General features: G+C 66.1%; 58 protein-coding genes and 2 pseudogenes (1 of these 60 running past the window's edge). 22 read left to right on the top strand and 38 right to left on the bottom strand.

From position 1 onward, the window contains the following. Positions 1–58: 58 nt before the first annotated feature. The gene (locus OG716_RS03570; RefSeq protein ID WP_405136251.1) at positions 59–364 is read right to left on the bottom strand and encodes a hypothetical protein; all 306 of its coding nucleotides are present in this window, start codon (positions 362–364) and stop codon (positions 59–61) included. A gap of 247 nt (positions 365–611) precedes the next feature. Between OG716_RS03570 and OG716_RS03565 the strand changes: the two genes are divergently transcribed. After that, entirely contained in the window at positions 612–1,802 is a 1,191-nt protein-coding gene (locus OG716_RS03565; RefSeq protein WP_405139501.1) for an Ig-like domain-containing protein, read from the top strand. A 353-nt stretch (positions 1,803–2,155) separates the two neighbouring features. Here OG716_RS03565 and OG716_RS03560 read toward each other — a convergent pair whose 3' ends face one another. The 7 genes from OG716_RS03560 to OG716_RS03530 form a co-directional block, all read right to left on the bottom strand. Continuing rightward, a complete protein-coding gene (locus OG716_RS03560) occupies positions 2,156–2,692 on the bottom strand; it encodes a DUF779 domain-containing protein (protein WP_405136250.1) in 537 nt (178 codons plus the stop codon). Next, positions 2,692–4,215, bottom strand: a complete 1,524-nt coding sequence (gene adh / locus OG716_RS03555; protein WP_355126394.1) for an aldehyde dehydrogenase — start codon at positions 4,213–4,215, stop codon at positions 2,692–2,694. Before adh ends, OG716_RS03560 begins: the two co-directional genes overlap by 1 nt. A gap of 94 nt (positions 4,216–4,309) precedes the next feature. After that, entirely contained in the window at positions 4,310–5,539 is a 1,230-nt protein-coding gene (locus tag OG716_RS03550) for a transcriptional regulator (protein WP_405139499.1), read from the bottom strand. A 248-nt stretch (positions 5,540–5,787) separates the two neighbouring features. After that, the gene (locus OG716_RS03545; protein ID WP_405139497.1) at positions 5,788–6,678 is read right to left on the bottom strand and encodes a short-chain dehydrogenase/reductase; all 891 of its coding nucleotides are present in this window, start codon (positions 6,676–6,678) and stop codon (positions 5,788–5,790) included. Continuing rightward, positions 6,678–8,150 (bottom strand): flavin-containing monooxygenase, encoded by a 1,473-nt coding sequence (locus tag OG716_RS03540; protein ID WP_405136249.1) that lies wholly within the window; start codon positions 8,148–8,150, stop codon positions 6,678–6,680. The genes OG716_RS03545 and OG716_RS03540 overlap by 1 nt, the downstream gene beginning before the upstream one ends. 33 nt (positions 8,151–8,183) lie before the next feature. Beyond that, the gene (locus OG716_RS03535) at positions 8,184–9,260 is read right to left on the bottom strand and encodes a PDR/VanB family oxidoreductase (protein WP_405136248.1); all 1,077 of its coding nucleotides are present in this window, start codon (positions 9,258–9,260) and stop codon (positions 8,184–8,186) included. Next, positions 9,260–10,153, bottom strand: coding sequence for a metal-dependent hydrolase (locus tag OG716_RS03530; RefSeq protein WP_405136247.1), 894 nt, complete (start codon positions 10,151–10,153; stop codon positions 9,260–9,262). The genes OG716_RS03535 and OG716_RS03530 overlap by 1 nt, the downstream gene beginning before the upstream one ends. A gap of 97 nt (positions 10,154–10,250) precedes the next feature. Here OG716_RS03530 and OG716_RS03525 point away from each other — a divergent pair, with 97 nt between their 5' ends. Further along, entirely contained in the window at positions 10,251–10,865 is a 615-nt protein-coding gene (locus OG716_RS03525) for a TetR/AcrR family transcriptional regulator (RefSeq protein ID WP_405136246.1), read from the top strand. 9 nt (positions 10,866–10,874) lie between these two features. On the opposite strand, the gene OG716_RS03520 is transcribed toward OG716_RS03525, so the two are convergent. Then, a complete protein-coding gene (locus OG716_RS03520) occupies positions 10,875–12,104 on the bottom strand; it encodes a helix-turn-helix domain-containing protein (protein ID WP_405136245.1) in 1,230 nt (409 codons plus the stop codon). A 27-nt stretch (positions 12,105–12,131) separates the two neighbouring features. Further along, positions 12,132–13,610 carry an amidohydrolase family protein gene (locus OG716_RS03515; protein WP_405136244.1) on the bottom strand — a complete coding sequence of 493 codons (1,479 nt, stop codon included), beginning with the start codon at positions 13,608–13,610 and terminating at the stop codon, positions 12,132–12,134. 183 nt (positions 13,611–13,793) lie between these two features. On the opposite strand from OG716_RS03515, the gene OG716_RS03510 reads away from it, so the two are divergent. Then, on the top strand, positions 13,794–14,609 hold the full coding sequence (locus OG716_RS03510; protein ID WP_405136243.1) for a GNAT family N-acetyltransferase: 816 nt from the start codon (positions 13,794–13,796) through the stop codon (positions 14,607–14,609). Between the two features lie 221 nt (positions 14,610–14,830). Then, complete coding sequence (locus OG716_RS03505) at positions 14,831–14,995, top strand: hypothetical protein (RefSeq protein ID WP_405136242.1); 165 nt, start codon at positions 14,831–14,833, stop codon at positions 14,993–14,995. Between the two features lie 22 nt (positions 14,996–15,017). Here OG716_RS03505 and OG716_RS03500 read toward each other — a convergent pair whose 3' ends face one another. After that, entirely contained in the window at positions 15,018–15,827 is an 810-nt protein-coding gene (locus tag OG716_RS03500) for a DUF1206 domain-containing protein (protein WP_405136241.1), read from the bottom strand. 178 nt (positions 15,828–16,005) lie between these two features. Between OG716_RS03500 and OG716_RS03495 the strand changes: the two genes are divergently transcribed. Further along, positions 16,006–16,452: a hypothetical protein gene (locus OG716_RS03495; protein ID WP_405136240.1), complete on the top strand. Its 447-nt coding sequence runs from the start codon at positions 16,006–16,008 to the stop codon at positions 16,450–16,452. 38 nt (positions 16,453–16,490) lie between these two features. Here the strand turns inward: OG716_RS03495 and OG716_RS03490 are convergent, their stop codons facing one another. The 4 genes from OG716_RS03490 to OG716_RS03475 form a co-directional block, all read right to left on the bottom strand. Beyond that, the gene (locus OG716_RS03490; protein WP_405139495.1) at positions 16,491–17,789 is read right to left on the bottom strand and encodes a family 1 glycosylhydrolase; all 1,299 of its coding nucleotides are present in this window, start codon (positions 17,787–17,789) and stop codon (positions 16,491–16,493) included. Between the two features lie 98 nt (positions 17,790–17,887). Beyond that, positions 17,888–18,742, bottom strand: a complete 855-nt coding sequence (locus tag OG716_RS03485) for a universal stress protein (RefSeq protein ID WP_405136239.1) — start codon at positions 18,740–18,742, stop codon at positions 17,888–17,890. Positions 18,743–18,813: 71 nt separating this feature from the next. Continuing rightward, a complete protein-coding gene (locus tag OG716_RS03480; RefSeq protein WP_405136238.1) occupies positions 18,814–19,974 on the bottom strand; it encodes a low temperature requirement protein A in 1,161 nt (386 codons plus the stop codon). 4 nt (positions 19,975–19,978) lie between these two features. Next, on the bottom strand, positions 19,979–20,458 hold the full coding sequence (locus OG716_RS03475) for a universal stress protein (protein WP_405136237.1): 480 nt from the start codon (positions 20,456–20,458) through the stop codon (positions 19,979–19,981). A 180-nt stretch (positions 20,459–20,638) separates the two neighbouring features. Here OG716_RS03475 and OG716_RS03470 point away from each other — a divergent pair, with 180 nt between their 5' ends. The 4 genes from OG716_RS03470 (at position 20,639) to OG716_RS03455 (ending at position 23,202) form a co-directional block, all read left to right on the top strand. Continuing rightward, positions 20,639–21,595, top strand: coding sequence for an alpha/beta fold hydrolase (locus tag OG716_RS03470; RefSeq protein ID WP_405136236.1), 957 nt, complete (start codon positions 20,639–20,641; stop codon positions 21,593–21,595). A gap of 171 nt (positions 21,596–21,766) precedes the next feature. Further along, on the top strand, positions 21,767–22,549 hold the full coding sequence (locus OG716_RS03465; protein WP_405136235.1) for a helix-turn-helix domain-containing protein: 783 nt from the start codon (positions 21,767–21,769) through the stop codon (positions 22,547–22,549). 110 nt (positions 22,550–22,659) lie between these two features. Continuing rightward, positions 22,660–22,818 carry a hypothetical protein gene (locus OG716_RS03460; RefSeq protein WP_355126362.1) on the top strand — a complete coding sequence of 53 codons (159 nt, stop codon included), beginning with the start codon at positions 22,660–22,662 and terminating at the stop codon, positions 22,816–22,818. Positions 22,819–22,854: 36 nt separating this feature from the next. Further along, positions 22,855–23,202: a VOC family protein gene (locus OG716_RS03455; protein ID WP_405139493.1), complete on the top strand. Its 348-nt coding sequence runs from the start codon at positions 22,855–22,857 to the stop codon at positions 23,200–23,202. Between the two features lie 31 nt (positions 23,203–23,233). Here the strand turns inward: OG716_RS03455 and OG716_RS03450 are convergent, their stop codons facing one another. The 6 genes from OG716_RS03450 to OG716_RS03425 all read right to left on the bottom strand — a co-directional run bounded on the left by OG716_RS03450 (position 23,234) and on the right by OG716_RS03425 (position 29,829). After that, on the bottom strand, positions 23,234–24,580 hold the full coding sequence (locus OG716_RS03450; protein ID WP_405136234.1) for an FAD-binding oxidoreductase: 1,347 nt from the start codon (positions 24,578–24,580) through the stop codon (positions 23,234–23,236). Further along, positions 24,577–25,581: a hypothetical protein gene (locus OG716_RS03445; RefSeq protein WP_405136233.1), complete on the bottom strand. Its 1,005-nt coding sequence runs from the start codon at positions 25,579–25,581 to the stop codon at positions 24,577–24,579. Before OG716_RS03445 ends, OG716_RS03450 begins: the two co-directional genes overlap by 4 nt. Next, on the bottom strand, positions 25,578–25,943 hold the full coding sequence (locus OG716_RS03440) for a RidA family protein (RefSeq protein ID WP_405136232.1): 366 nt from the start codon (positions 25,941–25,943) through the stop codon (positions 25,578–25,580). The genes OG716_RS03445 and OG716_RS03440 overlap by 4 nt, the downstream gene beginning before the upstream one ends. Further along, a complete protein-coding gene (locus OG716_RS03435) occupies positions 25,940–27,037 on the bottom strand; it encodes an alpha-hydroxy acid oxidase (protein WP_405136231.1) in 1,098 nt (365 codons plus the stop codon). The genes OG716_RS03440 and OG716_RS03435 overlap by 4 nt, the downstream gene beginning before the upstream one ends. Next, positions 27,034–28,470, bottom strand: coding sequence for an amino acid permease (locus tag OG716_RS03430; RefSeq protein ID WP_405136230.1), 1,437 nt, complete (start codon positions 28,468–28,470; stop codon positions 27,034–27,036). The genes OG716_RS03435 and OG716_RS03430 overlap by 4 nt, the downstream gene beginning before the upstream one ends. A 189-nt stretch (positions 28,471–28,659) precedes the next feature. Further along, positions 28,660–29,829, bottom strand: a complete 1,170-nt coding sequence (locus tag OG716_RS03425; protein ID WP_405136229.1) for a hypothetical protein — start codon at positions 29,827–29,829, stop codon at positions 28,660–28,662. A gap of 169 nt (positions 29,830–29,998) precedes the next feature. Between OG716_RS03425 and OG716_RS03420 the strand changes: the two genes are divergently transcribed. Then, positions 29,999–30,595 carry a TetR/AcrR family transcriptional regulator gene (locus OG716_RS03420; protein ID WP_405136228.1) on the top strand — a complete coding sequence of 199 codons (597 nt, stop codon included), beginning with the start codon at positions 29,999–30,001 and terminating at the stop codon, positions 30,593–30,595. Between the two features lie 9 nt (positions 30,596–30,604). On the opposite strand, the gene OG716_RS03415 is transcribed toward OG716_RS03420, so the two are convergent. Next, complete coding sequence (locus tag OG716_RS03415; protein ID WP_405136227.1) at positions 30,605–31,879, bottom strand: NAD(P)/FAD-dependent oxidoreductase; 1,275 nt, start codon at positions 31,877–31,879, stop codon at positions 30,605–30,607. A 92-nt stretch (positions 31,880–31,971) separates the two neighbouring features. On the opposite strand from OG716_RS03415, the gene OG716_RS03410 reads away from it, so the two are divergent. Next, positions 31,972–32,721: a GNAT family N-acetyltransferase gene (locus OG716_RS03410; RefSeq protein WP_405139491.1), complete on the top strand. Its 750-nt coding sequence runs from the start codon at positions 31,972–31,974 to the stop codon at positions 32,719–32,721. A gap of 99 nt (positions 32,722–32,820) precedes the next feature. Here OG716_RS03410 and OG716_RS03405 read toward each other — a convergent pair whose 3' ends face one another. Further along, positions 32,821–33,606: a CHRD domain-containing protein gene (locus tag OG716_RS03405; RefSeq protein ID WP_405136226.1), complete on the bottom strand. Its 786-nt coding sequence runs from the start codon at positions 33,604–33,606 to the stop codon at positions 32,821–32,823. Positions 33,607–33,921: 315 nt separating this feature from the next. Here OG716_RS03405 and OG716_RS03400 point away from each other — a divergent pair, with 315 nt between their 5' ends. Continuing rightward, entirely contained in the window at positions 33,922–34,197 is a 276-nt protein-coding gene (locus OG716_RS03400; protein WP_405136225.1) for a hypothetical protein, read from the top strand. A 13-nt stretch (positions 34,198–34,210) separates the two neighbouring features. Here the strand turns inward: OG716_RS03400 and OG716_RS03395 are convergent, their stop codons facing one another. Beyond that, on the bottom strand, positions 34,211–35,368 hold the full coding sequence (locus OG716_RS03395; RefSeq protein WP_405136224.1) for a serine hydrolase domain-containing protein: 1,158 nt from the start codon (positions 35,366–35,368) through the stop codon (positions 34,211–34,213). Between the two features lie 99 nt (positions 35,369–35,467). Between OG716_RS03395 and OG716_RS03390 the strand changes: the two genes are divergently transcribed. Continuing rightward, the gene (locus tag OG716_RS03390; RefSeq protein ID WP_405136223.1) at positions 35,468–36,406 is read left to right on the top strand and encodes a LysR family transcriptional regulator; all 939 of its coding nucleotides are present in this window, start codon (positions 35,468–35,470) and stop codon (positions 36,404–36,406) included. On the opposite strand, the gene OG716_RS03385 is transcribed toward OG716_RS03390, so the two are convergent. From OG716_RS03385 to OG716_RS03375, 3 genes are read right to left on the bottom strand one after another with little or no spacing between them, the layout of a single operon-like run. Further along, on the bottom strand, positions 36,361–36,990 hold the full coding sequence (locus OG716_RS03385; protein WP_405136222.1) for a non-oxidative hydroxyarylic acid decarboxylases subunit B: 630 nt from the start codon (positions 36,988–36,990) through the stop codon (positions 36,361–36,363). The genes OG716_RS03390 and OG716_RS03385 overlap by 46 nt on opposite strands. Beyond that, positions 36,990–37,463, bottom strand: a complete 474-nt coding sequence (locus OG716_RS03380; RefSeq protein WP_405136221.1) for a hypothetical protein — start codon at positions 37,461–37,463, stop codon at positions 36,990–36,992. Before OG716_RS03380 ends, OG716_RS03385 begins: the two co-directional genes overlap by 1 nt. A 38-nt stretch (positions 37,464–37,501) precedes the next feature. Then, positions 37,502–38,941: a UbiD family decarboxylase gene (locus OG716_RS03375; protein WP_405136220.1), complete on the bottom strand. Its 1,440-nt coding sequence runs from the start codon at positions 38,939–38,941 to the stop codon at positions 37,502–37,504. 163 nt (positions 38,942–39,104) lie between these two features. Here OG716_RS03375 and OG716_RS03370 point away from each other — a divergent pair, with 163 nt between their 5' ends. Together OG716_RS03370 and OG716_RS03365 are read left to right on the top strand one after the other, a co-directional pair. Next, entirely contained in the window at positions 39,105–39,632 is a 528-nt protein-coding gene (locus tag OG716_RS03370; protein ID WP_405136219.1) for a phenolic acid decarboxylase, read from the top strand. Positions 39,633–39,708: 76 nt separating this feature from the next. Further along, a pseudogene (locus OG716_RS03365) lies at positions 39,709–39,858 on the top strand (oleate hydratase); the annotation flags it as partial. On the opposite strand, the gene OG716_RS03360 reads toward OG716_RS03365, so the two are convergent. The 5 genes and pseudogenes from OG716_RS03360 to OG716_RS03340 all read right to left on the bottom strand — a co-directional run bounded on the left by OG716_RS03360 (position 39,840) and on the right by OG716_RS03340 (position 43,594). Continuing rightward, the gene (locus OG716_RS03360) at positions 39,840–40,553 is read right to left on the bottom strand and encodes a spermidine synthase (protein WP_405136218.1); all 714 of its coding nucleotides are present in this window, start codon (positions 40,551–40,553) and stop codon (positions 39,840–39,842) included. The pseudogene OG716_RS03365 and the gene OG716_RS03360 sit on opposite strands and share 19 nt — an antisense overlap. 292 nt (positions 40,554–40,845) lie before the next feature. Beyond that, positions 40,846–41,637, bottom strand: a pseudogene (locus OG716_RS03355) (serine/threonine-protein kinase); the annotation flags it as partial. 220 nt (positions 41,638–41,857) lie between these two features. Continuing rightward, positions 41,858–43,180 (bottom strand): DUF2786 domain-containing protein, encoded by a 1,323-nt coding sequence (locus tag OG716_RS03350; RefSeq protein WP_405136217.1) that lies wholly within the window; start codon positions 43,178–43,180, stop codon positions 41,858–41,860. A 60-nt stretch (positions 43,181–43,240) separates the two neighbouring features. Next, a complete protein-coding gene (locus OG716_RS03345; protein WP_327140475.1) occupies positions 43,241–43,387 on the bottom strand; it encodes a DUF6307 family protein in 147 nt (48 codons plus the stop codon). Positions 43,388–43,399: 12 nt separating this feature from the next. After that, positions 43,400–43,594, bottom strand: a complete 195-nt coding sequence (locus OG716_RS03340) for an RGCVC family protein (protein ID WP_327140476.1) — start codon at positions 43,592–43,594, stop codon at positions 43,400–43,402. A 173-nt stretch (positions 43,595–43,767) separates the two neighbouring features. Here OG716_RS03340 and OG716_RS03335 point away from each other — a divergent pair, with 173 nt between their 5' ends. The 5 genes from OG716_RS03335 to OG716_RS03315 all read left to right on the top strand — a co-directional run bounded on the left by OG716_RS03335 (position 43,768) and on the right by OG716_RS03315 (position 48,990). Then, entirely contained in the window at positions 43,768–44,640 is an 873-nt protein-coding gene (locus tag OG716_RS03335) for an NAD(P)-dependent oxidoreductase (RefSeq protein ID WP_405136216.1), read from the top strand. A gap of 95 nt (positions 44,641–44,735) precedes the next feature. Then, positions 44,736–46,115, top strand: coding sequence for a glutamine synthetase family protein (locus OG716_RS03330; RefSeq protein WP_405136215.1), 1,380 nt, complete (start codon positions 44,736–44,738; stop codon positions 46,113–46,115). Continuing rightward, complete coding sequence (locus OG716_RS03325; RefSeq protein ID WP_405136214.1) at positions 46,096–46,839, top strand: gamma-glutamyl-gamma-aminobutyrate hydrolase family protein; 744 nt, start codon at positions 46,096–46,098, stop codon at positions 46,837–46,839. The genes OG716_RS03330 and OG716_RS03325 overlap by 20 nt, the downstream gene beginning before the upstream one ends. Continuing rightward, complete coding sequence (locus tag OG716_RS03320; RefSeq protein ID WP_405136213.1) at positions 46,836–48,197, top strand: aldehyde dehydrogenase family protein; 1,362 nt, start codon at positions 46,836–46,838, stop codon at positions 48,195–48,197. The genes OG716_RS03325 and OG716_RS03320 overlap by 4 nt, the downstream gene beginning before the upstream one ends. Positions 48,198–48,222: 25 nt before the next feature. Further along, positions 48,223–48,990, top strand: a complete 768-nt coding sequence (locus tag OG716_RS03315) for a 3-oxoacyl-ACP reductase (protein ID WP_355126314.1) — start codon at positions 48,223–48,225, stop codon at positions 48,988–48,990. Positions 48,991–48,996: 6 nt separating this feature from the next. On the opposite strand, the gene OG716_RS03310 is transcribed toward OG716_RS03315, so the two are convergent. From OG716_RS03310 to OG716_RS03295, 4 genes are all read right to left on the bottom strand, one after another. Next, positions 48,997–50,547, bottom strand: coding sequence for an amino acid permease (locus OG716_RS03310; protein WP_405136212.1), 1,551 nt, complete (start codon positions 50,545–50,547; stop codon positions 48,997–48,999). 111 nt (positions 50,548–50,658) lie between these two features. Beyond that, positions 50,659–52,203 (bottom strand): vWA domain-containing protein, encoded by a 1,545-nt coding sequence (locus OG716_RS03305; protein ID WP_405136211.1) that lies wholly within the window; start codon positions 52,201–52,203, stop codon positions 50,659–50,661. Between the two features lie 65 nt (positions 52,204–52,268). Further along, complete coding sequence (locus OG716_RS03300) at positions 52,269–52,697, bottom strand: lipopolysaccharide assembly LapA domain-containing protein (RefSeq protein WP_405136210.1); 429 nt, start codon at positions 52,695–52,697, stop codon at positions 52,269–52,271. A 207-nt stretch (positions 52,698–52,904) separates the two neighbouring features. After that, complete coding sequence (locus tag OG716_RS03295) at positions 52,905–53,126, bottom strand: hypothetical protein (protein WP_405136209.1); 222 nt, start codon at positions 53,124–53,126, stop codon at positions 52,905–52,907. A 222-nt stretch (positions 53,127–53,348) separates the two neighbouring features. Between OG716_RS03295 and OG716_RS03290 the strand changes: the two genes are divergently transcribed. Beyond that, on the top strand, positions 53,349–53,666 hold the full coding sequence (locus tag OG716_RS03290; protein WP_405139489.1) for a putative glycolipid-binding domain-containing protein: 318 nt from the start codon (positions 53,349–53,351) through the stop codon (positions 53,664–53,666). Positions 53,667–53,678: 12 nt separating this feature from the next. Here OG716_RS03290 and OG716_RS03285 read toward each other — a convergent pair whose 3' ends face one another. Then, positions 53,679–54,335: a TetR/AcrR family transcriptional regulator gene (locus OG716_RS03285; protein WP_405136208.1), complete on the bottom strand. Its 657-nt coding sequence runs from the start codon at positions 54,333–54,335 to the stop codon at positions 53,679–53,681. A 122-nt stretch (positions 54,336–54,457) separates the two neighbouring features. On the opposite strand from OG716_RS03285, the gene OG716_RS03280 reads away from it, so the two are divergent. Then, positions 54,458–55,882 (top strand): cytochrome P450, encoded by a 1,425-nt coding sequence (locus OG716_RS03280; protein ID WP_405136207.1) that lies wholly within the window; start codon positions 54,458–54,460, stop codon positions 55,880–55,882. A gap of 48 nt (positions 55,883–55,930) precedes the next feature. On the opposite strand, the gene OG716_RS03275 is transcribed toward OG716_RS03280, so the two are convergent. After that, on the bottom strand, positions 55,931–56,130 hold the 3' end of the coding sequence (locus OG716_RS03275) for an NAD(P)-dependent alcohol dehydrogenase (protein WP_355126298.1). 901 nt of this gene lie beyond the right edge of the window; the window shows 200 of its 1,101 coding nt (coding positions 902–1,101); the start codon falls outside the window, past its right edge — the gene reads right to left on this strand; the stop codon is at positions 55,931–55,933.

The following is a 56,130-nucleotide window of genomic DNA, read 5'->3' as shown; positions in this document are numbered from 1 at the left end:
CGGTATCTCAGCTCGCGTGCTGCGCTGAAACCACTGCGGCCCTTGCGAAGCCGATTTCCTATCCGAGATCTCCCAGCGCGCCCATGGTTTCGCGGTAGGCGAGCAGATGTTCCAGGAATGGTTGGGTGTGGTGCTCGCGCAGGCGCCGCAGCGAGCCGGTGTCGGTCATGAGGTCGGGGGTCGGGGACAGCTCCAGCTCGTCGAACAGAATCACCTGGAGTTCGAGCTCGGAGTAGAGGTCGACGTCTCTGCCGATGACAGCGCATGCTGCGCGGTGGTGGGAAGCCGCCTCGTTCAGCAACTGCTGACGGCCGGCCTGTGGTGTCGAGATCAGAGCCGATGGACCGCAAACGGGTTCGCTCATGCCCTTCATCAATACTCCGCATCCCCCTCGAAAAGGCAGCGACACGCACGACGTCTCCGCCCGGACTCGATCACGACGATCGACTCCGAGGGCCATTACCGGGCTGTGACCAGCAGAAACGGCAGACGGGCCGAAACCTCATGTGGTAGCCGGACAGACTGTGGCCTACCGTGATTGGGGTCGGCATCTGCCGGTTGAGGATTGTTCGCGAATTTCGGCGGCGTACAAGGTGGAGACGATGAAGGACATGCGCGGGCGCAGATCACTGGTAGTGATGTCGACTGCATTGGCGGCGGTCGCCATACTTATCGGCGCGTGCAGCAGCTCCAACTCGAGCACGTCCACCCCGACGGGGTCCGCGATCACGGCCCCGGCGAAGGTCGATGTCCCCGCGGCCGATCACGGCCCGGTCAACCCGTCCGCACCGATCGTGGTGAATGCGACCGATGGACTGCTGATCAGCGTGACCGTCACCAATACCGCCGATGGCAAGGCCATCGCCGGTGATCTCGCGCAGGACCGGCGGAGCTGGACATCGAAGGACCCGCTCGGATACGGCACGAGTTACCTCGTGACAACGAAGGCCGCCAATAGCGTCGATGTGACGAGCGACAGCACGGCGACGGTCACCACCATCACTCCCGCGAAAACGGCCTACGCCAACGTCGTTCCGGCGCCCGATGTGGTGAGCAATACCGGGATCGGTGTCGGCCAGCCGATGGTGTTCCAGTTCACCCACGCCGTCGCCAATAAGGCTGAGGTGCAAAAACATCTGAAGGTGACCGTCACTCCCGACCAGCCGGGCGCCTGGTACTGGGTCGACGACAAGGACGTGCACTACCGCGGCGCCAACTACTGGCAGCCGGGCACCAAGATCCATATCGAGGCCGATGTCCTCGGGGTCGACCTGGGTGATGGCGTATTCGGTGCGGAAAACAACAGCGCGGACTACACCGTCCATGACGCGTGGGTCGCCAAGGCCGACGGAAATACCGAGCAGCTGACCATCTTCGACAACGGCCAGCAGGTGAATCAGATGCCGATGAGCCTCGGCTCCCCCGGCTTCCCCTCACACGAGGGCCCGCACGTCATCTCCGACAAACAGCCCTCGATCGTCATGGATTCCTGCACCTACGGCGTCTGCGCAGGTCAGTCCGGCTACTACAAGGAGACCGTGGCCCTGGACGAGCGGATCTCCAACGACGGCGAATTCGTCCACTCCGCCCCCTGGTCGGTCGGCCAGCAGGGCAGTAGCAATGTCTCGCACGGCTGTGTCAATCTCGCGCCCGCCAATGCCCAGTGGTTCTTCGACCACTTCGGCATCGGCGATGTCGTGGAGATCACCAACTCCGGCGGCCCGACACTTCCGGTGTGGGACACGTACGGTGACTGGGAAGTCCCGTGGCAGCAGTGGCAAGCAGGCAACGCGGGCAGCTGAACGCCCTGCCGTTCCACTTCAACACCATCGGGTCGGCCCTGCGCCGGCCCGATTGCACGGCGTGCAATACACGTTCGAGGCCATTGCTGAGGGCGGCGGACTGTACTGGAAGTCCGTCGGGCCGATCTCGCAGTGGACCTTCGACCCGGGCGTCGACTGGCCGACCGAATCATCGCGTGATGCACTGCCGGCCTGCCACGCAGGATCGATGCAGTAGCCGGAGTTCCAGCACCGCCCGGCCGACCAGGCCGGGCACAGACCCTCCAGCACCATTCTGAAGTTGCGTTCCTCGCAACTATTCCTTGCTGATGTTGCGCTGCAAGTCATGGCCCGGCGGGTCAACTACGCGGGGGTCAGCGCATTTCGCGGCCGGGGATCGGACAGGCATCGGCGGCATCGGCGACGACCTGGGGTTCGGCGGAGGGCGCGGGTCGCTCGCCGCGCTCGAAGTCCGCGCCGGTGATGATCGCGACGGTGTTCAGGACATCGAGTTCAGCCGGATCGAATACCCTTCCGCGACTGAGGAATCGGAAGCCCTCCGGCGATTCCAGACTGAATCCCGAACCCCGGCCGGGGACCATGTCGAGCACCAGCTGGGTGTGCTGCCACGCGGCGAACTGCGGACCCGAAATCCAGACCTGCACAACCTCTTCCGGCCCGGGAGTGGAGTTCGCCGATTCACCGGTCCGCAAGCGCAGGTCGAGCAGTCCGAGCAGGACGTCACGATCGCCGATGATGAATTCGCCTGCGGGATAACACATGGGGGCCGAGCCGTCACAGCATCCGCCGGACTGGTGCAGCATGAGCGGTCCGTGCGTATCGCGGAGGCGACGGAGCAGATCCATCGCCGCCGCGGTGGCACGCGCCCGCCGGGGAGCGGGGGCGGGCATCAGAAGAAGCCCTGAGCCTTCCCGGCATAGCTGACCAGGAGGTTCTTGGTCTGCTGGTAGTGATCGAGCATCATGCGGTGGTTCTCGCGGCCGATACCGGACTGCTTGTAGCCACCGAACGCCGCATGCGCGGGGTACTGGTGATACGTATTGGTCCACACCCGCCCGGCCTGGATATCGCGCCCGGCCCGATAGGCCACCGCGCCGTCCCGCGACCAGACGCCCGCGCCGAGCCCGTACAGGGTGTCGTTGGCGAGCTTGATGGCATCGTCGTAGTCAGCGAACGAGGTCACCGAGACCACCGGGCCGAAGATCTCCTCCTGGAAGATCCGCATGGAGTTGCTCCCGGTGAACACGGTCGGCTGCACGTAGTAGCCGCCGGACAGGTCGCCGCCCAGGTCCACGCGCTCACCACCGGTGAGCAGGGTCGCGCCCTCGGCCTTGCCGATCTCGATGTAGGACAGGATCTTCTCGAGCTGATCATTGCTGGCCTGCGCGCCGATCATGGTCTCGGTATCGAGCGGATCCCCCTGGCGCACCGCCTTGGTACGCACCACGGCCGAGCTCAGGAACTCGTCGTAGATATCGGCCTGGATGAGCGCGCGCGAGGGACAGGTGCAGACCTCGCCCTGGTTGAGCGCGAACATGGTGAAGCCCTCGAGTGCGCTGTCCTGGAAATCATCGTTCGCGGCAAGCACATCCGAGAAGAAGATGTTCGGGCTCTTGCCGCCGAGCTCGAGCGTCACCGGAATCAGGTTCTGCGAGGCGTACTGCATGATCAGCCGGCCGGTGGTGGTCTCACCGGTGAAGGCGATCTTCTTGATGCGCGGGCTGGAGGCGAGCGGCTTACCGGCCTCGACGCCGAAACCATTGACGATATTGACCACACCGGGCGGAAGCAGATCACCGATGAGGCTCATCAGGAACAGAATCGAGGCCGGAGTCTGCTCGGCGGGCTTGAGCACCACCGCATTACCGGCGGCGAGCGCGGGCGCGAGCTTCCAGATGGCCATGAGGATCGGGAAGTTCCACGGAATGATCTGGCCGACAACGCCGAGCGGCTCGTGGAAGTGGTAGGCGACGGTGTCGGAGTTGATCTCCGACAGCGAACCCTCCTGTGCGCGAACAGCTCCCGCGAAATACCGCAGATGATCGATGGCCAGCGGGATATCCGCGGCCATGGTCTCGCGGATCGGCTTGCCATTGTCCCAAGCTTCGGCGAGCGCCACGGCTTCGAGATTGGCCTCGATGCGATCGGCGATCTTATTGAGGATGTTCGCGCGCTCGGTCACCGAGGTCTTGCCCCAGGCGGGGGCTGCGGCGTGCGCGGCATCCAGGGCGAGCTCGATGTCCTCCGCGGTGCCGCGGGCGACTTCGCAGAACGTCTGCCCCGTAACCGGAGTCGGGTTCTCGAAGTACTGACCCTTGACCGGCGCCACCCATTCGCCACCGATCCAATTGTCGTAGCGGGAGGGGTAGGACATCGCGGCGTCGGGGGTGCCGGGGCGGGCGAAGACAGTCATCGAAAGGCTCCTCGATCTGCTGACGGGTATGACAGTCAGGTGTGACCCAGGACACTACGAGCGGGCATGTTGCAGCACCGTTGCAAGAAGCTGGTCAGATGCCCAGCTTTCTATCGAGTAGTGCCAACTGCGCCTCCACCTGGGCATATACCGACGAATTACGATCCATCGAACCGAGGTACGCGGTCCATGCGGCAATATCGTCGCGCCCGTCCACACAGCTGGTCCAGCGCGCCAGCAGGCGTGGATCACCGGTCGACAGCAGGCTCGCGCGCAACCGCCCGTGCACTTCCGCGCGCAGTTCGATGATGCCCGGCGCGAGCGAACGCGGCAGCAGCGGTCCCGGATACGCCCGCATCGCGGCCGCCGCGTCACCGCGGCCCAGCGCCCGCCGCACCTCGGCGAGGTCGGTATCGAGGTCCATCAGCAGTCGATACGGCCGGGACGCCAAACCGTTCGCGCCCAGTATCTTTCGCACCCGCGACATTTCCGCGCGCACGGTCACCGGATCCAGTTCGGACTCATCGAGCAGCATGCTCAGATGGTCGGCGCTCAATCCCTCCGGATGAGCGGCCAGCAGCACCAGAATCTCGGCATGCCGCTGCGACAGGCGAATTCGCTCACCGGCAACGGTGAGCGCGGGCCGGCCCGGGCCGAGCACCTGCAATCGCGCGGTCGTGGGATCGGGGACCGTGGGCACGCCGAGCAGCTGCAGTCGCAATTCCGATTCCGCCGCCACCACCGTCGCCCGAATCAGCGCCAGAACCTCCGGCGCGGCGACCCGCGGACCGCCGGTGATATCGATCGCTCCGATGACCTTGCCGCTCGAGGGATCATGCACCGGTGCGGCCGTACAGCTGAATGCGTGCGCGGCCCGGCTGAAATGCTCCGCCCCGAAGATCTGCACATGATGATCGAGAGCCAGCGCGGTCCCCGGCGCATTGGTGCCCACCCGGTCCTCACTCCAATCCGCGCCCTCGACGAAGTTCATCCCCGCGACACGATCCTTGACCTTCGAATCACCCTCCACCCACAGCAGCCGGCCCCGCGCATCACTGATCGCGACCAGCAGTCCGGCGTCCGCCGCATCCTCGACCAGCAGTTTCCGCACCACCGGCCGAATCAGAGCCGTGGGATGTGTTGCCCGATACCGCTGCAGATCGAGCCCGGCCATTCCCACCGCGCCACCGAACCCATCCGGATCCACCCCACTGCTGCGGCTGCGCCGCCACGAATCCAGCACCACCGACCGCACCGAATCCCCACTCGGTCTTACCGAAGGCAGCCTGGCCCCCTCGATAAACGAGCTGTGCGCAAACGACATCCGCACCGCCAGCTGTGTGACGTCATCCTCGGGCCGAACGGCAACCCACGGGCTGCCCTGCGCAACAGTGCTCAATAGTCGTCCTTCACGTCCCCACCACTGTAACGCCGGTCACTCCGGCAGCACACCGCCGAAGTCCACCGCGATCCAACTCGGACAGTCGATGACTGGCAGATCCGGCCGCTATCACGGGCGAAACACCCTGGCGCGGCTGAAACCTCGTTCGGCGATCACACCGATTCCCAGCTTCAGCGCTCGGTCCCCCACACGCGCTGCTCGACGGCATTGACCAATTCGTGTACTCGGGCATCGCGGGCCATCGTGCTGTCCAGTACGACGTTCACCGCGCCGCGCAGCAGGGCGTAGGGCTCCCAGCCGATGGGGGCGATGGTGCGGGGTGCGCGGCGGGCGATGCCGTCGGCGATTGTCAGGGCGGCCTCGTGTGCGGTGATCCGGATGCTGAGCGGCCAGGGCAGCATGTCGCCGAGGCGGCGGCCCAGTTCGTCGTCGTCGAGGGTGTCATGGGTCATCGCGGTTTCCACAACGCCGAAGTAGGCGACGCCCGCGCTCGCGCCGACTGCGGCCAGCTCGACCCGCAGTGCGCGACCGAGTTGTTCGACGGCTGCCTTGCTGATCATGTACGGCGATCCGCCCGCACCCGGCGCGAAGGCTGCGGCCGAAGACACCACGACCACATGGCCTTTCGCGGCAATGACCTGCTCGAGCGCGGGGCGGACGGTATTGAACACCCCGGTGAGATTGACGCCGATCACTCGATCGAAGTCGCGGCCGTTCATGACGCGCAGTGTTGCGGGCTTGGGCACGATCCCGGCATTGGCGACCACCACGTCGAGCCGGCCGAAGCGTTCCACCACCTGGGCGGTCACCTGCTCCATGGCCTCGCGGTCGGCGACATCGGCGGTGATCGCCACCGCGCGCTCACCGAGTGCGGCGGCCGCGGCGCGAGCGCCCGCCTCATCGATATCGGCCAGCGCCACCGATGCGCCGCGCGCGTAGAGAATCTTCGCCAGCTCCAGCCCGATGCCCTGTCCGGCGCCGGTGATCAACACCGCTTTGCCGTTCACGTCGTAGGAAGGACCGGCCATCCAGCCCAGCGGGTTCCACGCGCCGATGCCCATCACGCACTCACCTCATAAGAATCGATATCGAATCGGCTTGTGCGGCGGCGGTATTCGAAGCTCCAGTTCGGGTACAGACCCGCATTGTGTCCGTCCGCCGTCGTGTAGTAACTCTGACATCCGCCGGTGAGCCACACCGTCGAACGGCTGCGCTGCTCCATCTCGTCCAGGAACGCCTCCTGCACCTCCGGCCGCACCTCGACGCGCTGAACGCCACGCTCGCGCATGGTGCGCAGGGCGTCCACAATGTAGGCGACCTGCGATTCGATCATGAAGATCGCCGACTGATTTCCCGCCGCGCCGAACGGGCCCAGCGTGCAGAAGAAGTTCGGGAATCCGGCGAGTGCGGCGCCCAGATAGCTTTGCGGCCGTTTGGCATACACCTCGGCGGCGGTAAGGCCGTCGCGCCCGGTGAACCGTTCGAACGCACCCGGAACGGATTCGAAACCCGTGCCGTAGATGATGGTGTCGATCGGACGCTCGACACCATCGCGCGTCACGATGGAGTGCGCACGCACCTCCGCGATCCCGGTGGTGACGACCTCGACATTGTCCTGATCGAGCGCGGGCAGATAGGCGTCGGAGAAGATGGCGCGTTTACAGCCGATCATGTAATCGGGGGTCAGCTTCCGGCGCAGCTCGGGATCGCTGATCTGACGGCGCAGCTGCATCTTGCCCAGCAGCTCGTACGGATGCCGGAATCTGTTGTCCACGAAGCCGATCAGCCCGAATCCCTCGATCAGCGTGTAGTAACCCCCGCGAATCGCCTTGCCCACCGCGGGGACCCGGCGCAGCAGCGATCGTTCCAGTGCGGTGGTGGTGCGATCCATGCGCGGCACGATCCAGGGCGCCGAGCGCTGGAACAGCGTGAGCGCGGCGACCTTCGGCTGGATCTCGGGCACGAACTGCACCGCCGAGGCGCCGGTGCCGATCACCGCGACCCGCTCACCTGTCAGATCGTGCTCGTGATCCCAGTGCAGTGAGTGAAAGCTCTTGCCCTGGAAGGTTTCCAGACCGGGCAGCGACGGATACTTCGCATCACTGAACACCCCGGTCGCGGAGATGACGAAGTCCGCCGTCAGCGGACCATCGGCGGTGTGCACCCGCCAGATCGACTCCGACTCGTCCCACGTCGCCCGCACAACCTCAGCGCCGTAACGGATTCGGCCGGCGATATCGTTCCGGTTCGCCACCGAGCGCAGGTATTCGAGAATCTCCCGCTGCCTGCCGTAGGTCCGAGACCAGTTCGGATTCGGCGCGAACGAATAGCTGTACAGCTGCGACGGAACATCACACGCGCAGCCGGGATAGGTGTTCGCCTGCCAGGTGCCACCGAGGTCGTCCGCGCGCTCCAGAATCACCAGATCGTCGAAACCGGCCTCCCGCAACTTGATCGCGAGCCCGATGCCGGCGAACCCGGCGCCGATAATGACGATTTTCCTGTGCTCGATCGATCCGGCCTGAGTTTCCATTGGACGCCATCGTCCTTTCTAGATGTCGAGCGGTCAGAGATCGAGCACAAGACCGTCGCCGGCCGCTCGGGATACGCAGGTGAGCATGGACGTCGCACGCTCGGAATCAGGCAGGGTGCGGTCGCGGTGCTCTACCCCGCCCGCCAGTACCGCGACTTTGCAGGTGCCGCAGAAGCCCTGCCGGCAGGAGTAGACAACGCCGGGGAGTTCGCGGCGGATCGCGGCGAGCGCGGTCTCCTCCGACCCGACCCGCACCGTGGTCCCGGTCCGCGCCAGGCGGATGTCGAACTCCCTGCCGTCGACGACCGGCAGCGCCGAAAAGCGTTCGGTGTGCAGCGATCCCGTCGGATTGAGCACGAATGTCGTGCGCTGCGCGGCCGTCAGGACCGGCGGCGGACCGCAGACGTACACCGCCGCGCCGGGTTCCGCGCGACGGATCAGCTCTTCGACATCCACGACCCCGAATTCGTCGTCCGGACGGATGTCGATCTCGCCACCGGTGCACGCACTCAGCTCGTCCAGGAACGGCATACTCGCGCGTGACCTGCCGAGATAGACCATCTTCCAGCGAGCTCCGGCATCGTGGGCGGCCTGCACCATCGGCAGGATCGGCGTAATGCCGATACCACCGGCGACAAACAGGTACGAGGGCGCCTCGACGAAGGTGAACGCATTGCGCGGGCCGCGAATTCGCAGGGTGTGACCCGCGCGCAGGACCTCGTGCACCTCACGGGATCCCCCGCCGCCGCCGTGAATGCGCCGCACCGCTATCCGATACCGCAGCCGGTCCGCCGGATCACCGCAGAGCGAATACTGCCGCTGGCGGCCCGAGGGCAGGAACACATCCAGATGCGATCCCGGCGTCCATGTGGGCAGCCGCGCGCCGTTTCCCGCGACCAAGGTCAGACTTACCACGTCCTCGGCCTCGGCACGCACCTCATCGACCACTAGATCCAGCTCGAACCCACTGCGCCGCAACGGGTTCGAGCGTGACAGCACATGCGCGGACCGGCCGGAGACGAAGACCTGCTTATAGGCATCCAGAGCCGCCACCAGAGCGCGCATTGCCACCGGCGGCGCGTATTCCTTCGCCACGGTCCCGGTCCCCATCAGTGCCCGGCCGCGCGCGCGGCCGGCGACTGCGCCAGATACCGCAGCGCGACATCCATGGGCCCGAGCTGCGAGGGATGAAAGCCCGGGCGCAGATACCGCGGCATCTCGGTGAAGAACGTCGTGAAACTCGGAATTACGCCGCGCACAGTCGCATTGACGAACTGCAACGGCCAGAACCTACCCTTGTCCGGCAGCGGATCCTGCCGGTAGAGATACGCCGTCGACACGATGAACAGCGGCAGCAGCGTGGCACTGGCCAGCACTGCGGTCCGGGCCTTGCGCGCATAGCTGCCATCGACATACATGTACGCGTCGTAGACGACACTGCGGTGCTCGACCTCTTCGGCGCCGTGCCAGCGCACCAGGTCCAGCATCGTCGGATGCATGCCCTTCGCTTCGAGAATGTCGGCCTTCAGCAGCCACTCACCCAAGACCGCGGTGTAGTGCTCCATACCCGCGAAAAGCCCGAGCCGCTCCTTGAGCCACTCTTCCTTCGCACGACCGCTCAGACCGTGGTCACCCAGGATCCGATCCACCAGCCACGCAACCATATTCACGTAGGACTCGACATCCAGCCCGATCGACTGCAGATGCCGGCGCGCGCCTTCGTGACTGCCGGCGTGCATCGACTCCTGGCCGATGAATCCCGCGACCTCCTCGCGCAGCCGCGCGTCCTCGATCAGCGGCAATGCCTCGGCGAGACAGTTCGCCATCGCCCGCTCGCCCTCCGGGAGCACCAGGTGCATGACGTTGACGATGTGGGTGGCCAGCACCTCACCGGGGATGTAGTGCATCGGCACCGACGCGAAGTCGAAATGGACGTCGCGAGCATGAATCGCATGCGCTTCGTCGCCGTAGGGGTGCCTCGTCGCACCAGCCTTATCAGCCATGCCCTGAACGTACAGTGACACAAATTGCATTGCAATGTTGCAGCTACAAATCGCTCCATAATGTTGCAGAGGACCTGATCTCTGCTAGCGTCGAAGGGTGACCACTCCGCCTATGACCTCGAAGAACGCCCTCGAAACAGCCGATTCCATCGAATCGCGCATCCTCGACGCCGCGCTGGTCCAGTTCGAGCAAGTGGGCATCAAGAAGACCACCATCGAGGACATTGCCCGCCGCGCCGGCGTCGACCGCGTGACCGTGTACCGCCGGGTCGGCTCTCGCGATGATGTCGTGCAGCACGTCACGACCCGCGAGGTCGCACGGGTGCTCGCCGAACTGGCCGAGATCCCCGAACGCCACCACACCCTCGAAGACCTGGTCGCCGATATCTTCGTCACCGTCGTCACCCGCTGGCGCACCCATCCCCTGCTCAACAAGATGCTGGCCCTGGAACCGGAACGGGTACTGCCGCAACTCACTACAGCAGGCGGAGCCACCTTCGTCATGGCGCTCGCGGCGACAACGGGCGCGCTGCAGCGCGCGGTCGAGGATGGGATGCTCCCGGACTCCGCCGATATGGTCACCCGCGCGGAGATCATCTGCCGAATCGTCCACTCGCTCGTCCTGCAACCGGAGGGCACCACCCCGCTGGGCACCAGCGAGGAACTCGACGCCTTCGCGCGAAAGTACTTGGCGCCGATCATCTCCGGATGATCGGCCGCCTCAGCCGAGGGTTGCCAGGGCGAGCAGTTTGGCCAGATCGCGCCGGATCAGGTGATGATCGTGGCGCGCCAGTTTCTGCAGGGTGCGATGTGCGCGCCAGTCGTAGCGAATATCCTCCGAGCAGGCCCGCTCGACCTGCTGCAGTGCGAACACCGCGGCGAAATCCTCGCCGCGCAAGCTGTAGGCGTAGGCCGTGGTCAGGAAGTACCCGACTCGCACATCGATGGCGGACTCATCGGGGATATCGGTTTCTGCCGCCAATCGGATGGCGTCGTCGACCCGCCCGAGGCGCAGATCGATATCCATGCCGGTGATCGCGATTTCCTTGGCCCCGAACCGAACTCGTCGATCCGAGGAGTTCGGTCCGAGCTCGTCGGCCAGCTGCCCGGCCTGCGCGAGCAGCGCCGCGGCAGCGTCGGCGTCCAGCCGTGCGGCGGCCGCCTCGGCGGCCACCAGCAGCAGCGCCCCGTCGACGAAAGCCGCGCGCTTATCGTCCCCGGCGTTCACCCGCAGCCACTTCGACGCGGTCACCGCATAGTCGAAACTCTCGGCGTGATAGCCCATCGCCAGCAGCACACCGGCCATATGCCAGCAACTGATCGATATGGCGAGCGGCTCGGAGTTGCGCGCCAGGATGCCGATGGGCCGATCCGCGACCAGCCAGGCGAGATTGTGCTCGCCGACACGGGTGAACAGCAGCCGGGCCAGCTGATAGGCGTCGACGAGCAGCCGGCCCGACTCCTCGACCGGTTGTGTCGAATCCGATTGCGCCGCAGCGCGAACCACGCGCGCCGCCACCAGCACCCGGGGCAGCCGCGCCGCCAGTTCTGTATAGCGGCCGGGCGAACCGAGCCACACCTGCCAGCACTGCTCCAGTCCGTCATGGACGGAATCGATTGTTGGCGAACCTGATTCGAGATCGATATCCGGATGTACGGACGGATGGTTCATCACCGCCCGGGTGAGCGGCGCCATATCCAGCCCCACATCGTGCGCGATCGGCCGGTTCAGCGCCGACCAGCCGACCAGTTCCATCGGACTATCGAAATGCAGCACTTCGGCCAGCCGCGTGGCCATTTCGATGCTGTCGAGGCGGCAGCGGCCGACTTCCACCTGACGCAACCACTCCTCGCTGCGGCCGGACAGTTGCGCGACCACTCTGCGCGACAAGCCGAGGCGTCGGCGACGCAGCTCGATTCGCTCTCCCGCGGTGAGTATTCGGTGATCCATATCGGAAGCTATTCTGCTCCAACAATCTCACCCCGGATAGAGGGGAACACCCGGCAATCTTCCGGTGAGATGTCCCCGGTGCAGAACCGGAATACCCGCGACAACAACATCATCTATTCCGGTGGCCAAACGGAATGGTCTGATATAGGTGGCGTGATCGCTGATCGCGGCCGGATCGATAACAATCACATCAGCCGCCTGGCCGATCGCAATGGTGCCGCGATCATGCAGCCGGAATCGCGCGGCCGGGCGGGCGGACAGGTGTACCACGGCCTCTTCCCAGGTCCAGTCCCCCAGCTCTATGACATGTCGGCGGATCAGCCGGGCGAAGGTGCCGTAACCGCGCGGATGAGGTTGCTCGCCGATATAGATACCGTCCGACCCACCCATATGCGCATTGTGGCGCAACAATTCCCGAATCGATTCCTCGTCTTCGGAGAAATCGATCACCACACCGGCGTCAAGTGCGGTATCGACAAGGACGTCGGCGCAGAGATCAGCCGGATCGACGCCGGCCGCGTCGGCGGCATCGGATATCCGCATTCCGATCGCCCACCGGTACGACCCAGCGGGCACATGGGACAGCGTCAATGTGCGCCACTGCGCCGGGTCGCTCTCCGCGGCGAACCGCCGGCGCGCAGTGCGATCGGTCAATCGATCGAGCACGCGGTCGAGTTCGGCGCCGCCGAACCAGTCCGGCAGCATTCGCGCCAGGATGCTGCAGCCACGCCCGTACGGGTAGGTGTCGTAGGTGATGTCGATACCGCCGCGGCGGGCGGCGTCCACCAGCCCGACCAGCTGACCGCTCGGACCGTGGTAGTGCGAAACATGCACCGCCACCCGGGCTTCGCGGCCGATCGCGGCGGCCTCCACCATGCCCAGCTCCGCCTGTTGACCGTAGCCGCGCATATGGGTCACGTAGGGCAGCCCCAGGCGCGCGGCCGGAGCGCAGAGCGCGGCGAGTTCGTGCACTGTCGCGAAGCGGCCCGGCAGGTAGCCGAGACCCGACGAAATGCCTGCCGCGCCTTGGTCGATGCCCTCCTCGACGAGTCGGACCATGGCCGCCAGCTGGTCCGCGTCGGGCGGCTTCGGCGAACCCCGCATGACGCTGTATCGCACGGTCCCGTGCGGCACCAGGTAGACCGTGTTCACCGCCGTCGTGCCCCGATAGCCGTCGAGCAGTTCCGCGACGGTCAGCACCTGTCCGGAATCGATCGACGATGACTCGGGCTCCCCCGGTTCCGTGGCCCGATAGCCGTTGACCGCGGCGAAATATCTTGATACCCATGCCAAGGCCGCCGAGGTGGCGGGTGCGAAGGACAATCCGTCCTGACCCAGGACAACGGTGGTCACTCCCTGCCGTAGCAGCGCCAACTGCGGGCCCTGCTCATGAATGACCGCATCGGCATGCAAATGAGCATCGATGAATCCCGGGGCCACATAGCGCCCCGATGCGTCGATCTCGTGCCGCGCATGCGCTCCGTCGCAGGCGCCGATCTCGCGCATTCGATCGCCGACTATGCCGATGTCTGCACGGTAGCCAGGGCGACCGGTTCCGTCTAATATCAGGCCGCCACGAATTAGCACATCGAAATGCATTGTCCCCGAAGTTAACCTATCAATAACTGATGGGTGAACGACCGGGAGCGGGTACGGTTTCATGATCCTTTTGAGCAACACTTTCGCGTTATGGCAGCCATGACCGAATTCATCAAAGTCAACGAGCTGAACGAGCTCGACAGCTGGTCCGACCCGATCACCTTGTACCGGGACGTATTCGGCTTGAAGTCGGACGATCCCGCCCCCAGTTCCCGACTGCTCGCAGCTCTCACCCACAATGGCGGAATTGTGCTCGGCGCCAAGGTTAATGGGCTATTAGCTGGGTTCAGTTACACCTTCCTGGGCCGTGACCTGACCTGCGAGGGCCACGCTGCCTCCCTCTATCACTATATGGAGTTACTGGTGGTCCGCGCGGAGCTACGGAACCTCGGGGTCGGCCGGGTCCTGATGCATCGCCTGCGTGATATCTCGCTCGCCCGCGGCGTCGATACCGTGCGCTGGGCCTATGATCCGCTGCGCACCGACAACGCCTACTTCTACCTCGATGTACTCGGCGCCCGCAGCCGCGGATTCGCGCCGAATCTGTACGGCGTCGAGGACACTGGACGCGATCGGGGCCGTCCCACCGACCGCATTCTGGCCCATTGGGACCTCACCGCACCGCCACACCGGCACTGGCCGCCACCGCCCGCCGGACTCGATATCGGGAACCCCGCCATCGATCCCCGCAGCGGAACGGTGCTGCTCGCGGTGCCCTCGGTGTACGGCGAGCATCCCAGCCGCGACCTCGTTGTACGGCAGCAGCGGATTTGCGCGGTACTCGGCCATCTCATCGCGGACGGCTTCCACGCCGTGTCATGCCAGCGGGCCACCGACGGCCAGGCGGTGTACCGGCTCATCCGGCGTGATCATGCCGAGCCATCCCAGATAGGCCGCCCCAGATGACTTGGGGCGGAATCACCAGATTCGTTTGGCGCCGAACGTCATCGGCGAATTGGGTCAATACCCACCACCGCGCCGTTCCCCCACCGCAGGGGCCGGAAATTCGCCAACGCGGATACGCAATAGCGCCCGCGCGGCTGCCTAGCCTGAAAACGAACCGTCGCCGGCCTCGGCACAATCCGTACCGGATCGGCCGACGCGATGGCGAATCGGCAGGAGCCACAATGCTGTTCGACACCCAACTGGTTCTGGTACTGATGGCGTCGCTCTGGTCGATCGCCATGCTGCTCGCGGTCGCGACGGCCGTACTCGCCCACGATCCGAAAAAGCGAGCCGACGCCCGGAAAGTGGTGTCCGCGCTACTGCGCTTTCACCTGCCGCCCAGGTGATTTCCGTGAGGGCCGTGCCCGGCTACATCTTGGTGGACCGGGCCATGACGAAGCTGTAGAGGCCGTAGGTGATGATGCCCAGCCCCGCCACGACAAGTAGGAGCGCGCCGTACGGTTGCGCGCCAAGGGTTTTGAACGCGCCGTCGAGTCCGGTGGCCTTGTTCGGCTGGGACTGGGTCGCGGCCAGGATGATCAGCAGCCCGGCGGCGGCGATGGCCAGGCCCTTCGCGATGTATCCGATCGTGCCCAGCCAGCGCACGAAATCGCTGCCGGCGTCCTTCAGATCTTGCAGGAAGCTCCGGCTGAATCCCTTGTATACGTGGTAGCCACCGACCCCGATGATGATCAGCCCGCCCGCGACCAGACAGACCGTGCCCGTCGTGGTGTGCATGAGCCGGGCGGTGAGCCCCGCGCTCTGCGCACCACTGGATTTGCCGCGCCCACGGGCAAATCCCAAGGCGGAGAAGGCAAATGCGAAGTAGACCACTGCCACGCAGAATGCCTTGAAGCGATCGATCGCCTCGGCCTTCTTGCTGTCGGCGTCGGGTTGAGACGCGCTGCCGAGCGCAGTTTCGGCGAGCCGCCACAGCGCCATCACCAGAAATGCGACAACGCCTATCCACAGCGCAATGATGCCGCCCGGCTTACCGGCCAGCTCCGTCATGGCGCCGGACTGGTCAGCGGTGCCACTCGCGCCGCCGAACGCGATACGGATGGCGAGATAACCGATAAGCAGATGCACGATGCCGCTCATGACGAAGCCGGCCCGCGCGAACCGCTCGAAGACACTGTTCTGCGCAATCCGGCCCGCAACGGAGGTCGAGTTGTCCATGGTTCCTTCCGGGCGGTCGATCGTCCGATACGGCTGGCCCGCCCATGCCATGGTTGCCCCGCTGAGCCGAGATGAATCACGCGAATGAGAAGATCGGGACGTACCTGGCTGAGGTCTAAGCGGCAGGTCATCGTTGCAGCACTCCATTGGATGGCACTCACCCGAAGGAATTCGCATCATGACAGCTCACACGTTCCGGCGCGGCCTCGCGGCTCTCGCCTGCTCTTCCGCGGCCGTGCTACTGCCCGCCGCCCCGCATGCCGGCGCGGAGATCGTCGGCGTCATCGTCTACAACACGGGTAGTCAGGGTCCGGTCATGGGTTGTCCGCAGACCATCGGGGCGGGTATCACCGACCCGGCCGGCAGCGCATTCGAGATCACCGACAACGGCGCGCCGTTGCAACCGGTCACGCTCGATCCGAACGGGGATCCGCAGGTGCTGTGGACCCCGGGCACTCTGGGCTGGCACACCATCGAGGTGCGGCAGCACAAGCCGGACGGCTACACCGCCAGCGGGCACCTCGACATCGAGGTGCACCGCGTCGGAATCAATTCCGGCAGTGTGTGTCTCGCCGACGGGCTGCCGCTCTGGATCAACCCGCAGACCGGCTCACTGTTCACCTGAGACGGCCGGCGTCTCGGCGGCGCTGACTCCGCGCGGAGTCAGCGGACGGTGACCGGGGCGATGCAGCTCGAGGGCAGATCCTGCAGTGAACAGAGCGCGGGGGCTCGGGTGGGCAGGTAGCCCGCCGGGACTCCGCCGGAGGTGGCGATGTCGTGGTACGCGCCGACGGCATCGGTGGGGCGGCGGGTCAGGCCGGGATCGGTGGTGACGTCCACGGTGTAGAGGCCGAAACGTGGTGAGTAACTGCCCCATTCGTAGTTGTCGGTAATGCTCCAGTAGTTGTAGCCCATGACGTTCATGCCGTCGGCCTTCGCGCGCTGCACCCAGTAGACGGTGTCGCGCAGGTCATCCGCGCGGGTCATGCCGTCGGTGGTCGGCGAGCCGTTATCGGAGGGCATACCGTTCTCGACGATGTAGAGGGGCCGGCCCGGAAACTTCTGCGAATATCTGCGCAGCACGTAGTAGATGCCCTCGGGCTCGAGCACGAGGCTCGACGGCTGATTGGTCAGCATCGCAGCCAGATTCGGCGGATTGCTCAGCGATCCGCCGTAGTAGTAATCGATTCCGACGTAGTCGAGCTTGTCGGCGATCCGGTCGACGAAGGACGCATCGGCCTGGGCCGCACCGATATCCGAGTAGGCGATATTGCTGGTGACCATCGCATCGGCCTGCCGGGAGTGGATGTAGTCGTAGATCCCCCGGTGCGCGGTGACCATTCGATCGATCATGGGCGCGACATCGAGCGCGCCGAGATCGCCGATCCGCTGCTCCTGTCCCACATACGCCAGCGGCTCGTTGAACGTGACCCACAGCGGATCGGATCCGGCATAACGATCAACCACCGCACGGGCATTGGTCAGCCAGTCATTGACCATTCCCGGATTGCGCCAGCCGCCACGATCGACCTCCCACCCCGGGAACACCCAGTGGTCCAGGGTGATCATCGGCCGCATTCCGGCCGCGCGGATCCGCGCGATCACGCTGTCGTAAAAGGAGAAATCCCATTCGCCCGGACTCGGTTGCACCCGCGCCCACTCCACGCTGATCCGGTAGACGCCGACGCCGATATCGGCCGCATGCTGGATGTCCTCACCGTAACGATGAAAGAAGTCGACGGAATCGCGATAGCCCTCGGCCCGGCCGGATCCGGCGTACCGGCTCCAATTGCTGTCGGGCGCGGAGCCTTCGCTCTGGAACCCGGAACTCGATACACCCCACAGGAAATTGCCGCCGACCGATGGTAGCCCGGGATCAGCGGAGGCATTCCCGGGTACGGTGACCGCGCACAGTGCAGCCAAAGCGGTACATACCAGCGCAAACAGTGCACGATATCCCATCTCATCGAGAATACCTCCCGGAGAGCCGGTTTCGTTGCGCACCGATCAGATTGCCGGTGCGCTACCCGAACTCGGACACCCCCACCGGCAACGACGATTCAATCGCTGTTGCCGGTCGATGGCCGCGCAATGATGGTGGGACAGCTGATCTCGTCCAGCACCGCCTGGCTCGTCGATCCGATAATCATGGCGGACAATGCGTTTCGCCCGTGGCTGCCGAGCACCATGAGCTGCGCATTCGCTGCTCGTTCGATCAGATGATCGACCGCGTAGCCCTCGACGACGGCCCGGTGCACCACGACGTCGGGATAGCGTTCGCCGTAACCGGCAAGGTTCGCCGCCAGCAGCGCCTCGGGCTCTTCCTCCAGCTCAGGGCGGGTGCCGTGCAGCATGGGCCGAGTCCAGGCGTGCACGGCGACAAGTTCCGCCGAGCGCGAGGACGCTTCGTCGAATGCGATCTGAATGGCGACGGTGCTGTAGGCCGACCCGTCGACGCCGACCACCACCGGACCCGGCTTCGCGCCGCCACCGCCGAAGGTGGCCGGAATCACCGCAACCGGACAGCGCGCCCGGCGCGCCACCGCACTGCTCACCGAACCCAGCACGCCCGCGCCGTGCCCGCCCGCGCCGACGACCAGCAGCCGCGCCTGTTCGGAGAAGTCGACCAGGACGGAGATCGACGGCGTATCCACCACAAAGGTCTCGATATCCACGGTCCCCACCGGCGCGGCGGCCGCGATCGCCGCCTCGGTCGCCTGTGCGACGACCGCATCCCCGTCCCGCTGCAGCATCTCTTGATCATGAGAGATCGGCGCGTCCTGTTCCGGCACTCCGGCATAGACGAGGTGCAGCGGGCAGCCGTGCCGCGCGGCATCGACCGCGGCCCAGCGCACCGAGGCCAGAGCCGCGTCCGAACCATCGATTCCGACAACGATCGGCCGGTTGGCAACCATCGAAAATCCTCCTCCTGCGTCACAGTGGCCTCGACATCCGGCTCCGACGCTACCCGGCTGCGGCGCTGTAGCTAGGCCGCCGCTCGGCGCAGCAGGAGCAGTGGCCTGCCCGTGGTGACCGTCCAGTGCTCGTAACCGTTGAGCGCGAGCAGAATCGCGGTCACCAGCGCCAGCATCACAATCTCCGGCAGCAGCGGCGCCGCGACGGCCAGCGCGGCGAGCACCGTGGCCCCCGTGGCCCGGCCCACCGTGGCCGCGCCGAACATTCGCCAGCGGGTGAAACAGAAGGCCGCCACATAGAGCGCGGCGCCGAGCGGCAGCAGGTATCCGGTGACCCCGTGCGGAATCGCGGTCGGGTCCTCGACCATGGTGCGCGCACCCACCGAGACCAGCACCAGTCCGATCACCAGGATGACGTGCCCGTAGCTCAGCACATCTCGCACCACGGTGCCACGCACCTGATTGGTGCGCAGCGAATGCTCCACGGCCGAGAACCCGTACGCGAAGTACAGCCACCACAGCCCGCAACCGAGGACGAAGGTCAGCACCACACTGCCCCAGGACACCACCCCGAGATTCGCCTGCGCCGCCTCGGAACCGACCGAGGCCACCATCTCACCGAGCGCGATGATGACGAAGGTGCCGAACCGTTCGGGCAGATGTGTGGCCCCGAACTGCACGGCTCCGAGCCGGCGTGCCAGCAGCGCCGGACCGGCGAAGGCCAGCAGCACCGCAATGATCCAGAGCCCGTTGCGAATTCCGCCCGGGGGCGCCACCGCCGCCCCCACCAGCAGCAGGGCGCTGATCACGGTCACGGTGTACGGGTTGAACACATTGCCGAGCGTCCCGGCCCGCGCGAACGAGCCCTTGCGCCGCATCGCATCCCACAGCAGCAGCCGCAGCACCAGATGCGCCACGGCGAGAATCAGGGGCGGGCCGTATCCGGTGAACGCGTGCGGTGCGGTGATCGCGATGACGAACACACATAAACCGCACGCGAACAAGAAGATCCGCTGCCTGTCCGAATCCTCTATCCCGTGCACGGTCAGGGTGGTCCCGACCCACGACCACCACATGATCGCGAGCAAGAGCACCGTCTGGCCCACCGCTGTCCAACTTTGTTCCACCACCGGCACATGCGCCGCTTGAGTCACCGCGAACACCAACACCAGATCGAAGAACAACTCCGCCCAGCTGGCCCGCTCGTGCGCCTCGTGTCGAGCTTCCGTCACGCCGCTACGGTACGACAGTCACCGGCCAGCGCCCTGATCTCACCAGCCGCATGGCCACCGACCCCACCAGCCGGTGTCCCGCCTGCTGCGAGGCGCCGACGACCACCGCATCGGCGCCGAGTTCGTCTGCGGCCTTGGCCAGTTCGGTATAGGCGTCGCCGTGCCTGGTGAGGAACTTCCACCGGATGGTGTAGATATCCTTGACCCGCTCGACGGCTTCGCGAATCTCCGCGACCAGCTCATCGGCTATTTCGGAGGTCACCGACCGGACGTCGGTCCCCAATCCGGCGGCCATGGCCATCCACGGCTGGACGTAGACGACGGCGAGCAGCGCATGCTGTCGCCGCGCCAGCCCGGCCGCGTAAGCCGCTGCCCGCCACGAGGATTCGGAGCCGTCGACCCCGACCGCGATCACCAGCGGACCGTCGGTGCCCAGTTCGAAGCCGGAATCGCCCTGTGCCCCGGGAGTCGTCGCCTCGCTCACGTCCCCAGCCTAATTCACCGCCGACGCGGCTACGCGAACATCTCGGCGCCGGGGCGGCGAGGCCCCACCCAGGGTGGTGATCTGCTCCCCCTCGGGGGAGCGACCCCAGCTCTCGGGGTCCTGATACCGGTGGCGAATGCGGCGGACAGTTGGGTCATCACCAGCGAACCGGAGCCTCCAATGTCGATATCCCGCATGATCGCCGCCGCGGCCGAACGTCGTGCCACGGTCGCGACCGAGGACCGGGTGGCGCTCACGGTGCGCGAATACGGCCCGCGCACCGCGGACCTCACCGTCGTTCTGCTGCACGGACATTGTCAGCGCTCCGAGTCCTGGACCGACGTCCGCGATGCGCTGCTGCGGCAGTATCCCGGCGCCCGGGTCGTCTGCTACGACCATCGCGGCCACGGCGACTCCGCCACGGCGCCCCGGGAGACCTACCACCTCACACAACTGGGCTACGACCTGCGCGAGGTGCTCGAGGCCGTCGCTCCCACCGGACCGGTAATCCTCGTCGGCCACTCGATGGGCGGTATGACAGCGCTGACCTATCTCAGCCAGAATCCGCACGAGATCGGCACCCGCATAGTCGGCGTGGCCCTCATCGCGACCGCCGCGAGCGGGCTCGCCGATGCCGGTTTCGGCCGCCTCCTGCGCAATCCGGTCGTTTCGGCATTCCAGACCGCCGTCCGCTACGCCCCGCGGCTGATGCAGCGCGCAAAGCTGGTGGCCTGCAAGGTCTTCGCCCCGGTCATCCGCACCGCCGAATTCGGGAATCGCAAGGTCAGCCCGCGCGTGCTGAGCCTCGCCGAGGCGATGCACAATGAGACGCCGATCGTGACGATGGCGAGTTTCCTCAGCTCTTTCGCGCATTACGACCGAACCGGCACGCTGCCGGCCCTGTCGAAGATCCCGACCCTGGTGCTGTGCGGCACCGCCGACCTGATGACGCCGCCCTCGCATTCCGTCGCGATGGCCGCCGCGGTCGAGTATTCGGACCTGGTCATGATCGAGGGCGCCGGTCACTCGGTGATTCTCGAACAGCCGGTGCAGGTGGCCGAGGCGATCGCCCGCCTGCTGACCCGCGCGAGCGGCACCGGCCGAATCGAGCGGACGCACCTCACCCTCGTCGCGTAATTCCGACTATCGCGTACTGAAGCCGGTCGGGTGGAGTGCAAACTGTTTGCTACCGCTATCTGCACTCGGGGGCGAGGCGTGTGCACCACCCGGACGGCCGATATGGTACGGATACAAGGGTGGTCGAAATCTTCTTCACCAGCTAGTTCGCCGTTCCAGGAGTGATGCGCCGTGACTGTCCAGCAGACCGCGGATCACGAATATCCGCCGCAGCCACCCACTCTCGGTCAGTTGCTGCGCAGACTCCGGGACGCGCGGCAGATTTCCCGGGAGCGACTGGCCTTCGCGGCCGGCGTGAGCGTCAGCTACCTCACGCACCTGGAACAGGGGCAACGGGAGCGGCCGACGCACTCGGTGGTGAAAGCGCTGGTGCAGCAACTGGATACGGTCACCGCGCTATCGGACACCGAGCGCAGGCATCTGCACGATCTGGCGGGTCTGGCCGAAACCGCGGTGCCCACCGTGGCGCAATTGCAGGCCCAGATCACCCCGGCGATGCACCACGTCCTGGCTCTGCACTCCCCCGCTCCGGCCGCGTACTTCGATATCCGCCTCAACCTGCTGGCCCTCAACAACGCCTACGCCGCCGCACTTCCTGGGCTGGCCGAAACCGGCAACTGGATCCACTGGATGTTCGGCAACGAACTCTCGAAGCGGGTCATGGTCGATTGGGAGCAGGAGGCCGCACTCGCGGTATCCCGACTGCGCGGCACCCTGGGCGGATCCGGCAGCCCGGCCTGGTTCGCCGAACTGATCACCGAATACGGCGTCTACCCGCAGTTCCGCCGCCTGTGGGCACACAGCACCGCCGCCTTCGGCCGCGCCCAGACCCCGGTCCACCTGCGCGACCCCCGGACCGGCGGCTGCACCCGCTACTACAGCCACTCCTTCGGAGCCCACTCGATCCGCTACCCCGGCTGGATCGGCTTCGTCTCCTGCCTCCGCGTGCCCTGAGCAGGCACCAGCGGTGTGAGCAGCGTAACGGCTACTCGCAACCTGGCGTCAACACTGTAGGTCTACAGTAGGCCCCACGGCTGCTCATACGAGCCGGCAAGGAGGACCGCATGACCCAGAAGGCAATGCACGATCCCAACGGCAGTACCGATCGGCCGCTCAGGTGGCCCGATCCCAGTCCGCTGAGCAGTTGGTGGGACACCGTCATGGAATTGCCACACTGCGATACCGTGCCGAAACCACGCGCTACGGGCGCACACGAGCTCTGACAATCGGGCGCGCGGCATAATGTCGACGTGGCTGAGATGAGCATTCGCCGAGTGGTGCCCGACATTACGACCGCGGATCTGGCCGAGAGCCGAAAGTTCTACGGCCTCATCGGGTTCGAGGAGGTCATGGATCTAGGCTGGGTGGTCACCATGGCCTCGCCGTCGAATCCGACCGCACAGGTCACGCTGGTCCAGCCGGGGGCGGACTACACGCAGCCGGACTTCAGCGTCGAGGTTGCCGATGTGGACGTGGTGCACGAAACCCTCGCTGCCGCAGGGGCCGACATCGTTTATGCCCTGCGGGACGAACCCTGGGGCGTCCGCAGGTTCTTCGTTCGCGACCCGAGCGGGCGCATTGTCAATGTGGTGAGCCACCGGGACTGATCCGATCGGTCACTCGTGGCGGATAGGGCGGTCAGGCATCGAGGATCTTGCCGGGGTTCAGTAATCCGTGCGGGTCCAGGGCCTGTTTGATGGTCGTCATGATGTCCACGGCGGGGCCGTGTTCGGCGCGCAGGTACTTCTTCTTCGTCAGGCCTATGCCGTGCTCACCGGAGGCGGTGCCGCCCACCGCGAGGGCGTGGCGCACCACCTCATCGGAGAAGCGCAGAGCGGTCGGCAGGGTCGTGTCGGTGTAGGGCACCACCACATGGACATTGCCGTCGCCGATATGGCCGGCGACGCTGATATCCAGGCCGAGTTCCGCGCCGAGCCGGGTGGCCGTACCGACCGCATCGGCGATGCGGGAGTACGGGACGGCGGTGTCGGTCACGAGGAAGCGATGCCGCGGACTGCGGGCCTTGAGGGCTAAGAACAGTTGGTGACGGTCCTCCCACAGGGTGTGGCGCTCGGTATGGGTGCGGGCCACTTCGATGCCGTCCGCGTGATACGCGCGGCAGACCCGCTGGATCTCCCGCTCGTCCGCATCCGCCGCCGCGGACGAAGCCGCCTCCAGATCGATGAACAGGGCCGGTGTTTCGGCATATCCGCTGCCACGAAAAGCGTTGACGGCGGCCATACTCGCGGCGTCGACGAACTCGAGCCGGCTCACCGGCACCGCGAGCCCGAGCAGTTCGACCGCCGCTGCCACCGCCTCCCGAACCGTCGGAAACGAAATCCGCAGCGAGCGCAGCCATTCCGGAATCGGATGCAATCGCACGGTGAGCTCGGTGATGACCGCCAGCGTGCCCGCCGACCCGATCACCAGATCCTTCAGGTCGTAGCCGCTGGAACTCTTGCGCACCGCCCGGCCCAGCCGTGCGACCCGGCCGTCTGCGAAGACCGCTTGCAGCGCAGGAACATTGGCGCGCATACCGCCGTACCGCACACCGGTGGTGCCACTGGCATTGGTCGCGGCCATCCCGCCCAGCGAGGCGTCCGCACCGGGATCCACGGTGAATTGCAGGCCGAATTCGGCCGCCGCCGCATTGAGCCGGGTGCGGGTGACACCCGGCTGCACGGTGGCGGTGAAGTCGGCGGGCGCCAGGTCCAGAATCGAATTCGCCTGCGACAGATCGAGTATCAACTCATCGCCGCGGGCCAGCAGATGACCCTCCAGGCTGGTGCCCGCCCCCCGGGTGATCAGCGGGGTGCGGGTATCGCGCGCCCAGCCGACGACCGCCAGTACGTCGTCGAGACCGGCCGCATAGGCGATGCCACGCGGGCGTCGGCCGAGGCGGCCGGTCTCGTCGGCGGTGAACTGATCGAGCACCGACGGGCGGGTGTCGATGTCGAAGGGCGTGCCGTCGAATACAGATGTCACCCGCGTTCCAGAATGGTGGTGACCAGCATGGTGTGATCCTCCATCCGCCGCGTCACCGACCAGCCCAGGTCGGCGAAGGCGCGTTCGTATTCGAGCTGCGTCCACAGCCGCACGCCGGTGATGGTGTGGTAGATCTCGTAAGTCGGTGAGAACCAGGGCTGTTGGGTCCAGTGCTCGGCCTCGAGCAGATAGCCGTCGCCGATGACGAGGCGGCGCACATTGGGGAACCACTCCATCCAGCCGCGCAGCACCGCCGCGATTCCGTCGCCGTCGCTGGCGAGTTGATGCAGCAGGAAAAACGACATGGCCGTGGTGACGCTCTCCCGGTCGATCTTGCCGAGCCAGGCGGGCGGCTGCGGTTCCGGCTGCACCGAACCCGGCAGCAGTGTGATCCGTTCGGAGAGTCCGAGTTTCGCGACATCGACCGTGGCGGCGTCGATCACCTCGTCCTCGATATCGACGCCGAGGAACTGTTCCCGCGGCGCCAGCCCGGCCAGCGCCTGAACCCGTCCGGCGTCGGCGCACCCGAGATCGATGGTGCAGCCCGGGGTGCCGGCGGCAATGGAAGCGCCGATGGTCGCGAATATCTCCGGCCGCCGCCGTGCGATATCGGTGCAGGCGCGTGCCACCTCACCGGGTTCGGTTGCGGCGGGGATGTATTCATCGTGTGCTGCGCCGGAGAGCCGCCGGAAGGTCGGTTCCCAGCCGCGGACCGCGCACCGGACGAAGCCGCGGTTCTTGCCGACATCGTGGCCGGTGTGGGTGAGGTGGTAGCGGTGGCCGCGCCGGGCCAGGAAGCCGGCCCGGACCAGGCCGTGGGCGACGGTCTGCTGGATACCGGTGCTGGGCGCGATGGTGTCGCCGCCCAGCAGCGTTGTCCACCAACCCCAGTCGTCGGCCGCGACAATGAGCTGACCGGCGGTCTGGCCCTCGATGACGTCGCGGATGGTGAAGTCGCCGATGCCGGCGTGGGGATGCACGAGCGGTGTCACTGCGGTCATGATGATCTTCCTCGAGCTGGGGCGATGGCGATCGCCTGGATTTCGATGAGCAGCCCCTCGATGGGCAGGGTGGTGACAGTCGTGGTCCGCGCCGGTGCGGCTGACGTGAAAAATTTGCCGAAGGCGGCATTCCAGGCCGGAACCCATTGGCGGCCGGCCAGATAGCATTCGAGTTTGAGAACGTCGTCGCGTGAACTGCCCGATTCGGCCAGTACCGCATCGAGCCGGTCGAATACCGCGGCGGCCTGCTCGTCGAAGGTGGTTGCGGACACGGTCATGGTGGCGGGGTCGATCGCGGCCAGGCCGGAGGTGAATACCAGCCCGCCGCCACTGCGGAACGAGGGGAACGCTGCGGCGCTCACGAGGCGGCCCCCGTGATGCGGGTGCCGTCGATATCGCCGATCGTCGCGGCGCCGGAGAGGATCATCAGCGTCCGCAGCTCCTCGGTGAGCAGCTCCAGCACGCGGTCCACCCCGGCCTCACCGGCCGCCGCCAGTCCGTAGATGGCCGAGCGGCCGATGATCACCGCATCCGCGCCCAGCGCCAGCGCCAGATACACATCGCTGCCGGTGCGGATTCCGCTGTCCAGCAGGATCGGCAGCTCGGCCCCGACCGCCGCTCGAATGCCCGGCAGCATATCCAGACTCGCGGGCGCCGGATCCAGCTGGCGGCCACCGTGATTGGAGACCACCAGCGCCGAAGCACCGGCGGCGAGCGCCCGTTCGGCCGTCGCCGGAGTGAGAATGCCCTTGGCGATCCACGGCAGTCCGAAATCGGCCGCCGCAGCCGTCAGCTGGTCCCAATTCCACACGGAACCACCCTGTTTGAGCAACTGACCGAAGACTTCGGCGACCCCGGGCGCGCCGTTCTCCCCGGTGAGATTGCCCGCGAACAGGCGCTGGTCCGGATCGAAGCGATTGCCCATATTACGGGTGCGGAAGCCGCCTACCGGGCAGTCCACGGTGACACAGAGAGCATCGAAACCAGCCCGCCGCACCCGTTCCGCCACCGCGGCCGCATGCGCGAACGGGTGCAACTGGGCAATGCGCGCGGCGCGCGGGGCCATCGTGTGCACCTCCTCGTAGGAGAAGCTGCCCGCCTCGGGCACGATCGACAGCGCGCCCCGATGCTGAGCCGCCCGGGCGACGGCGAGGTGGCCATCGGGATGGAACAGTGCGTCACCGCCGAAAGGCGCGGTGACCACCGGAGTTTCGAGGGACATTCCGAGGAGTTCGGTGCGAGTCGACGGTGTCGCGACACCGCTCATCGGTTCGGGCAGAATCCGCCAGTGGCCGAACGCCGCCAGATTGGCGCGCAGCGTGATCTCTTTGCCCGCACCGCCTTCGACGAAGTCGAAGACATCGGAGTCCAGGGCCGCTGCCGCCGCGCGGTGGATTTCGTCGTGGGTGCCGAAGGTGACCTGGGTCGGATAGAAGCTGTCCAGCTGAGCGGTCACGCGGCACCTCCTGCGGCCACCACGGAGTGCCGACGGCCATAGGTGAGGTAGAGCACCACGCCGACGGCGCTCCAGATCACGAAGCGCAGCCAGGTCAGCGTCTCGAAGGTGGTTGCCAGCCAGATGCATCCGGCGATCGCGACAATCGGCACCACCGGCATGAGCGGAGTCCGGAACGGCCGGGGCCGATCGGGATCGGTGCGGCGCAGGATCATCACGCCCAAGGCCACGATGAGGAAGGCGAACAGCGCGCCGATATTCACCAGTTCGGCGACGGTGTCGATCGGCGTCAGCCCCGCGACCACGGCGATCACCGTGCCCAGCAGCAGACTCAGCCGCACGGGCGCTCCACGGGAGCTGGTGCGGCACAATGCCTTCGGTACCAGCCCGTCGCGGCTCATGGCGAACAGCAGCCGGGTCTGCCCGTAGAACACCATCAGCAGACCCTTGGTCAGGGCGATCACCGAGGCCACCAGGATCACCTTGCCGATCCATCCGGCGCCGATCGCGGCCAGCGCGGTGGCCACCGGCGCGGAGTTGTTCAGGCTGGAATACGGTGCGACACCGGTCAATACGGCGCTCACGGCGATGTACAGCAGGGTCGCGATGACCACCGAGCCGATAATGCCCCACGGCATATCCCGGCGCGGATTACGGGTCTCCTCGGCCGAGGTGGCGACCACATCGAAGCCGAGATAGGCGAAGAACGCCATGGCCGCCCCGCCCGCGATGCCATTGACGCCGAACGGCATGAACGGCGCCCAGTTGCCGGCGTGCACATGCGGTGCGCCGACCGCGATGACCACAATGAGGACGGCAACGGTCAGCGCCACCAGCGTCTTCACCACGGCGGCGGCGATTTTCACCTCGAACACCAGCACGGCGACGATGAGTCCGACGATGACAACCGCCGGGAGATTGACCACTCCGCCATCACTGGGCCCCGCCGAAATTGCCTTCGGAAGGGTGACGCTGAAAAGCGATTTCAAGGCCGCGCCGAATAATCCGGACCAGCCGATGGCAATTGCCGCCGTGGCCACCGCATATTCGAGCAGCAGATTCCATCCGACAAGAAAGGCCGGGACCTCACCCATGGTCGAATAGGTGTAGGTATAGGCGCTGCCGGATACCGGCGTCATTGCCGCCAACTCGCTGTAGCACAGCGCCACCAGCACGCAGATCGCCCCTGCCAGCAGAAATGACAGGACGATCGAGGGGCCGGCCTTGGTTGCCGCGGCAACGCCGGTGGTGACGAATATGCCGGCGCCGACAATGGTTCCGACCCCCATGGCGATCAGATCGGTGCGCCCGAGAGTGCGTTTGAGGGCCCCATCGGTAGTTGCCGCCGAAGCGATCGAGGCGTCGGTACTGCGTACGCGGAATGCGGTCGGCCGCCGCGTGGCGGAGGGCCCGACCTGGGTGGGTGCTGCCATGACTGGAATCCATTCGCTGGGAATGTATTTGTTTCTTGTGCATTCAGTGAACCAACCGAAGTTTGTGTACTGATGAACGCAAGTAACGAACCAGTTTCGTGATTTTCACGCAATATGTTGTGGCACAACATCTTTCAGACACGCCGATAACGCACGCCGATAATTGCGTGCGGAATGCGGCGCGCTGGTCTATGCGATTGTCGAAGGCTGCAGGACGAGGTGGGAGCCCGCGGCGCGCGCCATTGCGCGCCGGCGGACGAGCGAGGTGACCGCGGCGACCGCGATCAGAACAGCGGCCGCGGCCAGTACCGCATCGCGCATCGATGCGACGGTGGCGACAATGCCGAGCCCGATGGTGCCGACCGCCGCGCACAGATACGCGACCGCCGCGAACCGTGCGGAGATCCGGGCATGCTGATCGGGTGCTGTTGCCGCACTGACGATCCGGAGTCCGGTGCGATACGCGATGCCCTGACCGCACCCCGCGATCACACCGCCGCAGAGCAGCAGTGGCAGGCTCGGCACCCATGACACCGCGGCCGCGACCGCCACCCCGGCGATGATGATCAGCTGCGCCGTAACCGGCTCGGCGGGAAGAGTATTCGGCGCCAGGACGCGCTGCGCGACCCAGGCGCCGACCAGATACAGGGTCACCGGCAGCGCCAGCAGGGTGAGGTTCTTCGTACCCAGCAGCTCCGCACCGTAACTCGGCAGCAGTGCGACCACCAGACCGGCGGACACCCACGCGGCGATCCCGGTGAGATACCCCGCCAGCGGCGCTTCGCTCTCGACATAGGGGGCCTGCGCCCTGCGCGGTGGCGCGGCCGGTCGCGTGGCGCGATCGGAAAGCACCAGCAGCGCAACAGCTCCGAGCAGCACCGCGTGCACCAGATAGACAGTGACGCCTGGTGCGGGCAGATATTGCGCCAGGCCCGCCGCCGCGAAGGTGCCCAGCGCGGAACCGAAGACGGTCGCGCTCGCCATCGCGGTGCGACCGCGCTCGCCCCGGCGCTCCAGGATCAACCCGGCCAGTGATCCGGTCACCAGACCCACCGAGAGTCCGGCGCAGATGCGCGCGATACAGGCCGGCCAGGCCGAATGCGCCACTGCCATAGCAAGATCCGCGGCGATGCCGAAAACGCTGCCGACACCGATCCGCCACCACCACCCACCGCGCGAGGGCGGTGTCCCGAGAATCGACAGCGTCGGGGTGAGCGCGAACAGATAGGCCGCGAAGATCACGGTGATGAGCAGCGGCGCCAGCGACCAGGCGTGCCGGTAGTACGGCATCATGCCCGTCGCCATATTGGGCTGCGCCATGATCAGCACCAGGAGCGCGCCCGGAACCGCTGCCCTCATCAACCCTCCCAAGTGAGGAGATCTTCTCGATTAGAGAATAGACAATTGAGAAGAACTTCTCTACTCGAGGGCGGATGATGGTCTACGACAGCATGCGGCGCGGCTCGCCGATTACCCCGATTTCGACCCACCTACCCCGGCGCCGCAGGTGTTTGTGCAGGATGGAAGCGTGCCCGTGAACACCCGCAGCGATGCCCAGCGCAGCCGAGTGCTGCTGGTCGACGCGGTCCGCACTCTGCTGCAGGCCGGTCGGATCGGCTTTTCGATACCCGAACTCGCCGCCGAGGCGGGCGTCGGCGTGGCCACGGCGTACCGGCACTTCCCGACGCCGCAGGATGCGATGCAGGCCTTCCACCGCCGGGCCATCGAACAGCTGCTGGAGGCTTTCGCCGAGGTCGATGCCGGCGCCGCGGATCTCGGTCCGGTCGAACGCTTCCACCGGTTCTGCCGCACCTGGGTCGAGCAGGCCATGCAGTGGGGTCCGGCGGTGCGCTACATCCGCAGCAGCAATGGCTTCATCGAACGCCTCGGAGACGGCGACGAGGCGATCACCGCCATGCACGACCGGCTCGCCGACGTCCTGAAAGCACTGGCGCGCGAAGGGAAGACGACCGAATTCGACGTCACCTACGCGGTGCTGCTGTGGATCACGATCTTCGACGAACGCGTGGTCTACGACCTCGCGGAGCACCGGCGCTGGCAGCCCGCCGAGATCACCGACCATCTCACCCGCGCCGTCGCAGGGGCGCTCGGCGTCAAGGTGTGAGCTCCGAAATCACCGCGGCGGGCGGACCGTCGACAGGGTGGGCTTCTTATCGTCTTCCCACGCAATGCGTTTCGGATCGCCGTGGCATTCGACCAGCGCGGCGTGATCGCGATCCATGTAATCCCAGGCCCACGACATGAAGGCATCGACCTTGCTGTGCGCGCCACTGAGCAGTGCGGCATGCACGCCCAGCCAGGCGGCACACGCCACCGGGCCCTGAATGTGATGGCGATGCGCGCCCACCTCGGCGATCGCGGCCCCACGGCCGATCATGGCCATAATGCCTTTGTCCTTGTAGTGGAACGGCTTCCGATCCTCGTCCGTGATCTCCCGGATGATGTTCTCGGCTGCCCACACGCCGGACTGCTGTGCCACCGAACCGAGTTGCGGCAGCGTTTTGCCCTCTCCATCATGAATATTCGCGACATCACCGATCGCGTAAACGCCCCAATACCCGTCGACCGTGAGGTCTGCCATCACATCGATGCGCCCGCCGTGCCCCGGCGCGACACCGCATTCGTGCGCGACCGGCGAGGCCGATTCCCCGCCGGCCCAGACCGCGGTCTGCGTCGCCAGTACCGTCCCGTCGCTGAGATGCACGCTCGCGGCCTCGATCTTGCTCACGCCCACACCGAGTTTCACCTTCACACCGTGTTCGGTGAGCTTCTCGAAGGCGTATTTGTGTGACCGCTCGCTGAACGGCGCCAGCAGCGCATCACCGTGATTGACCAGGTAGACATCGGCCGCACCACCCGCATGCTCCATCGTCCGCAGCGCGGAGAACAGTTCGGCGAAGGCTCCCGCGGTCTCCACGCCCGTCGGCCCGCCGCCGGTGACAACCACATCCAGCGGGCCCGAACGCGTTTCGAGCATGGACCGCACATGCAGCCGCAACCGCTCGGCATCGACGATCGAGTACAGCGGGAACGAATGCTCCGCCGCTCCCGGCGTTCCGAAGAAGTTCGCGCATGCACCCGCGGCCAGCACCAGATAGTGACCCGTGACGGTCTCGCCCTCGCCGGTCGTCAACGACCGCGAGCGGAAATCGATATCCACGATCTCGGACTGGATCAACCGCACATTCGGATGCTTGGCGAAGATGGCCGCCAGGGGCCGCGCGACATCCTCGGCGGGGAGCTGCGAGGTCGCCACCTGATACAGCAGCGGCTGAAACTGGTGGTAGTCATTACGGTCGATCAGCACGACGTCGACACCGGCCGAGGCGAGCTTGTGAGCGCACGCAACTCCCGCGAGACCGGCCCCGGCTATCACTACAGACGTCATGCCCCCACCATGCCACCTCCACGGGCGTTGTGGACGGCCATTTACCATGGTCTGCGCCATACCCGCACCGGCCCGGAACGAGAGGCGTGACGATGGAGACGCGCGAGCAGCCGGTCGAAGCAATCCTCGATCGCGACGGGAACCCGCTCGCCCATTTCGAACGCGAAGAACGCGACGGGCGGCCGTGGGCGGATGAATTATGTTGTGCCGCAGCTATTTCGCCCAGCACAGCGGCTGCTGCGATCGTGCGGTCCCTGGCGGGCTGGGGAGCCACCGCCGCGGGCGATTTCGGGAGCGCTCTCATCGACGCCGGCGCCACGCGATTGCGGACCTTCCATACCTACACCATGGCGCTGTCCCCGCCGATTCCGGAACCGACACTGCCATCGGGTCTACAGCTCCTGCCCGCCGGGCAATTTCCACCCGCCGCGCTCTATGAAGCGCTGCTGGCCGCCTATCTCCCGGGCCATCCCGATCACGACGACGAGGCGCCGGCATCCCTCGACGGGCTGTACGACGGGACGCTCATGGGTCCGCTGCACCCGTGCAGCGCCGTCGCCTGGGACGGGCGGCGCGTGGTCGCGGCCGTACTGGTCCAGGATGCCGAGGGCAAGCCGCCATTGGCGGGCCCGTGGATATCGGAGGCATTCCGGTACCCCGGACCCGACTACGCCGGGCTCGGCGCGCTGCTCCTGCAATGCGTCACAGCCCGGGCGAGCGACGCGGGTCTGACGGCCCTGGGACTGTCGGTCACCGACACCAATCCGGCGCAGGCGGTCTACGAGCGGCTCGGTTTCACCCGCACCGCTCGGTGGACAGACCTCGAATTTCCCTGCGCTTGAATCCTCCAGCGCTACCCCGTGACGTTCGGGCAGCTACCCGGTGACGTTCGGGCAGCTACCCGGTGACGTTCGGGCAGCTACCCGGTGACGTTCGCGCAGCTACCCGGTGACGTTCGCGCAGAGGATGGGCGCGAACAGCAGCGTCGGGGTATTCCCGTCGAGGATCTGGCTCATCGGACCCATGTGCACGTTCACGTACCACCCGGTCGCCGGCGGCGGGGTCGCGACATTGTCGACAGTCGCCGTCAGCGAACCGTCGCCGGCGCCGTCGGCCTGCAGATCGGGCAGCGGGTAGAGGACAGCGCCCTGGGCCGCGCAGCTTCCGGTGTGGATGTGCACCGCATGGGCACTGCCGGCGGGCAGCCCGGTGGCGTGGAGAACCACCTGCAGACTGTGCTGCGTGCCGTCATAGGTGAGCTTGACCGTACCCGCGGGCGTCTCGCCATTCTTCTGTGGCGCAGCGACTTTCAGCGTGACCGGCCCTGCCTTGGGGGTATCCGCGGGAATGTCCGCGCAGCCGATCGGTGTGAAGCTCACATCGGTGGAGGCTCCGAGCTGGGCGCTGGGCGCCAGATGAATGTTCAGATACGACCCGCCGGGGATACCGCCGGGAACCGGCCCGCTCACCACGCTCTGCCGGATCGCCCCGGCGGCGTCCGCGGTGATGTCCGGGAACGGCACCGCGGGCGGCTGCGTCTGATCGGCGCAGGTACCGGGATGAATATGCATGGCATGGCTGCTGCTGGGCGTGAAGCCCTGCATGTCGATGGCCGCGGTGACGAGCGTCGTGGCCGGATCCCAGCTCAGGACAGCCGTCCCGGTGGGCGTGGTCTCGAGCGGCAGGCCGCCCTGCGTAGCCGGGGAACCACTCGATGCGGAAGTCACCGGGGGGCTGGTCGACGGTGACGTGGACGAGGTCGAAGAGGTCGAACAGGCGGCCGCCGCGAGCACACCTACCGCCGCACTGCACAGAATCGCGCCACGAAGCATAGGAATCATCCCTTGAATTGGGTGAAATCGGTGGCTGAGATTCTGACGCTAGGCTCGGTGCGAGTGGCCTGTCAAGGCTCGTCGAAAGGCGTTGGCGGAGTATGCGTTCACATGGAACTCATAGCTCCGGAGGTGCTTTCCCAGCCCCGCCTCGGTTAGAGTTCGCGCACGGCGACCCCTCGGTCGGCGTGCGCGAACAGGAGAACCACTATGCCAGCGTCCCGTACCGGGAGATTGCTCGCCGAAGGTATTGCAGTAGCGAGCCTCTGCTTCGCGGGCGGGGGTCTCATCGCCGCGGGCGATTCGGCAGCGGAACCCGTCACGCTGGTGGCCGGCACGGACGCCGGATCGTCGCTGTCACCGACCGGTTTCGCGGCGGGGTCCGCGGAGGGCGGCAAGCACATCTGCGATGCCGGCGGCATCGCGGTCAGCCTCAGCGGCAACTCCAGCGTGACGTGCAACGGGATCACCAGCGGCAGCGCCTAGCGACCACCCGTATTCAGGAGGCCGCGCAGATCGCCGTATCGAATACGTGCTGCTGCGCGGCCGCCGTGGCCGGGTCGGAGGCGCGCAGGTTGGCCAGCACGGTGACCGCGCGGCCGTCCGCGGTCACCCCGTCGTAGGTCCGGAAGCCGGGGATGGAACCGCCGTGGCCCCATACCCGCGCACCGCACGGCACCGCCAGCCGCGCGACGCCGAGACCGTAATCGATGCCGTCGCGATTGGTGAGCGGCTTCGGATCACGCTGCATCTCGGCCAATTGCGCCGGCTGCAGCAGCTTGCCGGTCAGGAGTGCGGTGAAGAAGCGGTTCACCTCGCTGCCGGTGGAGACCATCGCTCCGGCCGAGCCGGCCCACGAGGTCTCCAATCGGGTGAGGTCGGCGCGCTGACCGTCGACGATCTCGTAACCCTGCGGATGCGGATCGCGCAGCTCGATCTCACCCGGAGCGGGAATGTAGGTGGCTTTCAGCCCGAGGGGTTCGATGATCCGCCGGGTGATCTCGTCCGCGAAGGGTTTGCCGGTGAGGCGCTCGACCAGCATGCCGACGATCAGATAGTTGGTATTGCTGTATTCCGCCTTCTCCCCCGGCGGGAAGTGCGCGGGCATGGTGCTCAGTGCGCTGTGCACCAGCGCGGCGGAATCGAAGTGCTGCTTCAGCATTGCCTCGTAATCCCCGTCCAGCTCCGGCAATTCCAGATATTCGGGCAGTCCGCTGGTGTGCTGCATGAGATTTCGCACGGTGATCCGGTTGCCGTCGATACCGTCGCCCTGCACCACACCGGGCAGATACCGCTCGATCGGGGCATCCAGATCCACGGTGCCCGCGGCCACCAGCTGCATCATCACCGTGGCGGCAAAAGCCTTGGTATTACTGCCGATTCGAACCCGGGCGGCGGCCGGAAAGCTCGCGCCGGTCGCGATATCGCCCACCCCCGAGGTAGCGCTCCACTCGTTCCCGTGCTCGGTGACGACCACCTGCACACCCGGCGTGCCCGCGGCGACCGCCGCATCCAGTGCGCGCTGCACCTCGGCTCGTCCGGTATCGGACAGCGGCCCGCGCGGCGCCGAGTCCGTACGCGTCGTACATGCGGTCAGCGCACACACCAGCGCCAATCCGCCCGCCATGAGCCGCCCGGCGCTCAGCATCGAAGTCATACCAGCAGGTTCACACGAGCACACCGGTCCGCACATCGCTCGCAGGTCCCACGCGCACCCCGAGAATCCCCCGAGTCCGTCGTTCGCTAGACATGGACCATGGACCTGCGCCAGCTGCACTACTTCATCGCCGTCGTCGAGACCGGCACCTTCACCGGTGCGGCAGCGCGCGTGCATGTGGCCCAGTCCGGTGTCAGCGCCCAGATCAAGGCCCTGGAACACGAACTGGGCCAACAGCTTTTCGAGCGACGTCCGCGAACGGTGGTACTGACCGCCGCGGGCGATGCGCTGCTGCCGCACGCACGCGCCGCGCTGGCGGCCCTCGACGCCGGTCGTGGCGCGATCGACGCGCTGACCGGACTATTGCGCGGGCATGTGGCGGTGGGCAGCATCAGTTCGATCTCACCGCGCAGTATCGACCTGCCCGAAACCCTCGCGTCCTTCCATCGCGCACATCCCGGCGTCGATATCTCCTTGGTCGAGGACAGTGCGGCGGGACTGGTCCGGCGCCTGCGCGAGGGCGTCCTCGATGTCGCGTTCACCAGCCTCATCGGCGAAACCGTGACCGGATTGCACACCCGGGAATTGCACCGGGAGCGTGTGGTGGCGGTGCTGCTGCCCTCCGATCCCCTGGCGCTCGAGACGGCGCTTCCCCTGTCGGTGCTGAGTGAGCGGCCGCTGATCGCCCTCCCCGAGGGTTCGGGGCTGCGCTGGCAGCTGGACCGGGCGCTGGCCAAGGCCGGTGTTCGCGCGCGCATCGCGTTCGAGGCGGGCAGTCCCGATATTCTCGTCATGATGGTGGAGAAGGGTCTCGGGATGGCCCTGGTACCGGAATCGGCTCTCACACACAATGATCGAGTGGTGAGTGTGCCGGTGCCCGAACTCCCGGCGGGACGGCTCGGCATCATCTGGCTCGAGGGTGTCGCCGCCCGGCCCGCCGCCCGCGCGTTCATCGAGCACACCGCCGCACTGGCGTCGCAGCGCCCGGCGGCTCAGCGCCCGGGCAGTGCGGCCAAGCCGTCCGCGGCGCGTTCCTGACGGGCCGCATCCAGTCCGTGCCACCGCCTGGCCTGCGGCGCATCGAGATCGAACTGGTCGAGAATCCGGGTCACCACATGATCGACGAGCTCGTCGATGGTTTCGGGGTGGTTGTAGAACGCCGGCATCGGCGGCACGATGCGCGCACCCATCCGGCTCAACGCGAGCATATTCTCCAGATGGATCTCATTGAGCGGCGTCTCGCGCGGCACCAGGATCAGGCGACGGCGTTCCTTGAGCACCACGTCCGCGGCCCGGCAAATGAGATTGTCCGCCTGCCCGTGCCGAATCGCGGAGAGGGTGCGCATACTGCACGGCACGATGATCATCCCGGCGGTCCGGAACGATCCCGACGAAATCGCCGCGCCCTGTTCACCCAGCTTGTAGGAGACGTCGCCCAGCGCCGCGACTTCACGGACGGTATAGGGCGTCTCCATCTCGATATTGGATTTCGCCCAGGTGCTCATCACGAGATGTGTTTCTATTTCGGGTATTTCGCGCAAGGTCTGCAATAGGCGCACGGCATACGGTGCACCGCTGGCCCCGGTGATGGCGACGATGATGCGCCGCACTGATTCGGCCACTACTCCCCCTTCCGGGCGGCCCGGCCTACTTCCAGCCGGGCGAATACTCTGGCGCTGCGCGCCCAGTTCTCTTCCTCGACAAGCTCGGCGGAAGTACGAAATGTCAATGGCTGCATAGTGATACCGATGTCATCACGCTTGTGCTCGGCCAGCGCGAACTCACAGCCCAGGACATCGTCGAGGACCACCGCGGTCACCAGCTTCAGCTTGAGGTGGTGACACACCGTACCGTCCACCGCGAGCAACGCCGCGGTACCCGAGCGCAGCAGATTCGCCCGGGTACGGCTGCTCGCCACCGCGGCCAGCAGCGTATCGCCGCCGACCGCTGGCTCGAGTTCCGATCGCGACAGCAGGGCGCTGTGCGGGAAGCCGTCCGCATCGACCGAGAGAAAAGGAAATGCCTGCTCACAGGCCCCGACAGTGGGAAAACCCCGCAGTAGTGCGGAGACTTCGTCCGGAATCGTCATGACCATTCGGCCTTTCATCGGTCGGCACGGGCGGCGATCGGGTCCTACAGCGGCAGTGTCGCCTTCCACTTCTCGCGGATCTCGGCCCGATACGGTTCCTCGAAACGGTTCGCGCGCGGGTAGGAATCCTTCCACGCGAACGGTTTACACGCGTCGATGAGCACGATCCCCATCGACATATCCCCGGCCACACGCTTGGCCGGCGAGAGCCGCGGATCGATCGCGGTGGTCGGCGCCCGCAGGATATGCATCGACTCCGACGGATCGACACGGGTGAAGATCGCCCACAGCACATGATTGATATCGGTGATGTCGATATCCTCGTCGACCACGACGAAATAGCGTTCCATGCCACCGGTCCGCTTACGACCGGCGGCCGCCAGCAGCGCATGCATCGCATCGCCCGCACCGGTCTGCTCGACCGAGATGACCATCATCAGCTGCCGCGCGTATGCCCATACGCCTCGAATGTTCTGCACTCCCGAGGCTTCCAGGTGATCCCAGGTGACCGACGCCGAGTACAGCGGCACCGCCTGATCACCGGCGGGAACCGTCGGAATCATCGGCGGCGCACCGAGAATGATCGGATCGTCCCGATGCATGATCCGGTTCACCCGCACCACGGTCTCCTGTCCGGCATGGGTGAAATAGCCCGTCCACTCACCGAAGGGGCCCTCGAGCACGGATTCCTCCGCGACCGGCGGCATCTCACCCTGGATGACGATCTCCGCATGCGCGGGAATCGGCAGATCCGAGCCCGGCGCGTAGAGCACCTCCACCGCCTGACCGCGCAGGCCGCCGGCCACGTCGTACTCCGAAACCCCTTCGGGCGCAGCGATTGCGGCCACCGTGGACAGGATCGGATCCGAGCCCACAACAACCGCGATCGGGCAGGCCTCGCCGCGATCCCAGTACTTCTTCGCGATCGCGCGCGCATGCCGGTTGCCCAGCATCCACAGTGACAGGCGGTCCTTGCCCTGCACACAGCCCCGGTAGGTACCGACATTCACCCACCCGGTATCCGGATCGCGGGTGATGACCATGCAGGCGGTCCCGATATAGCGGCCACCGTCCCCGTCGTGCCAGCGCGGCGTCGGGAATACGGTCAGGTCGACATCGTCGCCCTCCATGACGTTTTCGAGCACCGACCCGGTCGGCACCACCACCGGCGGGATCGGCTCGATCTTCTTGCTCAGTTCCTTCCACGCCCGGATGATCTCCATTTTCGGTGTGTCCGAGGGCAATCCGAGCGCGACCGCGCATCGCTGGGCGGTGCCCATGAAGTTGGCGAACACCCGATAGCCCGGCGGGTAGCCCGGAATATTGCCGAACAGCAGCGCCGGACCCTCCGCTTCGGCGAGAAGCTCTGTGAGGGCGCCGATTTCGAGGTCCCAGTGCGCGCCGTCGATCACCCGCACCTCATCCTTGCCCAGTGTGTCGGTGAGATTGGCGATGTAGTGCCGTAGATCGCGAAACAAAGTCATGACCCCACTCTGCGAGCGCCACTGCCATCCGTCCAATAGCTAGTTCTGCTACCTGCCATCACAAATTAATATGGGTGAGACTTCCCCGCGGATACCGGTCCGAGTCATTAGTCTGGTAAACGCGCAGGTCCCGAACGTGCAGGTTGACCGAGAGGATCTATCGATGAGTGCCGGCCCCACCATCTCGAATTCCGCGTTCACCGGCGATCTGACCGGGATTCTCGGCAAACACGTCATTTACGTCTATGCGAACGGCTGGAAGTACGAGCTCTACGTGCGCAATGCGGAGACCATCGAATCCCGGTGCCTGATGGGCCCGATGTTCGGCCGGTGGTCCAAGAATCAGGCCGCGAAGATCATTCAGCTCAGCGACGACCTGTACAAGCTGGCCTGGGTGGAACCGACGGGCACAACCACCGTTGTCATCGTGTATCTGACCGGCCGCCAGGTGCACACCACCATTTCGTATCCCCAGTGGATGCTCGACTACCCCGAGATCACCCTCACTCGCTACGAGGACAATCTGGACGAGATCATCGCCGCCCGCGACCTCGGACCGACCTACCCCCTGACCCTCGTCTCCTCGGCCGGGCGCATCACCTACCTGGAAACCCGTGAGCCGGAAGACGATTCCGTCATCGCCGGCCCGCCCGGAAAACTTCCGCTGGGCTACGCCGACCAAACCAATTGATCGAAGTCGCCTGCCGATCACCGAGTACATGCCCTCCATCACGAGCCAGTTCCTGGTCCGCTAGCACGGCGACCGGCCCGATGTGGTTCCGGCGGGCTCGACCGACCTCGCCTTCATCGGCCAGTACGCCGAAGTCCCCCGGCAGCTGCTACCGGCGGGGCGATCGGGGCAGTGCCGTTGTCGGCGGGCATCGGCTCGCGGCGGTGCCTACTTGGTCGCCAGATAAATCGTGTTCGACGATCGGCCCCTGGTCAGCGGGTTGTCGAAGAACACCTGCCGAGCCTCGATATCGGTGAAAACGGTATCGAGGATCGCGCGGAACTCGTCGTCCGGCGGATCGTCGGACCACAGCGCGAAGGTTCCGCCCGGGGCGAGATATGCCGACAGCGCCCGCAATCCCGCCCGGGTGTAGAAGGCCGCGTGCGGTTGATGCAACACGTGCCGCGGCGAGTGATCGATATCCAGCAGCACCGCGTCATAGGTCCGGCCCGGAAGCGCCGGATCGAACCCGACCGCACCCACGGCCGCGGCGAAGAAGTCCGCGCACACCAGCGCCACCCGCTCATCACCGGCCAAACCGGCGGCATCGGGCAGCAGATCCCGTTCATGCCAATCGATGACCGCGTCGGAGTATTCGATAACGGTGAGCGTCCGGACCCGAGGATCCGCCAGCGCTGTTCGCGCGGTGTATCCCAGCCCGAGCCCGCCGACAATCACGTCCAGCCGCTCCCCCGGCGTCCGTGCCAGCCCGAGTCGCGCCAATTCCTCTTCGGCAACGGTGAACAGGCTCGACATGAGGTATTCGTCCCCCAGCTTGACCTCGTACACATCCGACCGCACCCCCGGATCGAACCGCCGTCGCAAACTGATCTCGCCCATCGGCGTCAGCCGCCAGCCCAACTCCTCGAACCGTGCGCTCATCGCATGACGATAGACCAGGCGTCAGCCGCGAACGGCGAGGTGCACGGGCGACGTCGAATACCAGGAGTGGGCGTGAGAATCCGAGACCTGAGCGCACCGGTGCGGCCGGTCGCACCACCTGGGTGGCTGCGCGGTGTCCGCACTGCCCGGCGTCCGAGGGTCCCGCGTCCTGAGTGACCGGGACCGGCGCTGCCTGCGCTGTTGCCTCCGCGGCCGGTGCGGTGAGCATAACCAGCGCCTGCGAAATGCTCGGTCGCGCAGCGGGATCCTTGTCCAGCAGCCCGGTGATCAGCGCGGCGATGCCACCGGCGTACTGCGGCGCGGGCACAGGATCGAACACCACCGCCGCCAGCGTCGCGGGCAAAGCCGAACGGAGAAAAGGGGATCGGCCTTCGACCGCGTGATAGAGGGTGACCCCAAGCGAGAACAGGTCACCCGCGCCGCCGTGGCCCGCGCCTCGAATGCGCTCGGGAGCCATGTATTCGGCCGAACCGGTGACGGCGCCGCATTCGGCGAACGTGTCATCGGACAGGTGCGCCGCCGTGCCGAAATCGGCGAGCAGCACCTCGCCGGTATCGGTCAGCAATACATTGGCGGGCTTGATATCTCGATGCACCACACCCGCCGCGTGTGCGGCGGCGAGAGCGTGCAGCAGGGCCGTCGCGACAGCGGTGGTCTCGTCCACCGTGAGCCGGCCCCGCTCCTCGATGCGCTGCTGCAGCGACTGCCCGCGCACCAGGCGCATGACAATCCACGGCATCCTGTCCTGGACGACAACATCGTGGACCGTCACGATATTCGGGTGATCGCGCAACCGCGCGGCGGTGCGGGCTTCATGCTCGGCGAGGGAAAGGCGTTCGGCTCGTTCCGCATTCGAGGCCGCGGCTGGCAGGCGGACTTCCTTGACGGCCACATCAACACCCAGCAGCGCGTCGCGGGCCTTCCACACCCGGCCGAAGCCGCCGACCCCCAGTAGTTCGATCAGCCGGTATCGTCCCGCCAGCACCGAGCCCGGCCGGTTCGCCGTGCGCACGCCTTCCCCCTCGGACGCGGCGACCGGGTGGCGACAGATCGTGTTGCTCATGAGGCTTTCCCAACTCCGTCGGGCTTACTTGGAGACACCTCTCATACTTCGCGTGCGGGCACCCGCAGGAAACCTCATTGTCCCGATTTGCGCAGTTCATTCCCCATATCCGTCAATTCCGGACCGGAAGCCACAGCGGCGGAGACGCCTATCGGTCGAGCGGCGGAGACGCCTATCGGTCGAGCGGCGGAGACGCCTATCGGCCCAGCGGCGGAGACGCTTATCGGTCAAGCGATCGGCGGGCGTCGAGGCGCGCGCGGTCGGCGGCTGCGCGACCGGCCTCCCAGCCTTCGGCGCTGCGGATCGAAACACCGCGGGTGCGGGCTTGCGGAAACAGCGTGTCGAAGGCGGCGTCGACCGCGATCTGGTGCGACGCCAGCACCGGCAACAGCCGTTCCGGCTCAACCGATTCCGCGATGGTGGCCGCGGTGGCCGCTTCCAATCGCTCGCCGATGCGGGAGGCGTAGGCGACCAGGAACGACTTACGGAAGGTGCGGCTGCGCGCCTCGTCGCTGCGCGCCTCCCTATTACCGCTGGCGATCATCGCCCTGGTGGCCTGGACCAGCAGTGAGGTGGAAAGCAATTCGACCGCGTCCAGGTCTGTGTCATCGCCCACGATGGTCATGAAGCCCCACGCCGAGGCGAAGATCGCCCGGCTGCGATTGGCCTTGGCGACCACATCGATCAGCAGCGCCTTCGCGTCCACATAGGGGGTATCGAGCCAAATGCGCCGCGCCCCAGGCAGATCGGGGACCGAGGTGTCCGCGTCGACCAGCACCCGATCGAGTGCGTACTTGGTCATCAGCTCCTGCGCCTTGGCCGAAAGCGCCTCGGCCTCTTCCGGAAACGAGGTCGATTCGGCCTTGGCGAGCAAGCCGCGGACTCGGCCGAGCACCTTCTCATCGATGTGATGGGGCACCTCGGCATGCGGGCGAGCAGTGCCGGGCAACTGCCGGATGAGTTCCAGCTTCGGCAGCAGAATGAGCAGCGCGAGCGCCTCGACGACGGTGGTGAGCGCCTCGGCGGTGGTCAGCATGTGTTTGGCCGCCCACTGGCCGAGATGCGAAGTCGAGTCCGACCACCAGGTGTCCGCCGCGAGTTCGCGAAGCTGCTCGAGCCAGGTCTCATCGACGGTGCCGGGTGCGAACGGGCGCATATAGGCGGCCATGACGTCGATGAGGAAGCTGATCGCGAAGGCGTCGACTCGGCGCTGCGCGGCCTGGTGGATATCGGCGGGCAGCCAACCATTCTGAAAGGTCCTGGTGATGATGTGCTGCCCCGCCAGGTGCGCGCCCAGTTCGACGTCGTGAACCGGCAGATCGCTCCCCGCGAGCTGGTCCGCGAAGCGTTTGGCGACCACCGAATCGCCCTTCGGGGACTTACCGCGCGCACCGCTCTGCGCCGAATCCATGGCGGTGGTCATGATCGCATCGGCTATATCGGCCGCGGTGACATTTCCCGAGTCGGGTGCCGTCCAGAAATCGGACCCACCCTGCCGCGCCTGCTGCTTGGCCGCCCGATGCTTGCGATTCGGCTTACCCACGACCACCGACCATATTTCACCGAGGCCTTTCGGCCTCGGCGGGGGCGCTGAATGCTGCTGTCAGCGCACTTTCTCGGGGATGGTGTCGAGCGCGTGCAGTACGTGCACCGCAAGCGCGTTCGCGGTTTTCTCATCGAGCTTGGAGTGCTTCCGAACGGTGTCGCTGACCCGCTGGACCCGATTCTCATATGGCGATTTAGTGGTCATTCGCTTGCTTTCCTATCGCCGGTAGTAGGTCTTCTCGTGCTCGGCCGGAAGGACGCAGACGCATCCTCTGTCCAGCCCGCTCGTCGCGGTCGCGGAGCAGAACCGAACTCCGACGCCGGCGTGCGCTTCCAGATCGTGCGGGCATGCCGCACAGGAGAATTCGAGCGGCGCAACGTCGATGGGGGTGACCTGTTCGTTTGACGACAACTGCCTCACCTCTTCGGTAGGTCTACGCCGTAGACATACGGTGCAGACACCTCCAAACTACACCTACTACCGGTTGCGCCGGTGCCTGCCCTGGCTCGACAGCGGACAGCCGGGCTCGCGGATTTCGCTTTCAAGATCATCTTCGGTAACCGCGGCTCGGTAAGGTGCGGCCGGTGGCGAAGATAGCGTTTCTGGGCGCAGGTCGGATGGGGCTGGGGATGGCCGCGCGGATGGTGGCTGCCGGGCATGAGGTGACCGTGTTCAATCGGTCGCCGGAGAAGGTCGCGGAACTGGTGGCGGGCGGCGCCGTTCTGGCGGCCACACCGCGCCGGGCGGTAGCGCAGGCCGAGGCGATATTCGCGATGGTGGCCGATGATGACGCCTCACGCGCGGTATGGCTCGGGCAGGACGGTGCGCTGGCCGGGGACCCGGGGCCGGGTGCGTTCGCGGTCGAATGCTCGACCGTCTCCCGGCCGTGGGTGCTGGAGTTGGCGAAACATGCCGCAGCGCAAGGTCTCCGGTACCTCGACTCACCGGTCACGGGACTCCCGGAGGCCGCCGCGGCAGGTGAGCTGACATTGTTCGTCGGCGGCCCCACCGCCCATCTCGAAGCAGCTCGACCGCTGCTGAACCCCTTGTGCACCAATATTGTTCATTTCGGTGAGGTCGGCGCCGGTACCGCCTACAAGCTCGTGCAGAACCTGCTCGGCTCCGTCCAGATCGCCGCGACCGCCGAGGCGCTGCGCGTCGCCGAACTCGCCGGGCTGGACCTGACCACCGTCGTGGACACGCTCGCCACCGGTGGCGCCGCCAGCCCCACGGTGGTGCGCGTCAGTCGCCTGATGCTCGACGGTGTGCACGACCGCGATATCGCTTTCACGGCTGCGTTGCGGCTGAAGGACACTCGCATCGGAGTCGAACTGGCCGACGCCGTGGATGCCCCGGCCGCCCTCGGGCACACCGCCCTCGATATGTTCACCCGCCTCATCGACACCGGCCACGGCGACCTCAACGAAACCAAGGTCATCGACCTCCTGCGGGAGTGAAGCCCACGCCTGCTCGGCATTCGCCATGATGGAGGCGATCTCCTTGCGTGTTCGGGCACGCGCGGGGCCCCGGGTCGCTTAGCGTGATCACGTTGATGCCGAGAGGGGTCGTAATGCGCGCCGGAATGCTCAGTGTTGCGGATTTGGTGAAGCAGGTCGAGGCGGGGACGATCGACACCGTCTTGGTCGCCATGACAGACATGCAGGGGCGGCTGCAGGGGAAGCGTTGTTCGGCAAGATATTTCGTCGAAGAGGTGCTCGATCAGGCGACCGAGGCCTGCGACTATCTGCTTGCGGTGGATGTCGAGATGACGACGGTCGAGGGATACGCGATGTCCTCGTGGGACACCGGGTACGGCGACTTCGTGCTGCGCCCGGATCTCGGCACGCTGCGGCTGGTGCCGTGGCTGCCGGGGACCGCACTGGTGCTCTGCGATGTGGAGCAGGTGGATCCGGCAGGCACGCCTGTGGTGGCCTCACCGCGGCAAGTGCTGCGCGCACAGCTGGATCGGCTGGCCGCGCACGGTTTGCGGGCCTACGCCGGGACGGAACTCGAATTCCTGGTCTTCGACGACACTTACGAGGCGGCGTTCCAGGGCGGCTACCGCGATCTGACGCCCGCCAACCAGTACAACGTCGACTATTCGATGCTCGGAACCTCCCGCATCGAACCGCTGCTGCGCCGCATTCGCAATGAGATGTCCGGTGCGGGCATGTATGTCGAGTCGGCGAAAGGCGAATGCAATCCGGGGCAGCACGAGATCGCGTTCCGCTACGACGAGGCGCTGGTGACGTGCGATAACCACAGCATCTACAAGACCGGGGCCAAGGAAATCGCGGCGCAGGAGGGGCGCAGCCTCACCTTCATGGCGAAATACAATGAGCGTGAAGGCAATTCGTGCCACATTCACCTCAGCCTGCGCACTGAGGCGGGCGAGCCGGTCTTCGCCGACAGCACCGGCCGCGAATCGACGCTCATGCGGCACTTCCTCGCCGGGCAGCTGGACTGCCTGCGTGAACTGACCTACATGCTCGCCCCGAATATCAACTCCTACAAGCGGTTCCAGGCGGGCAGCTTCGCGCCCACCGCACTGGCCTGGGGACGGGACAATCGCACCTGCGCACTCCGGGTGGTCGGTCACGGACCGTCGCTGCGGTTCGAGAACCGGGTGCCGGGCGGGGATGTGAATCCGTATCTCGCCGTCGCCGCCACCATTGCCGCCGGATTGCACGGTATCGAGCGGCAGCTGCCGCTGGAGCCGGAGTTCCACGGCAATGCCTACCGCTCGCACCGGCCCCGGGTGCCGCACAACCTGCGCGACGCCGCGCAGTTGTTCGGCGACAGTAAGATCGCGCAGGCGGCCTTCGGCGAAGACGTGGTGCTGCACTACCGGAATGCGGCACAGGTCGAACTCGACGCCTACGACGCCGCGGTGACCGATTGGGAGCGCGTGCGTGGATTCGAACGACTCTGAGGTGGTACGGCGGCCGATCATCGGGCTGCCCACGTATTCCGAGCGGACGCGGTTCGGCACGTGGGATGTCGACAGCGCGGTGCTGCCGCGCAGCTATGTCGATATGACGGCACGGGCCGGTGGAGTGCCGGTCCTGCTCCCGCCCACCGGAACTCCCGGCCCGGAATTGCTGGATCGGCTGGACGGACTGGTGCTGACCGGCGGCGCCGACATCGACCCGGCACGCTACGGCGCGCCGCCGCATGCCGAAACCCGCGCTACCCGGCCGGACCGCGACGAATCCGAATTCGCGTTCTTCGAGCTGACCCGGGCCGCGGGAATACCCGTGCTGGCGATCTGCCGCGGACTGCAATTGGTGAACGTCGCACTGGGCGGCACACTGCTGCAACACCTTCCGGACGTGCTCGGGCACACCGGCCACAGCGGCGGCCCCGGCGTTTTCTCGGTCACCACCATCCGGACCGTCACGGGCAGCCAGGTGGCGGCGATCGCCGGGCCCGAGGTGAAGGCGCACTGCCATCACCATCAAGCCATCGACACCCTGGCGCCCGGCCTCACCGCGACCGCATACGCCTCGGACGGCACCATCGAAGCGGCGGAGACGACCGGCGGACCATTTCTGGTCGGCGTGCAATGGCATCCGGAAGCGAATGCGACCGACCACCGGCTCATGCGAGCCCTGGTGGAACAGGCGGCACTGTACGGAAAGGAGCGCAGCCGGTGACAACAACCCAGGTCGTCAACCCCGCGACCGAAAAGGTCGTGGCGACAGTGGAATCGGCCGATGAGGCCGCCACGGATGCCGCCATCGCCCGGGCACAACGGGCCGCCCCGGGCTGGCGGGATATCGCACCGGGAGATCGGGCGCGGCTCTTGCGCCGATTCGCCGAGGCCGTGGACGGCGATCTCGAGAATCTGGCACAGCTGGAAGTGGCCAATGCGGGGCACACCATCGGCAATGCGCGCTGGGAGGCTGGCAATGTTCGCGATGTGCTGCACTACAGCGCCGGACTGCCGGAACGCTTGCTGGGCAATCAGATTCCGGTCGCCGGTGGTGTCGACATCACCTTCCACGAACCGCTCGGGGTTGTCGGAATCATCGTGCCGTGGAACTTTCCCATGCCGATCGCGGTGTGGGGCTTCGGGCCCGCGCTCGCGGCCGGCAATACGGTGGTGTTGAAACCGGCGGACCTCACGCCGCTCACTGCCATTCGGCTCGGTGAGCTGGCATTGCAGGCGGGACTGCCGGAGAACGTTTTTCAGGTGATACCGGGCAAGGGTTCCATTGTCGGAGCCCGGTTTGTCACCCATCCCGCGGTGCGCAAGGTGGTGTTCACCGGCTCCACCGAGGTGGGGCGGCAGATCATGGCGGGCTGCGCGGCTCAGGTCAAGCGCGTGACGCTCGAATTGGGCGGCAAGAGTGCCAATATCGTGTTCGCCGATTCGGATCTGGAGAAGGCTGCGGCGACCGCGCCGTACGGGGTATTCGACAATGCCGGGCAGGACTGCTGCGCGCGGTCACGGATTCTGGTGCAGCGCAGTGTGTTCGACCGATTCCTGGAACTGCTGGAACCGGCGGTGCAGGGCGTGAAGGTCGGTGATCCCGCGGACGCGGCCACCGAAATGGGGCCGCTGATCTCGGCGGCGCACCGTGAGCGGGTCGCCGAATTCCTGGAGCCGTCGACGAAGGTGGCGTTCACCGGAACGCGGGTGGACGGACCAGGCTTCTGGTTCCCGCCGACAGTGGTGCTGCCCTCCGGCTCCGCGGACCGCATCCTCACCGAGGAAGTCTTCGGTCCGGTGGTGGCGGTACTGCCGTTCGACGATGAGGCCGACGCCCTGCGTATCGCGAATGACAGCGAATACGGCCTGTCCGGATCCATCTGGACCTCCGATGTCGGCCGGGCGCTGCGGGTCGCCCGTGGTGTCGAGGCCGGGAACCTGTCGGTGAATTCGCATTCCTCCGTGCGGTATTGGACGCCGTTCGGGGGCTACAAGCAATCCGGACTCGGCCGCGAACTCGGGCCCGATGCGGCGCGCGCCTTCACCGAGACCAAGAACGTTTTCATCGCCACCGAGTAGTACCTGCCATCCGATCAGAGGAGATATGTTGCAGCGCTTACAGGATCGAGTAGCGGTCGTCACCGGCGGCGGCAGCGGCATCGGCCTCGCCACCGTCAAGCGTTTCGCCCAGGAGGGCGCGAAAGTTGTTGTCGCCGATATCGATGTCACCTCCGGTGAGGCCGCGGCGGCGGCGGTCGGCGGACTGTACGTGAAGGTCGACGTCACCGAGGAGACTCAGGTCGAGGCGCTGTTCCAGACGGCGGTCGACACCTACGGCGGACTCGATATCGCCTTCAACAACGCGGGCATCTCACCGCCCGACGATGATTCGATTCTCACCACCGGGATCGAGGCCTGGCGGCGGGTGCAGGAGGTGAATCTGACCTCGGTCTACCTGTGCAGCAAGTACGCCATCGGGCATATGCTCGAGCGCGGTAAGGGGTCGGTCATCAATACCGCGTCCTTCGTGGCGGTCATGGGTGCGGCCACCTCGCAGATCTCCTACACCGCATCCAAGGGCGGTGTGCTGGCCATGAGCCGTGAGCTCGGAGTGCAGTTCGCACGCCAGGGAATTCGTGTCAATGCCCTGTGCCCCGGGCCGGTGAACACCCCGCTGCTGCAGGAATTGTTCGCCAAGGATCCCGAGCGCGCCGCTCGCCGGCTGGTCCACATCCCCACCGGGCGTTTTGCCGAACCGGAGGAAATCGCCGCTGCCGTGGCGTTTCTCGCCAGCGACGATTCCTCCTTCATCACAGCCTCACAGTTCCTCGTGGACGGCGGAATCTCCGGCGCCTACGTGACCCCGCTGTAGACCGGTTCAGGCGCCGACGGGGGCTTCGGCCTCCGGCGGCTGCGGAACATTGCGTTTGGGTCCGGTGAACCATTTCCGGGCCGAGACGAACCACCAGACGGCAATGGCCCCGACCACGCCGACCAGGGTGATGGGCGCGTAATTGACTGCGTTCCAAGTGAATCCATCGACCCAGGGATAGCCGTGGTCATCGGTTGGCAGGATGAACAGCAGGCTGATGAAGACGATCCAGATAATCGCGATCACGCCGATCGGGCGATACCAGCGGCCGAGTTGCCAAGGGCCGATCTGGAATCGGCCGCCGTGCAGCTGGCGCAGCAGAATCGGAATGCCGTAGGCGATATAGAGGCCGATGGTGGCGACCGAGGTGGCCGCCGCATAGGCCGTCGGGGCATTGACCGCGGGCACCAGCATCGACGGAATCAGCAGGATGAATGCGAAGACCGAGATGAACAGGACCGCGTTCACCGGAACCCGGCGCGCCGAAAGCTTCGACCAGAGCGCCGATCCCGGCACCGCGCCGTCACGCGCGAACGCGAACAGCATGCGGGAGGCCGAGGTCACCGAGGCATATCCGCAGAACAGCTGGGCGGCCGCGGCGATGATCAGCAGCAGACCGGACCAGAACGAGTTCAGCGAGTTCTGCAGGATGTAGATGACCGGGTAGCCGCTGTTCTTCGTCGGGTCGAGCGAATCGCCGAGATTCGGAATCGCGAAGGTCACCGCCATGATCAGCAGATATCCGGCGATCGCCGAGACGACGATGGTATTGATGATCCCCTTCGCCGCCGTCCGGGAGGCGTCGTGCGTCTCCTCCGACATATGCGCCGAGGCGTCGTAGCCGGTGAAGGTGTACTGCGCGTGCAGCAGACCCAGCAGGAAGCTGAAGGCGACGCCGCCGAACCCGACCGCGCTGTTGTCCACGGTCTTGGTGAAGACGAAGCCGACGCTCTGATGGTGTTGCGCACCGATTCCCAGCACCAGCACGAAGACCGCGACGCCGCCCACATGCCACCAGGCGGAGACATTGTTGATCACCGCGGACAGGTGCGGGCCGATGGCGTTCAGTACCGCGTGCAGCACCAGGATGGCGGCGAAGACCAAAAAGATTGCGGTGCGGTCGGTTCCGATGTCGAGGCCGATCACATTGAGCACCACGGTGGTGAAAATGGCTGCGCCGTAATCGATCGCGGCGGTCACCGCGATCTGCCCGATGAGGTTGAACCAGCCGGTGAACCAGCCCCAGATGGGCCCGCCCAGCTCCGCGGCCCACCAGTACAGTCCGCCGGAAGTCGGGTACGCCGAGGCCAATTCGGCCATGGCCAGCCCCACGAACAGCACCATCACCGAGACCAGGGGCCAGCCCCACGCCATGGTGATGGGTCCGCCGTTGGCCAGCCCGATGCCGTAGCTGGCGAGCCCGCCGGTCAGGATCGAGACAACGGTGAAACTGATGGCGAAATTGGAGAATCCGGACCAGGATCGAGCCAGGTCCTGTTTATAGCCGAGCTCGGCCAGCCTGCGTTCATCGTCGGATTCGTGCTGAATTTCGGTCATTCGCGCTCCCGAGTGAAAAACGCCGCCCTCACAGCGTTTACCAGGAGCTCAGTGTGAGGTAAACCCGGGTAGACCGCAGCGCAACCTTGAAAACTCGGCCGATCAGTATGGTCAGCGCAGAATGTTCGCCGCCCGCGCGGCGCGCAACCAGTCGGGGAATTCGTTGAGCAGCTGGGCATACAGCTGGGCGTCGGTCATGCGATCGATATCGCCGACGGCGAAGAAGCCCGCATTGTCGACCACACGCCCGTCGAGAGTGTCGAGCTCGTGCAGGATTCCGAATCCGCTGTGGCCGAGACCGATGAACTGCCAGAACACCGGATACCTCGAGGCATCACGCATCAGGGCGGCGATCTGGGTGCGCTTGGAGAAGCCGCCGTCGGTGAAGAAGAGCACCAAAGTCGGTGCGTCGCCGGGGCGCAGCGACTTCAGGACCTCCGTCATGATCGGCAGTTCGTCATTGACGCCGCCGATCTTGCCGTAGTTGATGCCGCCGTGTTTGCCGGACATGTGAATGAAGGTCTCGCACCACGCTTCGGCATCGGCGACGGTCACATTCGGCAGTTTCGCGAAGCTCTTGCCGTACAGATAGGACTCGAGCTGGCCGTCGTCATCGAGCTGGGTCGCCACCGGGACCATGCGTTCCACCACCCGGTGCACCACCCCCGAGGCGTACTCCCGGGACATGCTCCCGGTCTTGTCGATCACCAGGACGACGCGCGCGCCAATACCGTTGGCGCCCTTGGTGAGCAGTACCTTCGCGACCTCTTGCTTGCGCATGTTCAGCGTCTGCCGCTTCTCCAGCGACAGCTTCTCCTCACCCGGCACCGACCGCACCTGCGGCTGCTGTGCGGAGGGCGGGAACGGCGGCGGTTGTTGAAACCCTTGCGACGGAGGGGGCGGAGGTTGGAACGGCGGTGGGGCGGACTGGAACTGTTGGGGCGGAGACGACTGATATTGCGGTGGGGGCGGAACCGGCTGATATTGCTGCGGCGGTGCCGACGGGAACTGCTGGGGTGGCGGGGGTGGCGACTGGTACTGCGGGGGTGGCGACCGGTACTGCTGCGGCGGCGGCATGGCCGGCTGGAACTGCTGCGGCGGTGGTGGCGGTGGCTGGAACTGCGGTTGCGGTGCGGATGTCACCTCATCATCGACTCGCACACCGTGATCGGTGACCAGCGCGGCGAATCCACCGGCGTATCCCTGGCCGACCGCACGCACCTTCCAGTCGCCCATGCGCCGATACAGTTCCAGCGCGATCACAATGGATTCGCTGGACAGCCCGTCGATCCGGTACGCGTACAACGGGTTTCCCGCAGCATCCGAGACGTAGGCGATCGGCGCCGGAATGGCGCCGAAACTACTGCCCGCGCCATCGAGGGTGATGACGGCTCTGATCTGCGCGATATCGGCCGGTACCGCCGCCGGTGACACCCGCAGCGAGGCAAGCTGCCCGGGCGCCCCCGGCTGCAGATTCACTCCCGGCCCGCTGGGCTGGTTGAAGAAGACGAAATCCGCATCGGACCGCACCTTCCCGCTGTCGGTGACGAGCAGCGCGGAAAGGTCGGCAGGCGCGGCGATCTGAACCCAGATCACCACATCGCCGACCGTCAGCGGCCCGTTCTGGCCCTTCATCAGGTTCGTAATCGCCGTCATCATGACCCATTTCGCTTTGCCCGGCCGGGCTCAACCGTACGACAACCCACCGGCGCTCGCCAGGTCTAATCGTGCAGGGCGCCGGGTTTGTGGCCGCGGGCCAGGCGCGTGAACGCGGTGCGCAGCTGGATGATCCGCACTCCCCCGGCAATCGCCATCACCAGCAACCCGACCACCGCGGCGACCAGGATGGTCACCCCGACCGGCAGCGCGAAATGCCATCCCAGGAACCCGATTCGGGTGCTGGTCGTGTTCTGCACCACGAATATCAGCAACACCACCAGGAATACGCCGCCGACGCTCAAGCTCGCCCACACACTCCCGGCTCTCGTCCGGCTGATCCGAGGAGGGGTTGTTTCGGTCGGCGGCGGCGTTTCGATCGGCGGCGGCGCTGTTTCGATCGGCGGCCCCGGCTCGACCGGAGGCGCCTGCTCCCTCGGCATCGGCTCCGGCACATTCTGCACATACGACTCGTCGTGGCCTGCAGGGTTCACGATGACCTCCTCAGCTCTTCCGACGCCAGACACGCGGTATGCCGCCCCGAGTCCGCGGTCTCGGGACAGGCGTCTGTAGTCGGATTGCCCCGGAAATCGACAATCAATCCCGCGCTGTGCCGGGGTCGACGAGCCGCCCGTCGGCGATGAGCCCACCGGACTGTTCGACCAAGGGCCTGTTCGTACTCATCGTGCTCACAACCGCCATCAATCTTCGCTGCTGTCGCGCGCACCGAGGAATCGGAGCACGGCGGGGTCAGCGGAGGTTATGCGGTCGACCTCCTCGCCACCATCGCATTGGTAGAGACCTACCGTCACCGAGTTCGCACGCCGCACCAGTACCCGCCAAATCGCGCCCGCATCCTGCCAACGCCGCAGTACCGAAACCGGATTCGACCACTCGGCATCACCTGATACGTCGCCGGACACCAGGCGCTCTCCTTTCGGCTGCGAATTCGTAGATGGACATGATGACAGCATCGCGCCTGTGACCTCGGTAGCGTTGAGACATGCGAACATTCGTGTGGCAGGGGATCGATGAGCCGCGCATGGAGATCGTCCGGGTGGAGAGCCTCGATCGCGCTCGCGGCACGCAGATCGGGTTGGTCTACGAATTGCGTTGGTAACTCGACGGTTCGGAACTGATCGTCGATATCGGGGGACGGGCCTGTCCGGCACCGCCTCGACGGGGCGGACTTCTTCGATGTGCAGCATGCGGTGTTCTTCAACTCGCTGCCCGTGCTGCGCGAGGGACTGCTGCTGCCGGAGGCCACCCCGCGGGACTACACCATGCGGTACATCGACGTCCCGCAGCTGACCTCCCGCCTCCCCGCGCAGCGCTACCACCCGCGCGGTAAGGGCGTGGTCGGCTTCAGTTCCGGCGACTACAGCGCCGATATCGAATTCGACGGGGACGGGTTCGTGACGGACTATCAGGATTACGTGCGCCGGCTGCATCCGGCATCGTGAGCCCGGCCCTTTCTACTTGTCGACAGCGGCCTCCCGGCGGGCGAACGCATCCGCGTGATCGAGGCTGAAAGTGGACACCAGACGCACCGTATGATTGACGATTTCGGTTGCGGTGCAATCGAGTAGGCCCGATTGCCAGGCGGCGATGAGTTCCACGAATCCGCCGACGCCGATGATCGCGTCCATGTGCAGTGCGCGTTCGTCCGCGGTGGGGCCGAGGACTCGCAGGGCACCGGCGACTACGAGACCGGCGGTGAGGCGCATGGCATTCGCCCGGCACGCTTCGAGGGCGGGGCTGCCCGCGTGGTGCAGGAGCAGAATTCTGCTGTAGGCGGGGTCGGCGGACATGCGATCGGTGACGACTGTTGCCGCGATGCGGACGATTTCGGGCAGCGGGCGGTCGAGATTGTCCTCGAAGGCGGTGGCCAGGGCTTCGAGCATGTCGTCGCGGACGGTTTCCCACGCCGCTCCGAGCAGTTCGTCGCGATCGGTGAAGGTCTCGTAGAAGTAGCGATCGTTGAGGGAGGTGCGGGCGCACACCGCGCGGATCGTGACTGCGGGCCAGCCGTTTTCGCGCCAGATCTGCAGGGCGGCGGTGATCAGCCGCTGCCTGCGCTCGGTACGGCGCTCTACGGCGCTACGCCCGCCCCACGTCTTCGGTGTCGGCACTGTTCCATCTTGACAAGGTCGGGGGCCGCTCACAAACTGGTGACATGCGCAGTCATTGGTGACAGTCGTCACCAGTTGAGCGCGGAGCGACACGATGCGGTGTCGACCCAAGGAGGTTCGGTATGTCCACGCTCATGCCCGAAGCTGCTGAGCAGCACTACCGTTCGACACGGCCGAGCAAACGCACCCGCACATCGACCGCGACGCTGGAGGCCTTGACGGTCGGGCTCGACGTGCGGGCCGGGGTCTTCGGCCGGGCCAAAGACACTGACCTGCTGCGATTTCGGGCGGGCACGCGGCGGTATGCGGTACTGAACCATCCGGAATACGTCGATCATGTACTGCACGGTGGCCGCCTGAAGTACGAGAAGGCCTTCGAATACGAGATGCTGCGCGCGATCCTGGGCATCAGCCTGTTCACCGACGAGGGCGAGTCCTGGCAGCGACACCGGACACTGCTCAATCCGATGTTCGCCAGAAGGCATCTCAACGGATTGATCGATCTGATGGTCGAGCCGATCGCCGAAAGCATCGCGGCACTCGACACCGGACCCGCCCGCGCCGAGATCGACATGGTCGGCGAGATGGTGCAGCTGACCCTCAATGTGGTCGGCAGCGCACTGTTCGGCCAGCAGTTCGGCCATATCGCACAACGGATGTCGGGTCTGGTCACCGACGGACTGCGGTTCGCCGAGCGGCTGGAGCGCCTGTTCGTGGTCGCCGCGCCGCCGAAGCCACTGTGGCGGGCAGCGGCCCGGGTCGCCTTCACGCCGATTCCCCTGCCGCCACCGCTGCGCAAGATCCAGCACATTGTGCGCACCCTCGACGCCGAGGTCTGGCGTGTGGTGACCGACCGCTACGAAAACCCCACCGACAGTCCGGATCTGCTGAACCATCTGCTCACCGCCTCCGATACCGAAGGCACGCTGCACCTCGAGCGAGTCCGGGACGAGGCGCTCACCTTCATGCTCGCCGGCCACGAGACCACCGCCAATGCACTGTCGTGGATGTGGTACCTGCTGGCCCTCGATAGCGAAGCCCGCGAACGGCTACTGGCGGAGGTCGACACCGTCCTGCAGGGCCGCACCCCGACCGTCGAGGACCTGCCGAACCTCCCGTGGACCTCGGCCTGCGTGCAGGAGTCGATGCGATACTTCTCCCCCGCGTGGACAATTCCGCGAGTCGCCATCGCAGACGATGTCATCGACGGGCATCACATCCGGCGCGGCACCACGGTCATCGTGCCCTCCCACTTCATCCACCACGACGCGCGCTGGTGGCCGGAACCGGAACGGTTCGACCCGGCCCGCTTCCTCCCCGGTGCGGGCAAGGGCCGCCCCCGCTCGGCCTATCTGCCGTTCGGCGGCGGCCGGCGAATCTGCATCGGCTCGAGTTTCGCACTCATGGAAGCCGTCCTGATCACCGCGATGTGGAGTCAGCACTACGTTTTCGATCTGGTCCCAGGATTCCCCGTCGAACCGGAGGCAACCTTGACCCTCCGCCCCAAGAACGGCCTGCGGATGGTCGCACGCCGTCGCGAGACGTGAGGACCCCCGGCACAGCCTGCGCCGCGCCGAGGGTCACCGTTCAACCGCTCAGTCGGCGGTGGGGAGCACCAGGATCGGCTTGATGGTCGCGCCGATCTCGGCGTCGTGCATGGCCGTATTGATTTCGGAGAACGGGTACTGCCGGGAGATCTTCTCGATCGGGAACTTGCCCGCGCGATGCCATTCGATCAGCTGCGGGATGAATTCCTGTGGGTCGCAACTGCCTTCGATGCAACCGCGGACGGCCT

The organism is Nocardia sp. NBC_01388 (genome assembly GCF_045040085.1).
GTDB lineage: Bacteria > Actinomycetota > Actinomycetes > Mycobacteriales > Mycobacteriaceae > Nocardia.
Note: the sequence above shows the minus strand (reverse complement) of the source record. Positions and strands in the feature narration are given on the sequence as shown.

Excerpts from the sequence above, each read along its gene's own strand:
- OG716_RS03390 (WP_405136223.1), top strand. The coding sequence starts at position 35,468 with ATGGACCTGCGCCAGCTGCACTACTTCATCGCCGTCGTCGAGACCGGC.
- OG716_RS03540 (WP_405136249.1), bottom strand. The coding sequence starts at position 8,150 with ATGGAAACTCAGGCCGGATCGATCGAGCACAGGAAAATCGTCATTATC.
- OG716_RS03550 (WP_405139499.1), bottom strand. The coding sequence starts at position 5,539 with ATGTCGTTTGCGCACAGCTCGTTTATCGAGGGGGCCAGGCTGCCTTCG.
- OG716_RS03535 (WP_405136248.1), bottom strand. The coding sequence starts at position 9,260 with ATGGGGACCGGGACCGTGGCGAAGGAATACGCGCCGCCGGTGGCAATG.
- OG716_RS03485 (WP_405136239.1), bottom strand. The coding sequence starts at position 18,742 with ATGGTTGCCAACCGGCCGATCGTTGTCGGAATCGATGGTTCGGACGCG.
- OG716_RS03530 (WP_405136247.1), bottom strand. The coding sequence starts at position 10,153 with ATGGCTGATAAGGCTGGTGCGACGAGGCACCCCTACGGCGACGAAGCG.
- OG716_RS03370 (WP_405136219.1), top strand. The coding sequence starts at position 39,105 with ATGAGTGCCGGCCCCACCATCTCGAATTCCGCGTTCACCGGCGATCTG.
- OG716_RS03495 (WP_405136240.1), top strand. The coding sequence starts at position 16,006 with ATGACAGCTCACACGTTCCGGCGCGGCCTCGCGGCTCTCGCCTGCTCT.
- OG716_RS03315 (WP_355126314.1), top strand. The coding sequence starts at position 48,223 with ATGTTGCAGCGCTTACAGGATCGAGTAGCGGTCGTCACCGGCGGCGGC.
- OG716_RS03520 (WP_405136245.1), bottom strand. The coding sequence starts at position 12,104 with ATGGATCACCGAATACTCACCGCGGGAGAGCGAATCGAGCTGCGTCGC.
- OG716_RS03460 (WP_355126362.1), top strand. The coding sequence starts at position 22,660 with ATGACCCAGAAGGCAATGCACGATCCCAACGGCAGTACCGATCGGCCG.
- OG716_RS03345 (WP_327140475.1), bottom strand. The coding sequence starts at position 43,387 with ATGACCACTAAATCGCCATATGAGAATCGGGTCCAGCGGGTCAGCGAC.
- OG716_RS03380 (WP_405136221.1), bottom strand. The coding sequence starts at position 37,463 with ATGGTCATGACGATTCCGGACGAAGTCTCCGCACTACTGCGGGGTTTT.
- OG716_RS03570 (WP_405136251.1), bottom strand. The coding sequence starts at position 364 with ATGAGCGAACCCGTTTGCGGTCCATCGGCTCTGATCTCGACACCACAG.
- OG716_RS03565 (WP_405139501.1), top strand. The coding sequence starts at position 612 with ATGCGCGGGCGCAGATCACTGGTAGTGATGTCGACTGCATTGGCGGCG.
- OG716_RS03375 (WP_405136220.1), bottom strand. The coding sequence starts at position 38,941 with ATGACTTTGTTTCGCGATCTACGGCACTACATCGCCAATCTCACCGAC.
- OG716_RS03400 (WP_405136225.1), top strand. The coding sequence starts at position 33,922 with ATGCCAGCGTCCCGTACCGGGAGATTGCTCGCCGAAGGTATTGCAGTA.
- OG716_RS03545 (WP_405139497.1), bottom strand. The coding sequence starts at position 6,678 with ATGGGCATCGGCGCGTGGAACCCGCTGGGCTGGATGGCCGGTCCTTCC.
- OG716_RS03515 (WP_405136244.1), bottom strand. The coding sequence starts at position 13,610 with ATGCGCGAGATCGGCGCCTGCGACGGAGCGCATGCGCGGCACGAGATC.
- OG716_RS03505 (WP_405136242.1), top strand. The coding sequence starts at position 14,831 with ATGCTGTTCGACACCCAACTGGTTCTGGTACTGATGGCGTCGCTCTGG.
- OG716_RS03490 (WP_405139495.1), bottom strand. The coding sequence starts at position 17,789 with ATGGGATATCGTGCACTGTTTGCGCTGGTATGTACCGCTTTGGCTGCA.
- OG716_RS03305 (WP_405136211.1), bottom strand. The coding sequence starts at position 52,203 with ATGACGGCGATTACGAACCTGATGAAGGGCCAGAACGGGCCGCTGACG.
- OG716_RS03455 (WP_405139493.1), top strand. The coding sequence starts at position 22,855 with ATGAGCATTCGCCGAGTGGTGCCCGACATTACGACCGCGGATCTGGCC.
- OG716_RS03470 (WP_405136236.1), top strand. The coding sequence starts at position 20,639 with ATGTCGATATCCCGCATGATCGCCGCCGCGGCCGAACGTCGTGCCACG.
- OG716_RS03310 (WP_405136212.1), bottom strand. The coding sequence starts at position 50,547 with ATGACCGAAATTCAGCACGAATCCGACGATGAACGCAGGCTGGCCGAG.
- OG716_RS03360 (WP_405136218.1), bottom strand. The coding sequence starts at position 40,553 with ATGAGCGCACGGTTCGAGGAGTTGGGCTGGCGGCTGACGCCGATGGGC.
- OG716_RS03430 (WP_405136230.1), bottom strand. The coding sequence starts at position 28,470 with ATGGCAGCACCCACCCAGGTCGGGCCCTCCGCCACGCGGCGGCCGACC.
- adh (WP_355126394.1), bottom strand. The coding sequence starts at position 4,215 with ATGACTGTCTTCGCCCGCCCCGGCACCCCCGACGCCGCGATGTCCTAC.
- OG716_RS03330 (WP_405136215.1), top strand. The coding sequence starts at position 44,736 with ATGCCGAGAGGGGTCGTAATGCGCGCCGGAATGCTCAGTGTTGCGGAT.
- OG716_RS03410 (WP_405139491.1), top strand. The coding sequence starts at position 31,972 with ATGGAGACGCGCGAGCAGCCGGTCGAAGCAATCCTCGATCGCGACGGG.
- OG716_RS03500 (WP_405136241.1), bottom strand. The coding sequence starts at position 15,827 with ATGGACAACTCGACCTCCGTTGCGGGCCGGATTGCGCAGAACAGTGTC.
- OG716_RS03445 (WP_405136233.1), bottom strand. The coding sequence starts at position 25,581 with ATGACCGCAGTGACACCGCTCGTGCATCCCCACGCCGGCATCGGCGAC.
- OG716_RS03395 (WP_405136224.1), bottom strand. The coding sequence starts at position 35,368 with ATGACTTCGATGCTGAGCGCCGGGCGGCTCATGGCGGGCGGATTGGCG.
- OG716_RS03425 (WP_405136229.1), bottom strand. The coding sequence starts at position 29,829 with ATGAGGGCAGCGGTTCCGGGCGCGCTCCTGGTGCTGATCATGGCGCAG.
- OG716_RS03415 (WP_405136227.1), bottom strand. The coding sequence starts at position 31,879 with ATGACGTCTGTAGTGATAGCCGGGGCCGGTCTCGCGGGAGTTGCGTGC.
- OG716_RS03560 (WP_405136250.1), bottom strand. The coding sequence starts at position 2,692 with ATGCCCGCCCCCGCTCCCCGGCGGGCGCGTGCCACCGCGGCGGCGATG.
- OG716_RS03510 (WP_405136243.1), top strand. The coding sequence starts at position 13,794 with ATGGCAGCCATGACCGAATTCATCAAAGTCAACGAGCTGAACGAGCTC.
- OG716_RS03280 (WP_405136207.1), top strand. The coding sequence starts at position 54,458 with ATGTCCACGCTCATGCCCGAAGCTGCTGAGCAGCACTACCGTTCGACA.